The organism is Pantoea phyllosphaerae (assembly GCF_051025595.1).
Taxonomy (GTDB): domain Bacteria; phylum Pseudomonadota; class Gammaproteobacteria; order Enterobacterales; family Enterobacteriaceae; genus Pantoea.
This window is the reverse complement of the sequence record NZ_JBPFDE010000007.1, coordinates 114457-170600: the sequence shown is the minus strand read 5'-3', so window position 1 is coordinate 170600 and position 56144 is coordinate 114457. Positions and strand designations below refer to the sequence as shown.

The window sequence follows — 56144 nt, the reverse complement described above, 5'->3', positions numbered from 1 at the left end:
GCCAGGCGTCATGCCTGGCAATCGAAACACAGAGCGAATAATAATAATGATTAGGCAGAAACAATCTGTTTGATGGCGTTTTTCGCGCTGTCGGTGGCTTTGGTGGCCACTTCCGGACCGTAAGCGATGCCTTCGGCGAAGACGAACTCAACGTCGGTGATGCCGATAAAGCCCAGGAAGAGCTTAACGTACGGCGTCAGCAGATCGCTCGGGGTATCTTTGTGAATGCCGCCGCGGCTGGAGAGGATCACCGCGCGCTTGCCTTTCACCAGGCCTTCCGGACCCGCTTCGGTGTAGCGGAAGGTCACGCCAGCGCGAGCAACCAGGTCAAAATAGTTTTTCAGCTGGGTCGGGATGTTGAAGTTGTACATTGGCGCGGCGATCACAATCACGTCGTGCGCCTGCAGCTCGTCGATCAGCGCATTGGAGAGATCCAGCGCTTCCTGCTGACGCGGAGAGAGCGGCGCGTCTGACGGACGCAGCGCGCCAACCAGTTCGCCATCCAGCACCGGAATCGGATCCGCAGCCAGGTCGCGAACGGTAACCTGATCGCCTTTGGCCTTCGCTTCTTCAACGTAGAAATCGGCCAGCTGGCTTGACTGTGAGTAACCAGCGAGGATGCTGGATTTAAGAACCAATACTTTGCTCATTGCTGTTTCCTGTTTGTTACGCGGAAGGCTTCCCGCTCAATGGGTTACACTCTACGGTCATTAGCGACGCGGTAAAAGCGCAATATTTCGAGAGCTATGTTCGAATTTCTTGAATAAGCCTGGCATGGAAGGCAGAGCCGGTCGTGATAAAATGTGTTACGCTTTATCCAATACAATTTTTAGAATCAGTCGGTTAACCCGGCTATCGGACGCTGCGACGGGCAGCGGCTCCGTCTGAGAAGGTACTCCATTACTATGTCATCACCGGTTTCCTCTCCTCTTGCGCCGCTGTGGCCGCGGCTCGACAATCTTATGCTGCGCGACCGCCAGCGCCTGCAGCGCCGTCTGCGCGGCGCCGGTAAAGTGGCTAACCCAGCGGCGCTGCAGGCCGTCGCCGAAGAAATTAGCCAGGAGATCGCGGCGGCGGAGCAGCGCGTCGCCGCCCGTGCCGCCGCAACGCCGAAAATAACCTTTCCCGACACCCTGCCGGTCAGCCAGAAGCAGCAGCAGATTGCCGAGGCGATACGCGACCACCAGGTGGTGATTGTCGCCGGTGAAACTGGTTCGGGTAAAACCACCCAGCTGCCGAAAATCTGTCTGGCGCTGGGACGCGGCGTTAAAGGGCTGATTGGCCATACGCAGCCGCGTCGCCTGGCGGCGCGCACCGTCGCCAACCGCATCGCCGAGGAGCTTGAAACCTCGCTCGGCGGCTGCATCGGCTATAAAGTGCGCTTTAACGATCAGGTCAGCGACACCACCCAGGTGAAGCTGATGACCGACGGTATTCTGCTGGCGGAAATCCAGCAGGACCGCCTGCTGCTGCAATATGACACCATCATTATCGATGAGGCGCACGAGCGCAGCCTGAATATCGATTTCCTGCTCGGCTACCTGCGCGAGCTGCTGCCGCGCCGTCCCGATCTGAAAATCATCATCACCTCGGCGACCATCGATCCGCAGCGCTTTTCGCGCCACTTCCACAACGCGCCGGTGATTGAGGTGTCGGGCCGTACCTTCCCGGTGGAAGTGCGCTACCGGCCGGTGGTCGAAGAGGCGGACGACAGCGAGCGCGATCAGCTGCAGGCGATTTTCGACGCGGTCGACGAGCTGGGCGACGAAGGGCGCGGCGATATTCTTATCTTTATGAGCGGCGAGCGCGAAATTCGCGACACCGCCGACGCGCTGGCGAAGCGCGATCTGCCGCATACCGAAATTTTGCCGCTCTACGCGCGCCTCTCGAACGCCGAGCAGAACCGGGTGTTCCAGTCGCACAGCGGGCGCCGCATCGTGCTGGCGACCAACGTGGCGGAAACCTCGCTGACCGTGCCCGGCATTAAATATGTGATCGATCCCGGCACCGCGCGCATCAGTCGCTACAGCTATCGCACCAAGGTACAGCGTCTGCCGATCGAGCCTATCTCACAGGCCTCGGCCAACCAGCGCAAAGGGCGCTGCGGCCGCGTCTCCGATGGCATCTGTATCCGTCTCTATTCGGAAGATGACTTCCTCAGCCGCCCGGCCTTTACCGACCCGGAGATCCTGCGCACCAACCTGGCGTCGGTGATCCTGCAGATGACGGCGCTGGGGCTGGGCGATATCGGCGCCTTTCCTTTCGTCGAAGCGCCCGACAAGCGCAATATCCAGGATGGCGTGCGCCTGCTGGAGGAGCTGGGGGCGCTCACGCTCAACAGCGAGACCGGCCACTACAAGCTCACCGGCTCAGGCCGCCAGCTGGCGCAGCTGCCGGTCGATCCCCGCCTGGCACGTATGGTGCTAGAGGCGCAGCGCTTTGGCTGCGTGCGCGAAGTGATGATTATCGCTTCGGCGCTGTCGATTCAGGATCCGCGCGAGCGTCCGGTCGAGAAACAGCAGGCCGCCGATGAGAAACATCGCCGCTTCGCCGACAAAGAGTCCGACTTTCTCGCCTTCGTCAACCTGTGGAACTACCTGGGCGAGCAGCAGAAGGCGCTGTCGGGCAACCAGTTTCGCCGCCAGTGCAAAGGGGATTTTCTTAACTATCTGCGCGTGCGCGAATGGCAGGATATCTATACTCAGCTGCGCCAAGTGGTTCGCGAGCTAGGGATCCCGGTCAACAGCGAGCCGGCCGGCTTTCGCGAGGTGCACTGCGCGCTGCTCACCGGCCTGCTGTCACATATCGGCATCAAAGACGCCGAAAAGCAGGAGTTTACCGGCGCGCGCAACGCCCGCTTCGCCATCTTCCCCGGCTCCGGGCTGTTTAAAAAGCCACCCAAATGGACCATGGTGGCGGAGCTGGTGGAAACCAGCCGCCTGTGGGGGCGCATCGCGGCGCGTATCGACCCCGAATGGATCGAGCCGCTGGCGCAGCACCTGATTAAACGCAGCTACAGCGAGCCACACTGGGAAAAAGGTCAGGGCGCGGTGATGGCGCAGGAGAAGGTCACGCTGTACGGCCTGCCGATCGTCGCCGCGCGCAAGGTCAACTACGGCAGCATCGACCCGACGCTGAGCCGCGAGCTGTTTATCCGCCACGCGCTGGTGGAGGGCGACTGGCAGACGCGCCACGCCTTCTTCCGCAATAACCAGAAGCTGCGCAGCGAAGTCGAAGATCTTGAGCATAAATCCCGCCGCCGCGACATCCTGGTGGATGACGACACCCTGTTTAACTTTTATGACCAGCGCGTCGGCCAGCAGGTGATATCGGCGAAGCATTTCGACAGCTGGTGGAAGCTGGCGAGCCGCGATACTCCCGATCTGCTTAGCTTCGACAAACAGATGCTGATTAAAGAGGGCGCGGACAAGGTCAGCCAGCTCGACTACCCCAACTTCTGGCATCAGGGCAACCTCAAGCTGAAGCTCAGCTATCAGTTTGAGCCGGGCGCGGACGCCGACGGCGTCACGGTGCATATTCCGCTGCCGCTGCTTAATCAGGTCGAGGACCAGGGCTTCGAGTGGCAGATCCCCGGCGTGCGCCGCGAGCTGATTATCGCGCTGATTAAGTCGCTGCCGAAGCCGCTGCGCCGCAATCTGGTGCCCGCGCCCAACTATGCCGATGCCTTTTTAGGGCGCGTTACCGCCATGTCGCTGCCGCTGCTCGACGCGCTGGCGAAAGAGTTCCGCCGCATGACCGGCGTGACGCTGGAGCGGGAAAACTGGCAGTGGGAACAGGTGCCCGATCACCTGAAAATGACGTTTCGCGTCGTGGACGAACATAACCGCAAGCTGAAAGAGGGCAAAGATCTCAGCGCGCTGAAAGCCGAACTGAAAGAAAAAGTGCAGGAGACGCTGTCAAAGGTGGCGGATGACGGCCTGGAGCAGAACGGCCTGCATATCTGGAGCTTCGGCGATCTGCCGCGCAGCTACGAGCAGAAGCGCGGCGGCTATCAGGTCAAAGCCTGGCCAGCGCTGGTCGACGAGAAAGAGAGCGTGGCAATCCGCCTGTTCGACAGCGAACAGGAGCAGCAGAAAATGATGTGGCGCGGCCAGCGTCGCCTGCTGCTGCTCAATATTCCTTCGCCGATAAAATACCTGCACGAAAAGCTGCCGAACAAAGCCAAGCTGGGGCTCTACTTCAACCCCTACGGCAAGGTACTGGATCTGATCGACGACTGTATCGCCTGCGGCGTCGACAAGCTGATGGCGGAAGCGGGTGGCCCGGCCTGGCAGCAGCAAAACTTCGAGCAATTGCACGAGAAGGTACGCGCCGGGCTGAACGAGACGGTGGTGGAGATCGCCAGACAGGTTGAGCAGATCCTTACCGCCGTGTTCAACATCAACAAGCGGCTGAAAGGGCGCGTCGATATGACCATGGCGCTGGCGCTGTCGGACATTAAGGCGCAGATGAGCGGCCTGGTCTATCGCGGCTTCGTTACCGGCAACGGCTGGAAGCGCCTGGGCGATACGCTGCGCTATCTGCACGGGATTGAGCGTCGGCTGGAAAAATTACCGGCCGATCCGCACAGCGATCGCGCGCGCATGCTGAAGGTGCAGGCGGTTGAGCAGGCGTGGCAGGCGTGGCGCAATAAGCTGCCGCCGCAGCGTCAGGATGATGAAGAGGTACGCGACATCCGCTGGATGATTGAGGAGCTGCGCATCAGCTACTTCGCCCAGCAGCTCGGCACGCCTTATCCCGTCTCCGACAAGCGCATCCTGCAAACGATGGAGCAGTTCGCGGCGTAATCGCTGACGCTCTCGCAGGCCGCAGCCGAAAACGCTGCGGCTTTTTTTCGTCCCGCTATCGCCTGCGCTAAAAAATTATTTACACCCGTGCTTAAAACAGACGCAAATTATCGCGCTGCTTTCGACCGTCGCCTCAATTTTTAGATAAAATCACGGCTGGCGTGAGGCACGCGCCGGATAGCTACCGTTAATTAAGGAAGATAAATATGAAAAAGTCTGTTTTAGTCAGCCTCATTGTGGCTGCTCTGGGAATATATGCCAACGCGAATGCCGATCAACAGACGGTGACGCTTGGCTATGCGCAAAGTAAAGTGCAGGATTTTAAAAATATCCGCGGGATTAACCTTAAGTACCGCTATGAGTGGGATTCGCCGCTGAGCCTGATTGGCTCGCTGACCTATATGAGCGGCAGCGGCAGCTATACCCCTTTTACCGGCTCGATGGATATATTCGACGGCGATGCGAAGGTAAAATATTATTCGTTATCGGTCGGCCCCGCGTGGCGCTTCAATCAATATATCAGCGTCTATGGGTTGCTCGGTCTTAATTACAATAAAGTCGACTATCGTGAAAGCTGGTATAACTACGAAGGGCGTTACGTTTATATGGGCGACAGCTCTCTCAGCGAGAAGAAAACGTCGCTGATGTACGGCGCAGGCGTGCAGATTAATCCCGTAGAGAATCTGGCGATCGATATTGGCTATGAGGGATCGCGTCTCGATGTAGCCGATAAAGAGATGTCGATTGACGGCTTTGTCCTTAACCTGGGCTACACCTTCTGACGCTGGCGTTCAGCAATAAAAAGGCGCGACTGGCAACCCCAGCGCGCCTTTTCTGTTCACTCTGTTTTACTGCGCCAGCGCTTCCAGCCTGTCGCGGAACGAGGTCACCGCGATGGCGCGGTTGTCGGCCAGGTAGCGATCTTTGGCCGCCGGCGCCGAGCTCTGCACCGCAATCAGCTGCCAGCCGTTTTCGTTTTTCAGCAGCAGCGGCGAACCGCTGTCGCCCGGCAGCGTATCGCACTGGTGCGACAGCACGGCGCGCTGCGCCCAGCCGGTAATCAGGCAGTCGCTGTGAGAGTAGAGCGAGTCCAGGTGATCCTCGGGATAGCCCGCCTGCGTCACCTTGCGGCCCGCCGCTTTAAGGGCGGCGGTCAGATCGCTGCGCGACCCGTCGAACAGCGGAATCGGGTTAATGGCGGAAGGGGGATTGCGCAGGATCACCAGGCCGTAGTCGTACGGCGCCGCATCACTGGGGACGATCCAGCCTTCGCCGTCTGCTTTGAGCTTGCGCGCCAGCGACGGCTCGACGCGCGCGTCGATATCGTGGATTTCATAGCGCCAGCCGCTGTCGCTCGCCATAAAACGCAGCGCCACCGGCTTGTCGAATTTGCCCGGCGGCGTCAGCAGGCAGTGTCCCGCCGTCAGCGCCAGATGGGCAGAGATCAGCGTGGCGGTGCAGAGGTTGCCGCTCTCGGTTTCCAGCTGGCCGATGGCGTCCCAGGGCGCGGCCGTGACATCGCTAATCGCCTTACGGTGATCTTTGCCAAAGAAAAGCATTTTGATCTCATCGGGATTCGGCGCATCGTCATCATCATCGGCGTGGGCCAGAGTGGTGAAACAGAACAATCCAGTCAACAGCAAAATAGCCAGGCGCATAGGTCTCTCAATGGCGAGATTTAAAAAGAAGTTATTGTCATTACGCTTGCGTAATAACTATAGTCGGTGAGCGGTAAAAAAGGGAGATTTATTGGAATAATCAGCACGCTACAACGACTAAATAAAAAAGAAGGCCGCGATGACGCCGCACAGGATCATCACCAGCAGGATAATTTCAAAACGATAGCGACGCACCATTTCCGCAACTCCAGTAACGAAACACCCGGCAGAACCGGGTGTTTTTATTAGTCAACGCGTCTTAAGGCGCAGGGTGCGCGACCTTAATTATTTAGCAGCGGCTTTCTTAGCGACTTTGTGGTGCTTTTTAGCAGCCTGCGCTTTCTGCGGTGCAGCAGCTTTCTTAGCGACTTTGTGGTGTTTTTTCGCAGCCTGCGCTTTCTGCGGTGCAGCGGCTTTCTTAGCTACTTTGTGGTGTTTTTTCGCAGCCTGCGCTTTCTGTGCAGCTTCTGGCTTAGCGGCTTTTTTGTGGTGCTTTTTAGCGGCCTGCGCTTTCTGCGCTGCCTCTTTTTTCATTGCTTTTTTGTGGTGCTTTTTAGCAGCCTGCGCTTTCTGAGCGGCTTTGTGTTTCTTGTGAGCGACTTTGTGCGTGGTTTTAGCCGGTGCAGCGGTAGTGGTAGTCGCAGTAGGGGCAGCAGCCGGCGCAGCGGTGGTGTCAGCAGCGAAAGCAACAGAAGAGAGACCCATAGCAGCGGCGATGACCAGTGCAAACAATTTTTTCATTGCAAATTCCTCGAACATTTTTTTCATGTGTAGCCCACTGCGGGGCCGGTGAAAAGACTATAAAAAAAACGAGGAGGCGTTTCCGTGGGTGTTTGGTATCGGCGTGTAACCGATTGTACAAAGCGGGAAAAGGGCGGCCGCGAAGGCCGCACAGATTAACGATTCAGGTAGCGTTGTTCAAGATGCTGGCGGAAAAAGCGCGGGTTCAGCGCTTCACCGGTGGCGTTGATCAGCAGCTGCTCGGTGGGGAAACGGCTGCCGTGCTGCCAGATGTTCTGCTGCAGCCAGTCGAATACCGGCTGGAGTTCGCCATGCTGCAGGCGTTCTTCTAAATCGGGTAGCGCTTTCTTCACCGCCTGGAACAGCTGCGCCGCATACATGGCGCCCAGCGTATAGGTTGGGAAGTAGCCGAAGGCGCCGTCGGTCCAGTGAATATCCTGCATGCAGCCGTCGCGGTAGTTGCCGCGGGTATCCAGCCCCAAAGCCTGCATCATCTTCTCATCCCACAGCGCCGGAATATCCTCGACCTCGATGTCGCCTTCAATCAGCGCGCGCTCAATCTCGAAGCGTAAAATCACGTGCGCCGGATAGCTCAGCTCATCGGCGTCGACGCGGATAAAGCCAGGTTTGACGCGCTGCGTCAGACGCACGAAGTTTTCCGGCTGCAGCGCTGGCTGCGCGCCCAGCTTGTCGCACACCTGCGGCAGAATGCGCTGCAGGAAGGCGCGGCTGCGCCCCAGCTGCATCTCCATAAACAGGCTTTGCGACTCATGGATGGCGGTCGAACGCGCCAGACCTACCGGCTGGTCGCGCCACTGCTGCGGCAGGCCCTGCTCGTAACGCGCATGGCCGGTCTCATGGATAACGCCCATCAGCGCGCTGAGAAACTCCTCCTGATTGTAGCGCGTGGTGATGCGCACATCTTCCGGCACGCCGCCGCAGAAAGGATGGGCGCTGACGTCGAGACGCCCGTGGCAGAAATCGAAGCCCAGGGTGGTCATTACGCTCAGGCCCAACTCGCGCTGCGCGGCAACGGCGAACGGGCCCTGCGGCTGCTGGACAGGCTCCTGCGCCTGCTTTTCCACCACGCGCTGCAGCAAATCGGGCAGCCAGCTTTTCAGTTCGCCGAAGGTGGCGTCCAGCTTCGCGCCGGTCATGCCAGGCTCGTAGAGATCGAGCAGGGCGTCGTAGCGCGAGGTGTTGTTCGCCTCCGCGCGCAGCCGCGCCTCTTCGCGGCTCAGGCGTACCACCTCTTTCAGGTTGGCGGCAAAGCCCTGCCAGTCGTTCGCCGGACGCTGTTCGCGCCAGGCGTGCTCGCAGCGCGAGCCGGCCAGCGATTTCGCCTCCACCAGCGAGGCGGGCAGCAGCGATGCCTGCTGCCAGGCGCGCTGCATCTCGCGCAGGTTGGCGCGCTCGACGTCGTTCAGGTCAGCCTGCTCAGCTTCCTGAATCCATTCGCCGACGCGGGGATCGGTCAGGATTTCATGGCGCAGCACGCCCATTTCCGCCAGCGCTTCGCCGCGCGCCTGGCTGCCGCCGGTCGGCATCATGGTTTGCATGTCCCAGCCTGCCACTGCCATCAGGTGGCCGAAGCGGGAGAGTCGCTGGAAAGTCGCACTAAGTTGTTGATAAGCAGTAGTCAACAGAAACTCCTTGTGAAGGTTTATCGCGCCGAAAGGTCACGCAAAGGAAGATCAACCGGCCAGCAAAAGCGAACGCTGGCGCCGCCGAGCGGGCTGCCTTCGATGCTGACGCGGCCGCCGAGCGCCTGCGCGATAGAGTGAACGATAGCGAGTCCCAGACCACAGCCGCCAGTAGCGCGGTCGCGGCTTGGATCGAGGCGAACAAAAGGTTCGAAGACGCGCTCGCGCTCCTCGGCCGGGATACCGGGGCCGTCATCTTCCACCTGCAGGCAGCCAAGCGCGCCGTCAAACCACAGGCTGACGCGCAGCCGATGATCGGCATAGCGCAGCGCGTTGTTAATGAGATTGTCCAGCACGCGCTCCATCAGGCGGGTGTCGGAGACGCCGTGATTTTCGCGCTGCGGCAGGTCGAGATCGATCTGCGTGTGTGGATTAAGGGCGCGCACATCGTTGATATGTTCGCGCAGCCAGTTCGCCAGATCGAACGAGGTCAGGTTGAGATCGACGCGCGGGCGGTCGAGCCGCGCATAGGTCAGCAGCTCCTCAATCAGGCTCTCCAGCTGACCGATATCGCGGCTGATGGCGGCGGACTCGCCCGCGGTGAGGTTATCGCTCATCTCCAGCCGGTAGCGCAGGCGCACCAGCGGCGTGCGCAGCTCGTGGGCGATGCCGTCGATAAGCTGCTTTTTGCTCGCCACCAGCGTATTGATGTTTTCCGCCATCTGGTTAAAGGCGACCCCGAGGCGGAACAGGCTGGAGGTGTTGTCGAAATGGGTGCGCACATCCAGCTCGCCGCGGCCAAAGCGCTGCGCCGCAATCTCCAGGCGCTGCATCTCTTTCCAGTGCGGCCGCATCCAGATAAACACCGGCAGCGCCAGTGACATGCCGATAAACACCAGCAGCGCGATATCCAGCAGCCGCATCTGATGCAGATAGAAGAGGTAGGGGATCGGGCCGACGGAGAGCACATAATGGCTGCGCGGAATATGCTGCAAAAAGGTGTACTGATCGTCCAGCGCGACGATCTCCCCGGCGCGCAGCCGACGCATATCGGGCTCGTCGAGCTGATATTTGCTCATCGGCTCAATATGCAGGTCGAACGACAGGCCGAGATCGAGGCTTTTAATGGTTCTGTTCCAGTCGCGCGGCGGGATTTCGCGCAGCTCGCTGCGGATCAGATAGAGCGAACTCGCCATCAGGTCATTCATCGACTGCCTGCCAGCGCGCTCGGCGGTAAATTTGTAGACCAGACCTACCAGCAGCGCCATCACCAGAAAGCAGACGAAGAGCAGCAGATAGAACTGGATAAACAGCTTTCTCATGCCTGGGTATCCCATGCCTGCGGCGCAAACAGGTAGCCTTTATTGCGGATAGTTTTGATGCGGAAAGGCTCGGTAGCGCTGTCGTGCAGCTTTTTGCGCAGGCGGGAAATCGCCACGTCGATGCTGCGATCCAGTCCGTCATAGCTGACGCCGCGCAGGGTTTTCAGCAGCGCGTCGCGATTCAGGATCTGTCCGGCGTGCGTGGCCAGCTCCCACAGCAGATCGAAATCGGCGGTGGAGAGCACAATCTGTTCGCTAAACAGCGTGACTTCGCGATTCAGCGCGTCGATGGTGAGCGAGCCGAAGCGCAACAGCTTCTGTTTTTGCGCCGAAGCAGGCGCGGGCGCATCCTCGCCCTGGCCGAGCTGCGCCTGGCGCAGATGCAGCCGCAGCCGCGCCAGCAGCACCGCAGGCGGGGTGGTTTTCAGGATGTAGTCCTGCGCGCCCATCTCCAGCGCCAGAATATGGTTCATGTCGCTGTCGAGCGAGGTGAGCAGCACAATCGGGCCCTGCCACTGGCTGCGCAGATCGCGGCACAGGGTCATGCCGTCTTTGCCCGGCAGCATGATATCCAGCATCACGAGCTCCGGCTGTTCAGCCGCAATCACCGCTTCGGCGCGGTCGCCGCGCGTCTCGACGATCACCTCGATATCGTGGCGGCCAAGATAGGCCGCAATCAGTGAACCCACTTCCGGTTCGTCTTCAACAAAAACGATTTTATTCATAATCCACTGCGACAAATAAGCCTGGCGAGCAGCATAGCTTTTCCCGGCCGTGAGCACTATGCCATCGCACGAAATATCCCTGCGCGACTGGTATCCGCACGGCAAAATGTGCCATCATTAACAGCGCGTTTAAGCAAGGTTCTGAACCATAATGAAAAACAGAGGGAGAGAGAGGGTGTCTGATAAAGAGCTGGCTTCAGCCGTATACAGTGACCGCATCTGCCTGAACTACAGCGATTTTCTCTCCGCCTCCTGCAAAAAACGCTGGAGTTTCGTTGACGCCATCTACGGCGTGATGCCGATTTTCGGCATGGTGACGCGTAAATCCTCGGTTCGCAGTCTACAGGCGAGCGACGAGCATCTGAAAGAATTAGCATTACAAATCATTTCGACCCAGGTCAGCGACGAAATCAATATCGCCCGCCTGATTACCCTGGCCGAACAGCAGCACATCAGTCGTTTTGATATCCAGCTGCCTTATCCGCTCTCTGCGCAGCAGCTGGAGGCGATCCATCAGGAATACCGTAAACCGCTCACCCTCACACAGCAGGATGACCTGCTGTGTGTGGCGATCCCCGGCCAGCCGCACTAAGCCACCAGCTGCCACATCGCGGGCAGCGACGCCGCCATCAACAAGCCAATAGCCACGCGCTCCAGCTGGGTCAGCGAGACGTCGCCGCGTCCGCCGCGTCGGGCGAAGAGAAACAGCAGCAGCCCTGGCGCATAGAGCACCACCGACAGCAGCAGATGCAGCGGCCCTGAGGCGTAAAGCAGCCAGAGCCCGTAAAGGCTGGCACCGAGACCGATTGCCAGCGCCAGCGGCTGCGCTTTGCCACGCGTCAGCTTCACCAGATAGAGCCCCACCAGCAGGTAGGGCACCAGGATCATCTCTGAGGCGATGGTCAGCAGCGTGTTGTAATCGGCGTGGGTCAGGGCGATCAGGATCAGGCAAATCTGCACGCTGCCGTTGGTCAGCCAGAGCGAGGCGGCAGGGGCGCCGCGCGAATTCTGACGCGCGATGCTGCGCGGAAAGGCACCCTGCTGCGCAGCGATCAGCGGCACTTCCGCCGCCATAATTGTCCAGCTCAGATAGGCGCCGCACACCGACACGATCAGGCCGGCGGCGATCACCGCATCGCCCCAGTGGCCCATCAGGCGCGTCATCAGGCCCGCCATTGACGGGTTGCGCATCTGCGCCAGTTCGGCGCGCGGCACGATGCCGAGCGACAGCAGGGTCACCAGCAGATAGACCAGCAGCGCCGCCAGCACCGCCAGCAGCGTGGCGCGACCCACATCTTTTTTATGCCGCGCGCGGGCGGAAACCACCACCGCACCTTCCACGCCGATAAAGACCCACAGGGTAATCAGCATGGTCTGCTTTACCTGCTCCCACAGCGGCACGCCGAGCGTCAGGCCGGAAAAGTCGAAATGGAACTGGTCGTAATTGAAGGCTGCGACCGCCAGCACCACGAACAGCAGCAGCGGCACCAGCTTGCCGAGCGTCGCCAGCAGATTGATGCCTGCCGCGGTCTGTACGCCGCGCAGCACCAGAAAATGCACCATCCACAGCAGCAGCGACGCCCCCAGCATCGCCTGCCAGGTGTTGCCGTCGCCGAACACCACCCGGTCGGGCGTGTCGGTAAAAAAGCTCAGCGCGGAGAAGACGATAACCAGATAGGAGACATTGGCGATCACCGCACAGAGCCAGTAGCCCCAGGCGGAGCAGAAGCCGAGCAGCTCGCCGAAACCGGCGCGCGCATAGGTAAAGATGCCGCCGTCGAGATCCGGCTTCAGCCGGGTGAGCAGCAGCATCGCCAGCGCCAGGAACAGGATGCCGACGCCGGTGATCAGCCAGCCAATCAGCAGGGCGGCCGGACCTGCTACCGCCGCCATATTCTGCGGCAAGCTGAACACCCCCGCGCCGAGCATTGAGCTGAGCACCAGCGCGGTGAGCGCGCTGAGACCTAATTTTTTCTCCAAAATACCCTTCCCGCTAGCATAAGTGGCTGGATTATGTTCTGAGCGACGAATTTAACCGTGCTGTTTTGCTTTTACATGACGGATTCACCTAAAAGCAGGGCGCAGATTCTACGGAGTGCGAAAAGGGATGGCAATGCGTGGTTATGCAAAATTGTGAAGGGATAATGCAAACAGCAGGGCGGCAGGCGCCGCCCTGAAGGAAATTACTTGAAGAGATCGGCGGTGACGGTGAGGTTGCCGCCGCTCTGATTCTGCCACTGGCGGGTCACGTGGTAGAACTTCGCCCCTTTGTCCGCCGCGCGTTTCGCCACTTCTTCCGAGATTTCAGTCGGCGTGCCGAAATGGCCGGTAAAGGTCACGGTGTCAAACGGCTGCATCTGGGCGGCGGTGATGGCGTTCACCTCCTGGATCGACTGGCCGTTAGCGAGCTTCACGGTGTAGCGTTGGCCGGTTGAGCTCTGGGTTTCGAAGAAACGGCCGACGCTGCTGCTCGGAGTTTCCGATGAGGCGACGCCTGGAATTTCTACGCGCTTCGCCGCTTCACCGCCAGCCGCCAGCGCCGCTTTGCCCGCCTCGGAGTTCGCCGGGATCAGGTTCGGACTCTGCACCTTACGCTCTTTCGCGTCAGCCTTATAGACGTAGGCGGTTACGTACTGGTTGCCGCCGTTGTTGGCGTCAACCTGTCGCACGATAAAGAACGCGGCGGCGCCTTTCTCTTTCGCCGCTTTACTGATGGCGTCGTTAACGTCCGGCTGGCTGGAGAAGAAGCCGCTGACGCTCACGGTGTCAAACGGCTCCAGACGGAAGGCTTCCGCTTTCGGCAGCTCTTTCACGCCGTTCATGACGCGGTAGGTTTTGGTGTCGTTCGCTTTCGGCGCGTCCGCTTTATAGAGGTCGGCCGTGACGCGCCAGTTGCCGCTGTTGCCGTTGCTGTCGTTGATGCCCTGAATGTAGTAAGAGGCGGCGCCCAGCTCATCCGCGCGTTTTGACACGGCGTCGGCCGCATCGTTAATCGCATTAAAGCGGCCGGTGATGTTAATACGTTCGAATGGTTTCAGCTCGGCCGCTTTTTCCGGCGTCAGTTCCTGCGCGGCGAATGCGTTGCCCGCGAGCAGGGATAACAGGGTTGACGCCAGAATGGTGTTCTTCAGCTTCATAAAAATGATCCTTCGCCTTACGCAAAATGAGTACGAAAACGTGCTGGACTCTTGATGTATAACAGATTAGCCGATGATTATTGCATGTTATAAACAGGCTGTCGCAGCCAATTTATGCGACAAATCACGGGAAATTGATAGCGAATTTCATCATGGCGTCATGCAAATTTGCTAAGCACATTTTTTGTACTGATTATCAGTAAAGGTGGTAATGCTTAGTGCTGAAACAGTTAATGCATTGTTAAATAAAGGTTTTTATTAATAAGATATTCGTTATGACACGATTCTGCTTAGCAGAATATATTTCGAAACTTTCAATTTGCAGTCGCATAGCGCGGCTTTTCTCTTTTGACGCTGAATAATCGCATGAATGTCACTGGCAGAGGTTCTGATTGTAGATCGCTGTTCATATTTTCAGTAGGTTATAAATACTTTGATACAAGTGCATTTCGCTCATAAGCGCCTGAAACTCTGTTTCAGGCGCTGCGTCGTTATGCAGTCGACAGGCCATCATCAATTGATGAAAGGGATAAATATGTTAATTGGAATACCCAAAGAGCGATTGCCCAACGAGGCGCGCGTGGCGGCGACGCCAAAAACCGTGGAGCAGCTTATCAAACTGGGTTTCAGCGTTGCCGTCGAGCATGATGCGGGCAAACGCGCCAGTTTTGATGACGAGAGTTTCGCCGCCGCAGGCGCCACCCTCTGCGACAGCCAGCAGATCTGGCAGTCTGATATCGTGCTGAAGGTCAACGCGCCCGACGACGACGAGATCGCGCTGACCCGTGCAGGAAGCACGCTGGTGAGCTTTGTCTGGCCCGCGCAGAACGCGGCGCTGCTGGAGAAGCTGGCGGCGCGTCAGGTGACCGTGATGGCGATGGATGCCGTGCCGCGCATCTCTCGCGCCCAGTCGCTGGATGCCCTCAGCTCGATGGCCAATATCGCCGGCTATCGCGCCATTGTCGAAGCCGCCCATGAGTTTGGCCGGTTCTTTACCGGGCAGATCACCGCGGCGGGAAAAGTGCCGCCGGCGAAAGTCATGGTGATCGGCGCGGGCGTCGCCGGGCTGGCGGCCATTGGCGCGGCGGGCAGCCTCGGCGCCATCGTGCGCGCCTTCGATACCCGTCCGGAGGTGAAAGAGCAGGTGCAGAGCATGGGCGCCGAATTCCTTGAGCTCGATTTTGAAGAGGAAGCGGGCAGCGGTGACGGCTATGCGAAAGTGATGTCAGAAGCCTTTATTAAGGCGGAGATGGCGCTGTTCGCCGCGCAGGCAAAAGAGGTCGACATCATCGTCACTACGGCGTTGATTCCGGGCAAACCGGCGCCAAAACTGATCACTGCCGAGATGGTGGCCAGCATGAAGCCGGGCAGCGTGATTGTCGATCTGGCGGCGCAAACCGGCGGCAACTGCGAGCTGACCGTCGCCGATCGCGTGACCGTCAGCGACAACGGGGTGAAGATCATCGGCTATACCGATCTTCCCAGCCGCCTGCCAACCCAGTCCTCTCAGCTCTACGGCACCAACCTGGTGAACCTGATGAAGCTGCTGTGTAAAGAGAAGAACGGCGAAATCGCCATCGACTTCGACGATGTCGTGGTACGCGGCGTCACCGTGATCCGCGACGGCGAGGTCACCTGGCCCGCGCCGCCTATTCAGGTCTCCGCCGCGCCAAAAGCCACGCCTGCGACCGCGCAGCCGGTGGTTAAGGAGGCGGCGAAACCCGCGCCGACCTGGCGCAAATATCTGCTGCTGGCGCTGGCGATCGTGCTGTTCGCCTGCCTCGCCAATGTTGCACCGGCGGCGTTCCTGTCGCACTTCACCGTGTTCGCGCTCGCCTGCGTGGTGGGCTACTACGTGGTATGGAACGTCAGCCACGCGCTGCATACGCCGCTGATGTCGGTCACCAACGCCATCTCCGGCATTATTGTGGTCGGCGCGGTGCTGCAGATGGGGCATGGCGGCTGGGTCACCTTTATCTCATTTATTGCGGTGCTGATTGCCAGCATCAATATTTTCGGCGGTTTTACCGTCACCCAGCGCATGCTGAAAATGTTTCGTAAGGGGTAACCGATGTCTGGCGGATTAGTAACTGCAGCATACATTGTTGCCGCGATTCTGTTTATTTTCAGCCTGGCGGGGCTCTCGAAGCATGAGACCTCAAAGCAGGGCAATTTCTTCGGCATCGGCGGGATGGCGCTGGCGCTGCTGGCGACCATTTTTGGTCCCGACAGCGGCAACGTCGCCTGGATTTTGCTGGCGATGGTGATCGGTGGCGCTATCGGCGTGCGTCTGGCGCAGAAGGTCGAAATGACCGAAATGCCGGAGCTGGTAGCGATCCTGCACAGCTTCGTTGGCCTGGCCGCGGTGCTGGTGGGCTTCAACAGCTTTATCGATCATGGGCCGGGCCTGCCTGCGGTGATGGAGAATATTCATCTGACCGAAGTCTTCCTCGGCATCTTTATCGGTGCGGTGACCTTTACCGGCTCGCTGGTGGCGTTCGGCAAGCTACGCGGCAAGATTTCGTCGCGTCCGCTGATGCTGCCGCATCGCCATAAGCTCAACCTGCTGGCGCTGGTGGTCTCTTTCCTGCTGCTGCTGTGGTTTGTACGCACTGAGAGCACCGGCGCGCAGGTGTTCGCGCTGCTGCTGATGACGGTGATCGCGCTCGCCTTTGGCTGGCATCTGGTGGCCTCTATCGGCGGCGCCGATATGCCGGTAGTGGTATCGATGCTTAACTCCTACTCGGGCTGGGCGGCAGCGGCGGCGGGCTTCATGCTGAGCAATGACCTGCTGATCGTTACCGGCGCGCTGGTGGGGTCGTCAGGCGCCATCCTCTCTTACATTATGTGTAAAGCGATGAACCGCTCCTTTATCAGCGTAATCGCCGGCGGCTTCGGCACCGACACCAGCGCGGGCGGCGAGAGCGAAGAGACGGGCGAGCACCGGGAAATTAGCGTGGAAGAGACGGCCGAGCTGTTGAAGCACTCTTCATCGGTGATTATCACCCCAGGCTACGGCATGGCAGTGGCGCAGGCGCAGTACCCGGTGGCGGAGATTACCGAGAAGCTGCGCGCGCGCGGCGTCAAGGTGCGCTTCGGCATTCACCCGGTTGCGGGACGTCTGCCTGGCCATATGAACGTGCTGCTGGCGGAGGCGAAAGTGCCATACGATGTGGTGCTGGAGATGGATGAAATTAACGACGACTTCGCCGACACCGATACCGTGCTGGTCATCGGCGCCAACGACACCGTCAACCCGGCGGCGCAGGACGATCCGCGCAGCCCGATTGCGGGCATGCCAGTGCTGGAAGTATGGAAAGCGCAGAACGTCATCGTGTTTAAGCGTTCGATGAATACCGGCTATGCTGGCGTGCAGAATCCGCTGTTCTTTAAAGAGAACACGCAGATGCTGTTCGGCGATGCCAAAGCGAGCGTGGAAGGGATATTGAAAGCGCTGTAACGGTAAGGGCGGCCAGTTGGCCGCCCTTAGGTTTATGCATAAATGTGCTGACACGGGTGACAAGGCCCGATCGCAAAGACGCAAAAGCACCATCCCTGGCGGCTCGACCCGCGCAGTCCCTTGCGCGGGACGCTTTGCTCTTCGGTCCATGTCACCCGCGTTTTAAGTTTATATGCACGATAAAGGCGGCCTGTTGGCCGCCCTTGTTTTTAATCGTCGTCATCCTCTTCGTCGTCATCATCGAGCGTAATCGGCGAAGTAAAATCGTCAGGCTTGATCGCCAGCAAATCGCAGCGCAGATGGTCGATAACCTGTTCCGCCGTATTGCCGAGAAACGCCGCCGACAGGCCGGTGCGGCCGATGGTGCCCAGCACCACAATCCCGGCGCTGAGCTGGCTGGCAATATCGGGGATTACCTCTTCAGGCAGCCCTTTAGCGACGTGGGTAAACTCCTCGCGGATAGCGAACTTCTGACGCAGCGCCTTCATCGCCACCAGATGCTGGCCGCGGATCGCGTCGTTATACACGCTGGGATCGAAGTCAGGCAGTTCAATCGCGATATTGATTGGGGTAATGGGGTAGGCGCCGACCAGATGCACCTCGGTATGGTTCACCATCTCCGCCAGCCGCGTGGTTTCACGGATCAGCTTCTGGTTTAGCTCATCGTGGTGCGGCTCTTCACTGGCGAGATTCACCGCCACGACCGCCTTGCCGCCTTCCGGCCAGGGCTGATCTTTTACCATCCACACCGGGCAGGGGCACTTGCGCAGCAGATGCCAGTCGGTAGGGGTAAAAATCACCGCCTCCAGACGGTCGTGCTGATGCGCCATCTTCAGCACCAGATCGTGCCCGTGCGCCAGCACCTCCTGAATAATCGCCTCATAAGGGCGGTTATGCCAGACCACCTTAATTTCGATCTCCACGCCCGCCTCAAGATAGGCGCGCGCCTGCTCACGTATCCACTCGGTGCGCTGGCTGATCACGCCTTGCCGCATCGAGGCGCGCTCGTCAGGAGAGAGCAGCGTGGTCATCTCATACGAGAAATCATAAATCGGCAGGTAGGCTTTGATTTTGCCGCCGATACGCTGATTAAGGTAAACCGCGCGACGCAGCGCCGGCTGATCGTCTTGCTGGGGATCGATAGCCACCAGCATATTTTGGTAGCGGGACATAGGGAATAACTCCTTAAACCAAGGCGAACTGGTTTAAAGATAGCCTAAGTTAGGGGCGGGAAGAAGCGGAAAAGTTGCTGTGGGATCAATAAACTAACAAATTCCGGGTGCAAATCAGAGTTGCAGAGGTGTTGCGCCCATACCTGCAACTCTAATCATTAGGCGGCCAATTAATTAAGCAGCCTGAACGCTCTGACCGGCCAGTTCGGACAGCAGGTCATGGTTTTCAATAGTGATATATTTGCCTTTTACCGCCAGCATGCCCGATTTCTGAAAACGGCCCAGCAGGCGGCTGATGGTCTCAACGGTCAGGCCGAGGTAATTCCCGATGTCGCCGCGCGTCATCGTCAAGCGGAACTCACGCTGGGAGAAGCCGCGCTGGCCGAAACGGCGGGAAAGGTTCCAGATAAACGCGGCCAGCCTCTCTTCGGCGTTTTTCTTCGACAGCAGCAGGATCATATCCTGGTCGCCTTTGATTTCGCCGCTCATCAGACGCATCATCTGCTGGCGCAGAGCCGGCATTTTACCTGACAGATCGTCCAGCGTTTCGAATGGGATCTCGCAGACCATCGCCGTTTCCAGCGCCTGCGCGAAGCTCGGGTGGCTGCCGCTCATAATGGCGTCGAAGCCCACCAGATCGCCCGCCAGGTGGAAGCCGGTAATCTGCTCGTCGCCCTGTTCGGTGATGGTATAGCTTTTGATGGTGCCGGAGCGGATAGCGTAGAGCGATCTCAAATCGTCGCCCGCTTTAAACAGCGTCTGGCCTTTTTGAATCGGTTTTTTGCGCTCGATAATATTGTCGAGCTGATCCAGCTCATGTTCGTTCAGGGTGAACGGAATGCACAGCTGACTAATGCTGCAGTCCTGACAGTGGATGGCACAGCCACCTGACTGAATACGGCGAATGGTGCGTTTTTCAGTGATCATAATGTACGCTCGACGATTATTGACTGGGGTCAATTTTAACATTTTTTGTGCTGAAGGGAACTCGTCCGAGCAGTTTTAGGCTTATAAAGAGTAGGGATGTCAGACGCGGCGCGGAACCGCGCTATAACAAGCCCTGCGCGTCACATTTTTGCCGTTCGGCAAGAAAAGTTTCCACTTTTTTGATCCTGATGCGCATTTACTCAACACTATTCTGGCGCGATTCAGCGCTGGCGCACCTTTTTTAGCGTTTGCTACTATTGCATTTGCAGAGGCGGTGTTGATCTCTGTGTCCCTGATAACCTGGAGTGAGAAATGACTATGAACCTGGACGATGAAGACCTGTTTCGGGATGCCATGGGTGACGTCACTCCATTGAAAGACAGCGCCAGTACCCTGTGGCTGAAATCGCCCTCAACGAAAGCGCCGCGCCGGCCTGAAGCCGACGCGGAACAAGAGAACTTTCTTACGCGCGGCTACCTCGACATTATTCCCCTTGCGACGCCGCTGGAGTATAAGGCCGATGGCATTCAGCAGGGGGTGCTGGATAAGCTGCGCAAAGGGGAATACAAAATAGACGCCAGCCTGAACCTGCTGCGTCAGCCGGTGGAAACCTGCCGACAGGCGGTATTCAGCTTTATGCAGCAGGCGCGCAAAGAGGGGTTGCGCAATTTACTCATTATTCACGGCAAAGGGCGAGACAATGAATCCCATGCCAATATCGTGCGCAGCTATCTGGCGCGCTGGCTGCGTCAGTTCGACGACGTCCAGACGTTCTGTAGCTCGCAGCCGCAGCACGGCGGCGCGGGTGCGCTCTATGTCGGGCTGCGTAAAACCGAAAAGGCGCGGCTGGACAACCGCGAGCGCCATGCGAAACGCAGCCGTTAACCCGGCGCCTTGCGGATGGTGGCCATCAAAATTTCAGCGCTGAGGCTCAGAGGATGGCCGGTACGGGTAATAATTCCTACCGGCTCGCCTGGACCCGATGAGCTGATGGGCAGGGCGCACAGCGCGTTATGCGTCAGATCTTCCTTAATCGCCCCTGACGGCACGAACCAGACGTAGTCATAGCGCAGCGCCAGCTGCCGCGCCAGCGAGGTGGATGAAGTTTCAACGCAGGTGCCTGGCAAGGTGCAGCCCTGTTCATCGAGCATCTGCTGCGCGATGCGGCGCGGCGCTGTGCCTTCTGGCGAAATCACTACCGGCCACTGCATTGCCCGGGAAAGAGTGACGTTGTCACTTAAAAGCGGATGTTCAGGTCGCACCACCAGCCTGAGCGACTCAAGAAAAAGCAGCTCGTAGGTGAGCCCGGCCATCATATCCTTGTCCGCCATACGGCCGATGCCGATCTCGAATTCACCTGCGCGCAGCCCGGCGAGCAGCACGTTATTATGCAGCGTAGCCACCTGCACGGTTGCATGGGGCTGCTGCTGGTGAAAACGATCGAGAATTTGCGGCAGCATGCCCATGGCTGCGGTGGTCAGCGCCCCGAGGCGGATCACCACCGGACGCGTTGAGACCGGCAGATTCACGCTCTGGCCCGCGTGGTTAAGCGCATCCAGCACTTTTACCGCGTGGACTAAAAACTGTTCGCCCATAGTGGTCAGCTGTGCGCCCAGCCGGCCGCGCTCAAACAGGCGAACGCCTGTTAGCTCCTCAAGCTCATTGAGGGTTTTTGACAGCGCAGGCTGGCTAAGGCTCAGCGTTTCCGCCGCCCGGCCCAGGGTTCCCTGCTGCGCCACCGCAACAAAGGTATGAAGATGGCGCAAGCGAATGCGCTGATTGAAAAGGATATTTTTGTCCATCTCTCAAACTTAATGAGTTTTATCGCCGGTCGGCAACCAGTAAACCTGATTTTTGTTAACTTTGCTGCAAAATATAATTAACAAAAACAGCGTTGCACGCGAGTGCTTGATAAAGCGAAAAAATTAGCTGACTGGCGTGCAGGTCCAGCGAAGTGTGTTAAACCCGCCTGTATAAATTCAACGCGTTAGCGCTTTAATGCTGAATAATTCTCAATATCACATAAAAAGCAGGCGTCTTATCGTTAACGATGGGCTATCATAACCGCCGTTTTTTTTACCAAAACTGATGCCTCAGGGTGAGCGCAGTGAGGAGTTCGCAGTGACCAGCGTCGAAGCCGTGGACGTTCGCCAGTTAATTAATCAGTCAGCGCTCAGCCGCTGGCAAAAGCGTCTTATCGCGCTCTGCTTTATCGTGGTTGCCCTTGACGGCATGGATATCGCGCTAATGGGCTTTATCGCGCCAGCGCTGAAGGCGGGCTGGGGCGTGACCAACCATCAGCTTGGGGTGGTGATCAGCGCGGCGCTGGTCGGGCTGGCGCTTGGCGCGATGCTGGCGGGACCGCTGGCCGATCGCTACGGTCGACGCATGATGATTATTCTCAGCGTCTTTTTCTTCGGGCTCTGGACGCTCGCCACCGCGCTGGCGAACAACATCGAGCAGATGATGCTGTTTCGCTTCTTAACCGGTCTGGGGCTGGGCGCAGCGATGCCCAACGTCGGCACGCTGGTGGCGGAGTATGCGCCAGAGCGCCGTCGCGCCTTTCTTATCACCGTGGTGTTCTGCGGCTTTACCTTCGGCGCCGCCAGCGGCGGTTTCGCCGCCTCCTGGCTGCTGCCGCGCTATGACTGGCATGCCGTGATGCTGCTGGGCGGCATTCTGCCGATGGCGGTGCTGCCGTTTCTGGTACGCGGCCTGCCGGAGTCGGTGCGCTTTCTGATCGGCCGCCGCGCGCCGGCAACGCGCATTCACGCCATTCTTGAGCGAATGCTGCCAGGCGCCACGCGGCCCGACAGCGCCTTTCACTCTCAGGAGCCGACGCTGCCGACGCAGGGCGCAATCGCTACCGTGGTGTCGCGTCGTTATCTGTTCGGCAGCCTGATGCTGTGGGGCGGCTATTTTATGGGGCTGTTCCTGGTCTACCTGATCGGCAGCTGGCTGCCGTCGCTGATTAATACGCTGGGCATGTCGGTCACCGACGCGGCCATTGTCACCGCGATGTATCAGGCGGGCGGTACTCTGGGCTCGCTGTTCGCGGGCTGGCTGATGGACCGCTTCAACGCCACGCTGGCGCTGGCGGCAATCTACTTCTGCGGCGGGGTGGCGATCGTTGCCCTAGGCTTCTCTCCGGCGGAAGTCGGGATGATGAGCGGCATCGCTTTCCTGAGCGGCTTCTGCTTTAACGGAGCCAATACCGGCATGAACGCCCTGTCGGCCAGCTATTATCCTACCCATGCACGCGCGACGGGCTCCAGCTGGATGCACGGCGTCGGACGCGTCGGCGCCATCCTCAGCGCCTTTATCGGCGCGGAGATGCTCTCCCTTGGCTGGTCATTCAGCCTGATCTTCATGCTGCTGGCGATCCCTGCGCTGCTGACCACATTGATGCTGGTGATGAAAAACCGCTTCGGCTTTAAGCCGATCACAAATCCGTAACTTTTTCGCCTGCCGACAGCGCGTTGCTCTACAGTAGCAGCAATCTCGATCACGTCAGGAGCAGGCACCATGAACCACTTCCTTAGCGCGGACGCTATTCGTACGCGCTTCTCGCAGGCGATGTCCGCTATGTATCAGCAGGAGGTGCCGCAATACGGCACCCTGATGACGCTGGTGCAGCGCGTAAACGAAGCGTATTTAACCGAACGTCCCGCGCTGAAAACCCGGCTGGCTGCGGCGGACGAGCTGGGCCGCCTTAATCTGGAGCGTCACGGCGCCATTCGCGTCGGCACAGCGCAGGAGCTTGCGACGCTGCGGCAGATGTTCGCGGTGATGGGCATGGAGCCGGTCGGCTATTACGATCTCTCGCAGGCGGGCGTGCCGGTACACTCCACCGCGTTTCGGCCGGTGAGCGACGCGGCGCTGCGACATAATCCCTTTCGCATTTTTACCTCGCTGCTGCGGCTGGAGCTGATCGACGATCTCCCGCTGCGGGAAAAAGCGGCGGCGATACTGGCAAAACGTGATATTTTCACGCCGCGCTGCCGCGCGCTGATGGCACAGCACCAGCAGCAGGGCGGCCTGAATGAGGCGGACGCCGACGCCTTCGTTAAAGAGGCGCTGGAGACTTTCCGCTGGCACGCGCTGAGCACTGTCGACAGCGCCACCTATCAGGCGTTAAGCCAGCAGCACCGCCTGGTCGCCGACGTGGTCTGCTTCCCGGGATGCCATATTAACCATCTGACGCCGCGTACCCTCGATATCGACCAGGTGCAGGCGCTGATGCCCGAATACGGCATCGACCCTAAGGCGCTGATTGAAGGCCCGCCGCGGCGCGAGGTGCCGATTCTGCTGCGTCAGACCAGCTTTAAAGCGCTGGAGGAGCCGGTGATTTTTCAGCAGGGCGAAAGCGGCACCCATACCGCGCGCTTTGGCGAAATCGAGCAGCGGGGCGCGGCGCTGACGCCGAAAGGCCGCGCGCTTTACGATCGTCTGCTGGCGGCAGCAGGCACCGGCGTCGACAACCATCAGCATCAGCAACACCTGGCCGAGGTGTTTCGCGCCTTCCCCGATGATGAGCAGAGCCTGCGCGAGCAGGAGCTCGCCTGGTTTAACTATCGTCTGAGTGAGCAGGGTGAGGCGCAGCCGCCGCAGCCGGGCGAATCGCTGGCGACGCTGATTGAACAGGGCCGCATCATTGCCGATCCGATCGTGTACGAAGATTTCTTGCCGGTCAGCGCGGCGGGCATCTTCCAGTCGAATCTGGGCGATCGGGCGCAGGGCCGTTCCGCCGGTCACGCCAGCAGGGCCGATTTTGAAGCGGCGCTGGGCGCGCCGGTGCAGGATGAAATGCGGCTTTATCAGGCGCGGCAGCAGCAATCGCTGGCCCGGTGCGGTTTGCATCAGGGGTGATGGCGTCGATTCAGCATAATCTGCAAATGCCCTAAGGACATAGACAATATCTTAACGCCCTGTAGATAATGCCTTAACGCTTTATCAGGGAACAGGTAATGAAAAACAGACGACCTCTGCGCCTCAGCACAGCCGAAGGCGAGCTAAGAGGAAGTATGGATGATGATCTCTTTGTCTTTAAGGGTATTCCATATGCCGCCGCGCCAGTAGGTGCACTACGCTGGCGCGCCCCCCAGCCGGTTACGCCGTGGCACGAGGTGCGCGACGCCACCGAATTCGGCGCCGCCTGCTGGCAGGATCGCACGCTCTGTGCTGTCGCCGGCGGCGGCGACCCCGGTCCGCTCAGCGAAGACTGCCTCTATCTTAACGTCTGGACCCCCGACGTCGACCCTGCGCGGCCGCTGCCAGTAATGGTGTGGCTGCACGGCGGCGGCTTCGTGATGGGATCGGGCGGGCTGGCGCCGTATAACGGCAAGCCGCTGGCGGCGCGTGGCGCCGTAGTAGTGACGATTAATTACCGTCTCGGCCATCTCGGCTTTTTTGCGCATCCTGCACTGGATGCGGAGTATCGCGACGGCGGCATCGTCAACAATTTCGCCTTGCTGGATCAAATCGCCGCGCTGCAGTGGGTGCAGCGCAACATTCCCGCGTTTGGCGGTAACCGTGACAACGTCACGCTTTTTGGTGAATCCTCTGGCGCGCGCAGCGTGCTTTCGCTCTGCTGTTCGCCACTGGCGGAGGGATTGTTTCACAAAGCGATCGTGCAGAGCGCCTACAGTCTGCCTGACAAACCGCGCAAAGCGGCGCTGCAGCAGGGCGAGCAGGTCGCGGCGCACCTTGGTCTGCCCAACGCCACTGCGCAGCAGCTGCGCGAACTGCCTGCAGACGCCTTCTGGCCGCTGGCGTCGCCCTTATGGCACGGGCCGGTGCCGATTGCCGGTGACGCCGTGCTGCCCCAGCCGATGCTGAATACCTTTATGGCGGCGCGCCAGCATCGCATTCCGCTGATGGCAGGTAGCAATAGCGACGAAGCGAGCGTACTGGAATACTTCAACGTCGACAGCGCCGAGGTGATGCGCCAGCTGCGCATCAACAGGCCGTTCAGCTATCGGCTGCTGAAGTGGCTGTATGATATTCACGACGATCGCCTGCTGGGACGCGCGGCGGCGCGCGATATGGCTTTCAGCGTCATGCCGTGGGTCCTGATGCGCGCCCAGCACAACGTCGGCATGCCGGGCTGGCGCTACTGGTTCGACTATGTCTCCGAGCAGTCGCGCGAGCTCTGTCCGCACGGGGCCTGGCACGGCAATGAGGTGCCCTATGCCCTCAACACCCTTACGGCGATGCAACCCGCCGACAGCGAACGGCCCTATACCGCCGCCGACTGCGCCTTTGCGCAGCACATGGCGGACTACTGGTTCACCTTTGCGCGCGACGCGAGCGCATTCAGCCATCGGCTGGAGGGGAAGATAAACTGGCCCGTCTGGCACCCTGGCGACGACGTCACGCTGGCGTTCGGCGAGGGCGGAAAAGGGGCGCTACTGCTCAAGCGCAATTTCTTACGCGCCCGGCTGAGGCTGTTTCGCCTGCTGATGAAAAGCATGGTGAAGCTTTGACGGCTAATTAATAAGGCGCCGGCAAGGTTTGCCCCCCCAGGCCTGGCGGAGGAAATGATTTTAAATCATGGTGTTATCTCCGCATTGCGCTGGCGCATTAAGCAACTTTATTGCTGATTAAAAGGCTATACCTTCCTCAATCCCTGCCGATAACCCCTTTATGCCCGAGCTTATCGGGCCACTCTCGGTTTTCACCGTCAAGGAATTGGCTATGGGTATATTAAAAAACTTCACAATTCGCGCCGTTATGCTGTGGATTCTCGGCCTGTTTTGCCTGTTGTGGTGCGCGGTGGGCTGGTTCAGCGTCCACTCCCTTAGTAAGCTAAGCAACGGCAATGACGTCGATCGTCAGCTGGTCGCGCAGATGACCACTTTAAGCAAGGGTAACGACCAGTATTTCCGCGTTATTACGCGCCTGTCGCGCGTGATGGAGATGAAAGCCAGCGGCGCGCAGCCAGTCGACGCCGACTGGAAGCCGGTGCAGCAGGCGCTGGATGGCATGACCCAGCAGCTGGCGCAGTTTAAACAGATGGCGCCCGGCCCGATGGATCCGCAGATCGTTGACCAGACCATTGCCAACTGGCAAAAGCTGCTCGATGAGGGCGTAACGCCGCAGCTGGAGAAGGCGCGCCAGGGGGCGCTTGAGGTCTATCGTCAGCACGCCAGCTCGGTGACGCCTGCGCTGAGTCGCGCCTTTGGCGCCAGCGCCGAAGCCTTTAACCAGGCGGCGGCGGTTAAGCTTGATGAGACCCGCGTTAACGTCGATCGCCTGACCGTGCTGACCAAAATCACGCTGGTGGCGGCGGTCTTCGCCGGCCTGCTAATCCTGCTGTTTACCGACCGCTATCTGGTCACCATGCTGGTGAAGCCGCTGGACCGTATCCGCGAGCATTTTGCCGTGATCGCCACCGGCGATCTCAGCCAGCCGGTCGCGCCGTTCGGCCGCAACTGCGTCGGCAAGCTGGTGCCGCTGCTGAGCGCCATGCAGGATAGCCTGCGCGAAGCGGTCAGCGCCATTCGCAGCGGCACCGAAAATATCTCCCGCGGCGCGGCGGAAATTTCGGCAGGCAACAACGATCTCTCTTCCCGCACCGAAGAGCAGGCGGCGGCGCTGGAGCAGACTGCCGCCAGCATGGAGCAGCTGACCGCGACGGTGAAATTCAACGCCGACAATGCCCGTCAGGCCAGCAGGCTGGCGGAAACCGCTTCGTCGACCGCGCAGCAGGGCGGCCAGCTGGTGAGCGAAGTGGTCTCTACCATGAACGGCATCTCCGGCAGCTCGAAAAAGATCGCCGAGATCACCAGCGTCATTAACGGCATCGCCTTTCAGACCAATATTCTGGCGCTGAACGCCGCGGTGGAAGCGGCGCGCGCCGGTGAGCAGGGCCGCGGCTTCGCGGTGGTCGCCAGCGAGGTTCGCAATCTGGCGCAGCGAAGCGCCGCCGCGGCGAAAGAGATCGCCGCGCTGATTGAGGATTCGGTGCAGCGCGTGGACAAAGGCGCGACGCTGGTGGGCAACACTGGCAACACCATGCACCACATTCTCAAGTCGGTGCAGGAAGTGGACGCCATCATGAAGCAGATCGCCGCCGCGTCGGAAGAGCAGAGCAAAGGCATTTCACAGGTAGGCGTCGCCGTCACCGAAATGGACAGCGTGACGCAGCAGAACGCCTCGCTGGTGGAAGAGGTCTCTGCCGCCGCCGCCGCGCTGGCGCGTCAGACCGAATCGCTGGAAGCCTCTGTCTCCCGCTTCCGCCTCTCGTCGCAGGAGCCGCTGGCCAGCGCGCCGTCAGGCAGCAACCGCTCGACCCCGGCTGTCGGCGGTACGCCGCGCCCTAAAGCAGCGTCAAACGCCGACTGGGTCACCTTTTAAGCGCGTGACAGCCACGCCGCCAGATCCGCAAGGTAAGGCGGCGCTTCCCTGAACGGGCGCTGCAGCAAACTGTAGGCCGCCCCGGTTTTCACCCGGCTGGCGAACGGCGCAATCAGACGCCCGTTCGCCAGATCGCTCTCCACCAGATTGATATCCGCCACCGTTACGCCAAACCCCTGTATCGCCGCGCTGATCGCCAGATCCATGGTGCTGAAGTGTTGATTACGTGTCATCGTCAGACGGCTATTCTGGGCACTGAGCCACAGCTGCCAGTCGCGGGTATCGCCAGTGGGGTGCAGAAAGGTCATCGAGGCCAGCGCCTCGGGCGAGGCGGGCGGCACGGCATTGGCCGCCATCACCGGCGTGATCGCCTCGTCAAACAGATGGATCGCCCCAGGCGGCGGCGTGCCGTACAGAACGGCGGCGTCGAACCCCTCCAGCTGCGCGTGATGCTCAAGCGTGGTCGTCAGCGCGACATGCAGTTCCGGCCGCAGCTGCTCCAGCGCTACCAGCCGCGGCACCAGCCAGCGCATGGCGCAGGTCGGCGCCTTGAGCCGAATCACCCCATGCTGGCGCATCGCCTTATCCGTCGCGCCCGCTATCAGCTCGAAGCCCTGACGCAGCTCCGGCAGCAGCGCCGCCCCCTGCGAGGTCAGGCGCAGACCACGCGCATGGCGCTCGAACAGCGCAAATCCCAGATAGTGTTCAAGGGTGGCGATCTTGCGGCTCACCGCGCCCTGGGTAATACAGAGTTCGCCTGCCGCGCGCGTCAGGTTGAGATGACGCGCGGTCACCAGAAAAGCGTGTATGGCGTTAAGCGGCAAAGAACGCGGCATCATCACTCCAGCTATGCAAATTAGTCATGGCTATTATGACAACAATTCGCTTGTCGGCTCAAGCGTTGGGTCGTTGAATAGATATTAAAGAAATCGACATTTTTATGCAGCGATACAGGAGCCCGACCGATGAAAAGCAGCGTTAACGTCACGTCGAAACTGCCTGACGTAGGCACCACCATATTCAGCGTCATCGGCCAGCTCTCCGCGCAGCACCAGGCCATTAACCTGTCGCAGGGGGCACCCAACTTTCCGTGCGATCCGGCGCTGGTGGAGGCGGTCAGCCGCGCCATGCGCGAAGGGCATAACCAGTACGCACCCATGACCGGCTGGCCCGCGCTGAAAGAGGCGCTGGCGGCGAAGGTTGGGGCGCTCTACGGGCAACACTACGATCCTGCGACCGAAGTGCTGATTAGCGGCAGCGCCAGCCAGGGCATTTATATGGCGATCGCGGGGCTGGTGAATCGGGGCGATGAGGTGATTTTCTTCGAGCCAGCCTTCGACAGCTACGCGCCGGTGGTGCGTTTGCAGGGCGGTACGCCGGTTGGCCTGAAGCTGCGCTTCCCTGACTACGCCATCGACTGGGAGGCGCTGCGCGCTGCGCTGACGCCGCGCACCCGTATGATCATCATCAACACGCCGCATAACCCGAGCGCGCAGGTGCTGACGCCTGCCGATCTGGCGCAGCTGGCAGCGCTGACGCGCAACACCGATATTGTGGTGCTCTCCGACGAAGTCTACGAGCATATCCTGTTCGACGGCCGCGCCCACTGCGGCATGGCGACCCATCCGGAACTGGCGCAACGCAGCGTTATTGTCTCCTCTTTCGGCAAAACCTTTCACGTCACCGGCTGGCGCGTCGGCTACTGCCTTGCGCCCGCCGAGCTGATGGAGGAGCTGGTCAAGGTGCACCAGTTTATGATGTACGCCGCCGATACGCCGATGCAGATCGGGTTTGCGCACTATCTGCAGCGCGCCGAAAACTATCTGTCGCTGTCGGCGTTCTATCAGCAAAAGCGCGATCGCCTGGTGACGCTGCTGCAGGATTCGCCCTTTAAGCTGCTGCCGTGCGCCGGTTCGTTTTTTGTTTTGGCCAGCTACGGACATTTCAGTGACGAACCTGACAGCGAGATGGTAAAACGTCTTATCGTCGAACACGGCGTGGCAACCATCCCGCTTTCGGCGTTTTATATGGACGGCACCGATAACAACGTGATTCGTCTCTCTTTTGCCAAAGACGACGCCACCCTGCAGCGCGGCGCAGAAGCGCTCTGTCGGGTAAAGGGTTAATCTCAGGGGAAAATAAATGAAAAAAATCAATGCGCTCTTTCTTGCTCTGGGCATGATGAGTTCGGTGCACGCACTGGCGGCGGAAACGCTGCGTTACGGGCTTGAATCGCAGTATGCGCCGTTCGAGAGCCGCAATGCGCAGGGCGAGCTCGAAGGGTTCGATATTGAGCTGGGCAAGGCTATTTGCGCCACCGGGAATTTCAACTGTCAGTGGGTGGAGAGCAGCTTCGATGCCCTGATCCCGGCGCTGCAGGCGAAGAAGTTTGACGCCATTAACTCGGCGATGAACATCACCGAGGCGCGGGCAAAAAGCATCGACTTCACAAAGCCGATCTACCGTATTCCAAGCATGCTGATCGTAAAAGAGGGCGAGAAGCTGCAGCCGACCGCTGAGGCGCTGAAGGGCAAGAATATCGGCGTGCTGCAGGGCTCGATTCAGGAAACCTACGCCAAAAAGCACTGGGAGCCCCAGGGCGTGACCGTCACCTCCTATCAGGATCAGAATCAGGTCTATAACGATATGGTCGCAGGCCGTCTGGACGGCACGCTGGTGATGTCCGCCGCTGGCCAGTCGGGCTTCCTCGATAAGCCACAGGGCAAAGGCTTTGCTTTTGCCGGTAAGGCGGTCGAGGATGACGCCATCCTCGGCTCCGGCATCGGTTTCGGTCTGCGCAAGGGCGATACGAAGCTGAAGAAGGAGCTGGATGCGGCGATTACCAAAATCCAGGATGACGGCACGGTGAAGAAGCTGGCGGCGAAATATTTTCCCGGCATTGACGTGAGTGCAACAAAGTAAGAAAAGAGGCGGCTCACAGCCGCCTTTATTGTCTGCGGTCACGGCTGCTTTGATACCGTTTCGCGCCGTTGGCTGGCCCACAGAATGACCTCTTTATCATCGTATTCCTCATGCCCTTTACACCCAAAATCAACGCAGCCTAAACCAGCAGGCGCTGTGGCTGTAAACGATCAAAATATTCCCTGAATATTTCTTTACAATTCGCCTTCCTGAACTAAACCAGGTATTTGATAAGAAAATTTCCGCCAGACTCGCTCAAGAGAAGCATGCTCAAGGGATAATTTGAATGACTAAATTGCCTCAGTTTTCGCTCGCCTTTTTTCATCCTCGCTACTGGCTCAGTTGGATCGGTATCGTCGCGCTCTGGCTGGTGGTGCAACTGCCTTATCCGCTACTGATGAAAACAGGCCCCATACTCGGTCAAATCGCCAGACGCCTGTTACCGCGACGGGTGGAGATCGCCCGCCGCAATCTCGCTCTCTGCTTTCCTCAGATGGATAACGATAAACGCGAAACCTTGCTGGAGCAGAATTTTGCGTCAGTAGGGATGGGGATTCTGGAGACCGGCATGGCATGGTTCTGGCCCGAGCAGAGGGTGCGCAAATACGTTAGCGTAAGCGGTTATGAGCATATGGAGCAGGCACGGAAAAAGGGCAAAGGGGTGGTGCTGATTGGCATGCATTTTCTTACGCTTGAACTGGGCGCGCGTATTTTCGGGATGCTTAATCCGGGCATAGGCGTTTATCGTCCCAACAACAACAGGCTGCTTGACTGGCTACAAACGCGTGGACGCCTGCGGTCAAATAAAAGCATGCTGGATCGCTATGATTTAAAAGGCATGATCCGCGCCCTAAAGCAGAATGAAATTCTCTGGTACGCGCCCGACCATGACTACGGAAAAAACAACAGCGTATTTGTGCCTTTTTTTGCCGTGCCGGATGCCGCCACGACCTCAGGCAGCTACATGCTGGTTAAAAGCGCGCGTCCGGCCGTCATTCCCTTTGTGCCGCGCCGCAAGGCGGATGGCTCAGGCTATGAGCTGATTATTATGGAAGATATCAGCGACGCGCTGCAGGGCGCGGACAAGGAATCTGTTGCTCACCAAATGAACCAGGCGATTGAGCGTGCCGTCATGCTGGCACCTGCGCAGTATATGTGGCTGCATCGGCGCTTTAAAACGCGACCCGACGGACAACCAGACCGCTACGCTCGCAAAACAACGCCTGAACCAATCGAAACCAGGCGATTTGAGCAGGAGGCTCAGGCTGAGCAGGGGCAGCAAGGCCAACAAATGTGACCTGACCTTGTTGTGGCAGCGTTGGGTATAGCACGCATTCGCTGCTCTCCTCTCTTGTCGCCTGGATTGACACGGCAGGAGAGGAGGGCGTGGCTTTACCGGCTACGCCGCGCTTCACCCTACGTTGTTAAGGCATCGCCGCCAGCAGGCACAGCCGTTCCGCCACCTGATAAGATTTCACAAAGGATGAAATCGGCAGAAATTCGAAGCGGGAGTGAAAGTTATGCGCGCCGGTAAAAAAGTTCGGCGTCAGCAATCCTTTCGCCGACAGCGCGGCGCCGTCGGTGCCGCCACGCATCGGGATCACTTTAGGCTCGATATTGAGATCCGCGAGCGCGGTGAAGATCAGATCGATGGCGCGACGATCCTCACCGACAGCGTTGCTGATGTTGCTGTAGATGTCGCTGATGCGGATGGCGACGCTGCCGGTTGGGTAACGCTGCGCAATGTCCGCCACCGCCTGCTGCAGCGCCTCTTTGCGTGCGGCAAACTGCGCCAGATCAAAATCGCGAATTGAAGCCTTTAACGTCGCCTGGCTGGCGCCCGCCTGCATCTCGTTAAACCAGATATAGCCTTCTCGGCCCTCAGTATGCTCTGGCGTTTCGCGGCGATCGAACAGGCTGATAAAGTCGTGCGCCATCAGCAGCGGATTGACCAGCACCCCTTTGGCTGACATCGGATGCGCCGGCACGCCGGTAAAGGTAATTTCTGCCGACGCAGCGTTAAAGTTTTCATAGACCACTTCACCCAGCTCGCAGCAGTCGATGGTCCAGGCGAAATCGACGTTAAAGCGCTTTTCCAGATCGAGCGCCTTCGCGCCGCGCAGCCCAATCTCTTCGTCGGGCACAAAGGCCACCACGATATCGCCGTGATCGCCCTGCAAATTCGCCATCAGCGTCATTACCACCGTCACCGCCGCTTTATTGTCCGCGCCCAGCACGCTGGTGCCGTCGCTGAAAATAATCTCCTCCCCAATATAGGGTGCGAGCTCCGGATGCTCGTCGCGGCGCAGCCAGATATCATCGCGCGCGTTGAGCAGCAGATCCTCGCCCTGCCAGGTGAGGATCTGCGGATGAATATCGGGCGACAGCCCCACATCAACCGTATCGATATGGGTGATAAACCCGATGCGCGGCGCGCTGGGCCGGTTGCCGCGCTTCACCGCCGTCACCGTGGCGCAGTCGTCGATCTCCACCTTATCTAGCCCGAGAGCGGTCAGCTCCTGCGCCAGCAGCTGCGCCATGGCGTGCTGGCTCGGCGTGCTTGGCAAGGTGTCTGATTTGGCGTCGCTCTGGCTGCTGACCGCCAGATAGCGAAAAAAACGTTGAGTTAACTGATGTGCAAGGGCTGTCATCACCGTTCCTTATTTGTCTGCTAACAGCGGGATTCGTTATGTTACGAAAACGTGGTATCCATAGAGCGTCTGGAACATTTAGGGAATCTGACCAACGGAAGTCAATAAAAAGTGAGGAAATGATGAAAGTGAAGATAGCGATGCTGGCGTTGCTGACCGCTACCCTGGCGCATAACGCCAGCGCGAAAACGCTGGTTTACTGCGCCGAAGGGTCGCCGGAAAATTTCAATCCGCAGCTCTACACCTCGGGAACCAGCGTGGACGCCAGCGCGGTGCCGGTTTTTAACCGGCTGGTGGATTTCAAATATGGCACCACTGAGCTGATACCGAGCCTGGCGGAAAGCTGGGAGATTAGCGCTGACGGCAAGGTCTATACCTTCCATCTGCGCAAAAACGTCCCTTTTCAGAGCAATAAACTCTTTAAACCCAGCCGCGATTTCAACGCCGACGACGTTATCTTCTCTTTTATGCGGCAGATGGATAGCAAAAACCCTTACCACAACGTCTCTGGCGGCACCTACGCTAACTTCGACAGCCTGGAGTTGACCACGCTAATCAAGCGCATCGATCGCGTCGACGACCACACCGTGCGCTTTACCCTGAATCACGCGGAGGCGCCGTTTCTCGCCGATCTCGCCTGGTATTTCGCTTCGATTCACTCCGCTGAATATGCTGACCAGATGTTGAAAGCCGGCACGCCGGAGAAAGTCGATATGGATCCCATCGGCACCGGACCATTCCAGCTGATGCAGTATCAGAAAGACTCGCGCATTCTCTATAAGGCTTTTCCGGGCTACTGGGCCGGCAAGGCAAAGCTCGACCGCATCGTGTTCAGCATTACGCCGGACGCCTCGGTGCGGCTTGCCAAGCTGGAAAAGGGGGAGTGTCAGATCATGCCGTTCCCAAACCCCGCCGACCTGGAGAAGATGCGCAGTAATCCGGCGATCAACCTGATGCAAAAAGCGGGGCTCAATACCGGCTTCCTTGCGTTCAACACCACGAAAGCGCCGCTGGATAAGGTGGAGGTGCGACAGGCGCTGGCGATGGCGATCAATAAGCCCGCCATTATCGACGCCATTTTCAAAGGCACCGGCACCGCGGCGAAAAACATTCTGCCGCCGGGCGTCTGGAGTGAAAACCGGGACCTGAAAGATTACGATTACGATTACGATCCTGAGAAAGCCAAAGCGCTGCTACAGCAGGCGGGTATTAAGCCCGGCACGGAAATCGCGCTCTGGGCGATGCCGGTTTCCCGTCCCTATAACCCTAACGCGCGCCGTATGGCAGAGATGATTCAGGCGGACTGGGCAAAGGTCGGCATCAAGGCCTCTATCGTCACCTACGAATGGGGCGAGTATCTCAAGCGGGTGCGCAGCGGCGAGCATCAGGCGGCACTGATGGGATGGACCACCGCCACCGGCGATCCCGACAACTTTTTCGGGCCGCTCTACAGCTGCAAATCGACCCAGGGCGGCTCCAACTCCTCGAAGTGGTGCTATCAGCCGTTTGAGAAGCTGATCGCCGCGGCGCGCGCCGAGCCGGATCAAAGCAAGCGCACCGCGCTCTACCTGCAGGCGCAGCAGATCATGCATGATCAAATGCCTGCGGTAATGATTGCCCACTCGACCATCTTCGAGCCGGTGCGCAAAGAGGTGAGCGGCTACGATATCGATCCGTTCGGCAAGCACATTTTCTATCCGGTCGATATCAAAGAGTAATCAGAGCAGCCTGACTGGCGATAGCGCTAATGCGCTGCTGAAGAAAGGTGAGAAAGGGCGTCAGCGCCGCGTTGCGCTGTCGCCCCGACACGCGCTGCAGCTGTAGCGTGCGCTGGCTAAGCTGGTCGACCCCCATTTCGCGCAGCACCAGCTGCTGGGCCTGCGTTGCGTTGATCAGGGTAAACGCGCTGCTGATGGTGATCGCCTCAGGCGTATTGAGCAGAAACTGATAGAGCGTGGCGAAATAGTCGCAGGTCAGCACCGGCTCGATCACGCAGCCGCGCATCTGACAGGCGAGATCAAACAGCTGCCGCACCGTGGTGTTCTGCTCCGGCAGCGCCATCGGATAGTGGCTGAGCGCCTCCAGCGTCACCGGCTGCTGCGCCAGCGGATGATCCCTGTGCATGGCCAGCAGCACCGGTGCAGGCCAGGAATCTATGACTTCCACGCCGCGCTCCGGGTGCAGGCTAAACTGCAGCGCCACGTCACACTCTCCGGCGCGCACTCGCTCCGCTACGCTCTGCGCGCTCTCAACCTTGAGCGCAAAATAGACGCCGGGATGCAGCGCGCGAAACTCCGCCAGCAGGCCTGGCAGCAGGCTGAACGCCATGCCGTCGGTGCAGGCGACGCGAATAAGCGTGCGGCGTATCGCCTTCAGCCCCTTAATCTCCGCCAGCGCGTACGCCATATCCCGCTGGCTTTGCCGTACCTGACGGGCAAAAATTTCTCCCGCCTCATTGAGCACCATGCCGCGCGCGTGACGATCGAACAGCGGTGCGCCCACCTGTGCCTCCAGCCGCTGGATCTGTCGGCTAATGGCGGAGACGGCGACAAACAGCTGCTCGCTGGCGGCGCTCAGCGAACCGCTGTTGGCCACGGCAAGGAAATAACGGATTTCACTGCTCAGCATCGCACCCCCCCTGCACCCCAGCGGTGCATGCTTCTTTATCGGGCATTTTAACTTTGCTTTTAAAGCAAGGCTATGTCGATAAATTGATAATTGTGGCAACGCCAGCCTTTTGGCAAAGATAGAGCGACACCACAATAAAAAAGACAGGGCAAACATGACGGAACAACAGGCAGTTGATCAGGCGATGCGCTATTTCGATAGCGGTGAATTCCAGCGGCTACTGGCGCGTCGTGTGGCGTGCGCCACCGAAAGTCAGCGGGCGGATCGCGACGGCGAGCTACATCACTATTTGCAGCAGGAGATCGCGCCGCAGCTGGCGGCGATTGGCTTTACGCTGCACCTTATCGACAATCCGGCAGCAAATAATCCGCCTTTTCTGGTGGCGACACGCATTGAAGAGGCGACGCTGCCGACCCTGCTGCTCTATGGTCACGGCGACGTGGTGTTCGGCGACGATGAGAACTGGCGCGACGGCCTCAACCCCTGGCAGCTGACCGAAGAGGGCGACCGCTGGTATGGTCGCGGCAGCGCGGACAATAAAGGCCAGCACTGCGTCAATCTGGCGGCGCTGGAGCAAATTTACCAGGCGCGCGGCGGCCGGCTCGGCTTTAACTGCAAGATCCTGTTCGAGATGGGTGAAGAGATCAGCTCGCCGGGGCTGGCCGATCTGTGCCGCCAGCAGCAGGCGCTGCTGCGCGCCGACCTCTTTATCGCCTCCGACGGCCCGCGCGTCAGCGCACCGCGGCCGACGCTGTTTCTCGGCTCGCGCGGCGCGGCCAATTTTCGCCTCACCATCCGCGCGCGCGACAACGCTTATCACTCTGGCAACTGGGGTGGGCTGCTCAGCAACCCAGGCATCCAGCTGGCGAACGCCATCGCTTCGCTGGTTAACGCTCACGGCGTACTGCAGGTCGAGGCGCTGAAGCCCGACTCGCTGAGCGCGGCGGTACGCGCCATTCTCAGCGATATTGAGGTGGGCGGCATGCCGGGCGATCCGGCGCTGGACGCCACCTGGGGCGAACCGGGCCTGACGGCAGCGGAACGGCTCTACGGCTGGAACACGCTGGAGGTGCTGGCGTTTGAGGCTGGCAACCCGGCGCGCCCCATGAACGCAATTCCCGGCGAGGCGACCGCGGTGTGCCAGCTGCGCTTTGTCGTGGGCACCGACTGGGAAAACCTGGTGGCGCACGTCGAGGCGCACCTGCGCACCCACGGGTTCGACTATGTGCAGGTTGAATTCCTGCGCGGCTCACCCGCCACGCGTCTCGACCCGCAAAGTCCGCTGGTTGCCTGGGCGCTGGAGAATCTGGCCATCAGCAGCGGCAAAAAACCGGCGCTGCTGCCTAACCTGGGCGGTTCTCTGCCAAATGAGGTCTTTTCGGCGATCCTCGGGCTGCCGACCCTGTGGGTGCCGCACTCCTATCCCGCCTGCGGCCAGCACGGCGTTAACGAGCATATGCTGAAGTCCGTGGCGCGCGAAGGGCTGCAGATCATGACGCGGCTGTTCTGGCAGCTGGGCGAAGAGGGCGAGGCGCTGTTGGCGCGGCAGCAGGCTTACCAGGGAGCACGCGTATGAGCACGCTGACGCAAGCCGCAACGCAGGTTCAGACGAAGCCGAGCCTGCACAAAACGTTATTTGCCACCTGCATCGGCAACGCGCTGGAGTGGTTTGATATTGCGGTCTACGGCTTCTTTGCCAGCTATATCGCCCACGCTTTTTTCCCTACCAGCGACGCCTCTGTGTCGCTGCTGCTGACCTTCGGCAGCTTTGGCATCTCTTTCCTTATCCGTCCGCTCGGCGCGGTGGTGCTGGGCAACTACGCCGATCGCCACGGTCGCAAAAAGGCGCTGCTGCTCTCGATCAACCTGATGATGCTGGGCGGCGCGATCATCACCTTTATGCCGGAATATGGCACCATCGGGCTGGCGGCACCGCTGCTGATTATGCTGGCGCGCCTGATTCAGGGCTTTTCGGCGGGCGGCGAGTTTGGCAGCTCGACGGCGTTTCTGGTGGAGCATTTTCCCGAGCGCAAAGCCTTTATCGCCAGCTGGCAGTTCGCGACGCAGGGCGCAAGCACGCTGATGGCCTCCGCCTTTGGCCTCGGGCTGACGCAGATCCTCAGCGAGGCGCAAATTCAGTCCTGGGGCTGGCGCATTCCTTTCGCCTTTGGCCTGCTGATTGGCCCGCTGGGGATCTATATACGCCGCCACGTGCATGAACCGGCCAGCTTTGCGCAGCAGGAGAAAAGCGCGGCGCCGTTGAAACAGCTGTTCGGTGGTCAGAAAGAGCTGATGCTGCTGGCGGTTGGGCTGATGGTGATTTCAACGGCGGTTAACTACATGCTGAACTATGTGCCGACCTACGCCACTAAAACGCTGCATCTGCCGGGCAGCGTTGCGTTTAGCGCCACGCTGCTGGCGGGAACGATTCTTACCCTGGTGACGCCGCTGATGGGGCTGTGGGCCGAACGCGTAGGGCGCGTGCCGCTGATGTGGGGGTCGCTGCTGCTGCTGCTGGTCACCATCTATCCCGCTTTCCGCTATATGGTGAATCATACCTCGGCGCTGACGCTGATGCTGCTGGTGGGCTGGATGGCGCTGCTGAAATCGATCTACTTTTCCACCGTGCCGTCGGTGATGGCGGATCTTTTTCCCTCCGTTACGCGCGCCAGCGGCATGGCGATCAGCTATAACGTCGCGGTGACAATATTTGGCGGTTTCGCCCCGCTGGTCTGCACGCTGCTGATTAACGCCACCGGCAGCAGCCTCGCTCCGGGCTACTACCTGATGGCGGTATCGCTGCTGAGCGCCGCGGCGCTGCTGCGCAGCCGATCACGCGTAGCCTGAACGCCCGAAGGTGCTGCAGGCGAATGAGCGGGTCCGATCGCCAAAGCGCACGATGTCCTCCCTGAGGCGGGAGGCTTTGCGCGCTGGGCCCGCTCACTCGCCCGGGCGCTCAGACCGTCCGGGAAGAGCGGCCTAACCCTTACAGCGAAAACTGCAGATAGGCGACGTGCGTCTGCAGATACTCTTCCAGCCCGTGTCGGCCGTCGGCGCCGCCGATGCCCGACTTGCGCCAGCCCGCATGGAACCCCTGCATCGCTTCGAAATTCTCGCGGTTGACGTAGGTTTCGCCAAACTTCAGCTTACGCAGCGCCACCATGGTGGTATTCAAATCCCGCGTATAGAGAGAGGAGGTGAGGCCGTACTCGCAGTCGTTGGCCAGCGCAATGGCCTCGTCCAGCGTTTTGAAGGTCATTACCGGTAGCACCGGCCCAAAGATCTCCTCGCGCATAATCTCCATATCCTGACGGACGTCAGTGATAATCGTCGGCTGGAAAAAGAATCCCTTCTCACCGGCGCGCTTGCCGCCCAGCACCACCTTGCCGCCCGCGGCCACGGCGTCCGCCACTTTCTTCTCAACGCGCGCCAGCGCGGCGGCGTTAATCAGCGGCCCCATATCCAGATCGCGCTGCTCCGCCGGATCGCCGAAGGTGACGCCTTTGAACGCCTCGGTCAGCGCAGACATAAAGCGATCGTAAATGCCCTCCTGCACATAGACGCGCTCCGCGCAGTTGCAGACCTGGCCGCTGTTAATCACGCGGGAGCTGACGATCGCCTTAACCGCGATCTCGACGTCAGCATCATCCATCACGATGGCGGGTGCCTTGCCGCCCAGCTCCAGCGAAACCTTAGTCACGTTCTTCGCCGCTGCCGTCATGGTGGCGACACCTGCGCCAACGCTGCCGGTCAGGCTGACCAGGCCAACCTTCGCGTTTGCAGCCAGCTCTTGCCCAATCTCCGGACCGTAGCCATAGACAAAGTTAATCACGCCCGGCGGCAGGCCGATATGATGAACGATCTCGGCAAAGATGCCAGCGTTGAGCGGCGTCAGCTCGCTGGGCTTGATTACAATGGTGTTGCCGGTGATCAACGCGGGCGCCGCTTTACGGGCAATCAAAAAGAAAGGGAAGTTCCACGGCAGAATGCCGGTAGTGACGCCGATCGCCTTTTTAAAAACGAAAATATTTTCATTGGGTCGATCGCTGTTGACGATCTCGCCTTCATAGCGGCGCGCCCATTCGGCCATATAGTCCAGATAATCGGCGGTGAACAGCACCTCAGTCTGTGCAAGCCCCTGCGTTTTGCCGCCTTCGGCGACGATAGTGGCGGTCAGCTCCGGCTCGCGATCGCGAATAGCGGCCGCCAGCTTGCGCAGCCAGCCGCCGCGCTCCACGGCAGGCAGCGCTTCCCATGCCGGCTGTGCGGCTTCGGCGGCGTCAATCGCGCGGCTGGCGTCCTGCGCGCAGCCTTCAGGTATGCGAGCCAGCAGCGCTTCGGTGGCGGGGTTGATCACCTCAATCCAGTTGTCTCCGCTGTGCGCAATAAACTCACCGTTAACATAATGTTTGAGCTGTGTTGTCATCTGCCGAATCTCCGATGTCGGGTACGTTAATAAAATGTTCTGTAAATGCAGCGTGAAACAAAACGTATGGCGACACCTTAGCCTGATTGCCACAGGCGACGCGGCGCTGGCAAACAGACGCAAATTGGCGCGATGAGGGCGGCAAAAGGTTGTATTCAGCGGCGCAGGCCCGCATATCTTTTCTACGTTGCGCAAAATGGAATTTGGGCCAACACTTTCAGAAGGCATGAGGAGGATGTTATGGCTAGCGGATGGGCGTCAGATGGCGCCGTTCAGGAACAGATTGAAAGTACGGTGAACGATGAGATTGCGCGCGTGCGTGGCAGCATGCACAAGGGCGAAAGTGCGGAGTTTTGCGACGAGTGCGGCGAGCCGATCCCGCAGGCGCGCCGTGAGGCAGTGCCGGGCGTGCGCTTCTGTCTGGCGTGTCAGCAGGCGCATGATAAAGCGCAGAAGGGCAGCGCGCTCTTTAACCGCCGCGGCAGTAAAGACAGTCAGTTACGCTAGTTCAGGAACCTGGCATGGCGAGCCCGCTGCCAATAAACCATGCCAAAAAGCCGACGCCAGCGACGATAATCGCGATTGGAAACAGAATACCCACTCTCATAGAAACCTCATTATCTCCGCGTCAGGCAACCTGCATCACCGCGCGGTGCGTTTTTAGCATGCTGAATAGCTGAAACTGCGTAGCGTCGCTGACGTCGCGCAGCACTTCCCCTTTTTTATAGACAATGCTGTGTATCTGGCCCAGCTGGCGCCACACCACCAGCGCAGAGGCGATTAGCGCGCAGTTCTCTTCCGCCTGCTGGCACTCCAGCGTGGCGTACTGCGTCTCCTCCAGCCCATTGATAAAAATCTTAAGCGCGCTGGCGGGCAATATGGCGCGCAGATCGTCCAGCATGACGCGGCTTACCGCCCGCGTCAAAAACAGCGTTAACCATTTTCCCGTCATCTCAATCCCGGCCGTTGAAGATTTTCTACGTTTTATACGGCGTTAAGCGTCATTAGTGAAGCGATCTTTCTGTTTCTGCCAGCGGCGATAAAAAAGCGGCAGCCAGCGGATAAACGTGCTGCGTGGCACAGCAATTCTCAAAAAAAAGCTGAATAATAAATAACTTAAAGGGCGAGGGCGCTGCCACGCCGACAAAGTCGAAACTGTGATCCGCGTGGGTAGTAACTGGCTGATATTGCCATTTCGGCATGGGGCTCGGCAGCCATCCTAAGGCTGAAGCGTTCAGACGCGCCGTAGACTGCCAGCTAATCAGGAACCGGGTTTCCTGTCGGCCTCAACCTTATGCAAGGAATAACAATGAATAGTGCCATTATTGCAGGTATCTTCTGGCATCTCGTCGGAGCTGCCAGCGCCGCGTGTTTCTACGCGCCGTTTAAACAGGTGAAAAAGTGGTCATGGGAAACGATGTGGTCAGTGGGCGGCTTTATGTCCTGGCTGATCCTGCCCTGGGCGGTGAGCGCCGTGCTGCTGCCTAATTTCTGGGCTTACTACAACAGCTTTAGCCTCTCTCAACTGCTGCCGGTGTTTCTGTTCGGCGCGATGTGGGGCATCGGCAATATTAACTACGGCCTGACGATGCGCTATCTCGGCATGTCGATGGGCATCGGCATCGCTATCGGCATTACGCTGGTGGTCGGCACCCTGATGACGCCGCTGATCCAGGGGCGCTTCGGCGAGCTGTTTGCCTCTACCGGCGGCCGTTTAACGCTGCTCGGCGTCGCCGTAGCGCTGGTGGGTGTCGCCATCGTTTCGCGCGCCGGTCTGCTGAAGGAGCGCGCGCTGGGGATTAATGCTGAGGAGTTCAACCTCAAGAAAGGGCTGGTGCTGGCGGTGTTGTGTGGCATCTTTTCAGCAGGTATGTCGTTCGCGATGGATGCGGCTAAGCCGATGCATCAAGCGGCGGCGCAGCTGGGCATCGATCCGCTCTACGTTGCGCTGCCAAGCTATGTGGTGATCATGGGCGGCGGGGCGCTGGTCAATCTGGCCTTCTGTTTTATCCGCCTGGCAATGAAGCCGGAACTGTCGCTGCGCCGTGATCTCTCCGTGGCGAAGCCGCTGCTGATCGCCAATATCGCCTTTGCGGTGCTGGGCGGCACCATGTGGTATCTGCAGTTTTTCTTCTACGCCTGGGGCCATGCCAGCATTCCGGCGCAGTATGACTACGTCAGCTGGATGCTGCATATGAGCCTCTATGTACTGTGCGGTGGGCTAGTGGGTCTGCTGCTGAAAGAGTGGAAATCAGCCGGACGTCGTCCGGTAGGCGTGCTCTCCATCGGCTGCGTGGTGATTATCATCGCCGCCAATATCGTTGGGCTTGGCATGGCCGCATAAATCAACAGGGGCAAAACGAGCAGGTCAGAGTGTAAATAATGTGCCGCTGCGGGCGAGAAGGCCCGCGGAGCAAGGCGCCCCGCGACAGCGATGTTGCGGGAAGCGCCGGCAGGGATGCCGCTTTTGCGTTTTTCTATGGGGGGCATCTGACCCGCGCTAGCATGCTTTTGGCCCCGCCTGAGCGTGAAGCGGCTGACGCTTTTTTCAAGACTGTGCTTTATCCTGCGCCGAACTTCCCGTCCGCTGGGGTACAAACCGCTGGCGCCAGGCGCTGGGGGTTAAGCCAGTGTCGCGCGTAAACACCACCGAAAAATAGTTGCTGTCGTCGAAACCGCAGCGCGCCGCCACTTCACCGATCAGACAGTCCTGGGTGCGCAGCAGATGCTTCGCCTGACAGAGCTGCAGCTGACGCAGATAATGGCCGACCGTCATGCCGGTCTGCTGACGAAACAGCTGCTTTAGCGCCCGTTCGTTCAGCGAATTCTGCTGGCAAAACGCCGCCAGGTCGAAGGGACGCGCGACCGCGCCCTGCAGCGCCGACATCAGCAGATCGAGCTGCTCGCCCTCCGGCAGCGCCCAGGGGCGATCCGCCGCATAGCCGTGACGACGCAGGATCAACGCCAGCTGCAAAAAAAGCGCTTCCGTCAGCTGAATAGAGAGGGGATCGCTTTTGCGGCTCTCGCGCTCCAGCTGGCTGATGACGCCGCGCGCCAGCGCCATGCCGCGCGTAGTCAAGCGCCAGCAGCCCGGCGCGTCGATGCCCTGCGGCGGCAAGAGTTGCGTCCAGTCGAGAGCCAGGCCGAAGCGATCGCGGCAGTAAAGAATATTATCCAGCACCAGATCGTTAACGCTGTCGTAGCTGTGGCAATCCTGGTCGCGGATATAGAAGACGTCGCCACAGGTAATCAGCCAGGGGCGATCGTTGAGGATATGCAGGCCGTTGCCGCGCCAGACGATGACAATTTCGCTGAACTCATGCCGGTGCGGGGGAAAGGAAGGTTGCGGCATACGTTCAGCCACCGTAACCGGCAGGCCTGGGGCGGCAAAATAGTCGTCCCGACTCAGTATCAGCGTCATCGCTTGCTCCTTTTACATCATCTGCTGGCGCTCCGCTCGCGGGGCGCAGCCAAATTCACGCCGAAACAGGGTGGAGAAATGGTTGCTGTCGCCGAAGCCGCACTGAAAAGCGATATCGGTGATGCGCAGATCGCTGTGGCGCAGCAGGTGGCGCGCCTGCAGCAGACGCAGGCGGTTCAGATAGCGCTGCGGCGTACTGCCGGTCTGCTGCTTCATCTGACGGTGCAGCGTGCGCAGCGACAGCGAAAAGCGGTCGGCCAGCGCCTCCCACAAAATTTCTTCACTGTAGTGATCGTTAAGCCAGTCGAGCAGGCGGTGCAGGCGCGCTTCCTGATCCTGCGCCTGTTCATTGCGGCACGCCTCGCGCAGCAAAACCAGCAGCTGCAAAAAGAGCTGCTCCTGCCGCGCCTGCTTCTCCAGCGACCATCCATCATCCTGCCGCATCTTTGCCACCACATCCAGCGCCTGCGTCATGACTTTATTATTTATCCGCCAGTGCGAAGCGTAGCTGCCGTCTTGCTCGTTCGGCAGCAGCGCCTGCAGTCCCGAGAGAAAGCGAAACGCGCCCGGGCTGCGGTAAAGCACGTTGGTCAGGCAGAGATTCTCCGTCTGTTCGTACAGATGGCGATCGTGATCGCGCACGAAGCAGACGCAGCCCGCGCACAGCGTTTGCGGCTGTCCGTTAAACACATGAATTCCCGAGCCCTGTTCCACCAGCACGATTTCATGAAAATCGTGGTGATGTTCAGGAAACGCCTGCTGCGGTACCCGGGGTTCGATAGCGATGGCGTAGTCGCCCTGAGAGAAAAAATCGGCGCTGTGTAAAATCGTCATGGGGACCTCGGTCGTTTAACAAAAGCGTAACCGAGTCTACTCAGCGCTCACGCGGCTGACCTTGAATTTTCTACCTTGAAGCGCAAGAAATTTGCTTTTTTTTCTAGATATTCCCACCAGTTAAAAGAATTGCGGCAAAGCTCACATCCGTCGCCCTTGCGCCTCTGTGATCTCTCTCACGAACTTCTTTGCAAACCTGCCAGCGGCGTTGCGGCGCTGGCAGTACGGGGAAGGTGGCGTGCCCTCAAGGTTCCTACTCTGTCAGCATCATATCTAAGGAAGAACGGGCCATGAGTAAGCGAAATATCGTTGCGGTTGATTTGGGCGCATCCAGCGGACGCGTGATGCTCGCCCGGTGGGACGCCGCATCACAGCAAATCGATCTGCGCGAAGTGCGTCGTTTCGCCAGCCGTCGCGAACGTCGCGCCGGCTATGACTGCTGGGATCTCGATCATCTGGAGCGCGAAATCCGCGCCGGGCTGGCGCAGCTGGACGAGGAGGACATCGTACCGGACAGCATCGGCATCGACACCTGGGGCGTTGATATGGTGTTGCTGGATAAAGCGGGCAACCGCGTCGGCGAAGCGGTGAGCTATCGCGATAAGCGTACCCATGGCGTGATGGAACAGGCGCTGCGCGAACTGGGTAAAGAGGCGATCTACGCCCGTACCGGCATTCAGTTTCTGCCGTTCAATACTCTCTATCAGTTCCGCGCCCTGAGCCAGCAACAGCCAGACTGGAAAGAGAAGGTCGCTCACGCGCTGATGATCCCCGACTATCTGCACTTTCGCCTGACGGGCAAGCTTAACTGGGAGTATACCAACGCCACTACCACGCAGCTGCTGAATATCGAAAGCGGCGAATGGGACGCCGATCTGCTTGACTGGGCTGGCGCGTCCCCTGCCTGGTTCGGCAAACCGACCTCGCCAGGCAATGTTATCGGCTGCTGGCAGAACGCCCGCGGCGTCGAGATCCCGGTTATCGCCGTCACCACCCACGACACTGCCAGCGCAGTGCTCGCCACGCCGCTGACGCAGGAGAACGCGGCCTATCTCAGCTCCGGCACCTGGTCGCTGATGGGATTCGAAAGCCTGCTGCCTTACGCCTCGGCAAACGCACTTGAGGCGAACATTACAAATGAGGGCGGCGCCGAAGGCTACCGCGTGCTGAAAAACATTATGGGTCTCTGGCTGCTGCAGCGGGTCTGCGCCGAGCTGCAAATCGACGATCTCTGCGCGCTGATCGCCGAGACGGTGAAAGAGCCAGCCTGCCGCGCGCTGATCAATCCCAACGACGCGCGCTTCATTAATCCTGACAGCATGGTGAACGAAATTCAGAACGCCTGCGCTGAACAGCATATGGCGGTGCCGCAGTCAGCCGCCGCGCTGGCGCGCTGCATTTTCGACAGCCTCGCGCTGCTCTACCGCGAAGTGATCGACGAGCTGGCCAGGCTGCGCGGCGGCGCGTTTCGCCAGCTACACGTGGTGGGGGGCGGTAGCCAGAACGCGTTTCTCAACCAGCTCTGCGCCGACGCCTGTGAAATTCCGGTGCTGGCCGGGCCGGTCGAAGCCTCCACGCTCGGCAACGTTGGCTGCCAGCTTATCGCCCTGGGCGAACTGACCGACGTGGCGGATTTCCGCCGCTGCGTGGAAAACAACTTCCCTCTGAAGACATTTGAACCGCTGACCAACAGCGCCCTTCGTGCCTGCCAGGCACGCTTTTCAGCGCTGAGTCAGCCTGCTAAGGAACTCGCATATGACAAAGCTGATTGAGCAAGCCTTTGAGCTGGCTAAACAACGTTATGCCGATATCGGCGTGGATGTCGAACAGGCGATGGCGCGCCTGGATAGCGTCCCCGTCTCCATGCACTGCTGGCAGGGCGACGACGTGCGCGGCTTTGAAAATCCGCAGGGTGCACTGACCGGCGGCATTCAGGCCACCGGCAATTATCCCGGCAAAGCGCGCAACGCCACTGAACTGCGCGCCGACCTGGAAAAAGCGCTGTCGCTGATCCCGGGCCCTAAACGTTTGAACCTGCACGCTATTTATCTGGAAAGCGAAACGCCCGTGGATCGCGATGCCATTGAGCCGAAGCACTTTGCCAACTGGGTAGAGTGGGCGAAGCAGCAGAAGCTGGGGCTTGATTTCAACCCAAGCTGCTTCTCACACCCGCTGAGTGCTGACGGTTTCACTCTGTCGCACGCCGACAAGGCGATCCGCCAGTTCTGGATCGATCACTGCAAGGCGAGCCGACGTGTGTCGGCTTACTTCGGCGAGCAGCTCGGCACGCCGTCGGTCATGAATATCTGGGTGCCGGACGGGATGAAAGATCTCACGGTGGATCGACTGGCGCCGCGTCAACGGCTGCTGAGCGCCCTGGATGAGGTGATCGCCGAGAAGCTCAGCCCGCAGCACCATATTGACGCCGTTGAGAGCAAGCTGTTCGGCATCGGCGCGGAAAGCTACACCGTCGGCTCCAACGAGTTCTTTATGGGCTACGCCACCAGCCGTCAGACCGCGCTCACGCTGGACGCTGGCCACTTCCATCCGACCGAAGTGATCTCCGACAAGATCTCTACCGCCATGCTTTATGTGCCGCGCCTGCTGCTGCACGTCAGCCGTCCGGTGCGCTGGGACAGCGACCATGTGGTGCTGCTCGACGATGAAACTCAGGCGATCGCCAGCGAAATCGTGCGCCACCAGCTGTTCGACAAGGTGCATATCGGCCTCGACTTCTTCGACGCCTCGATTAACCGTATCGCCGCCTGGGTCATCGGCACGCGCAACACCAAGAAAGCGCTGCTGCGCGCGCTTCTGGAGCCGACCGAGCGCCTGCGCCAGAGCGAAGCCGCCGGGGACTACACCGCGCGTCTGGCACTGCTGGAAGAGCAAAAATCGCTGCCGTGGCAGGCGGTATGGGAAGCCTGGTGCCTGCGCCACGACGTGCCCGCCGACGCCAGCTGGTTAAGCGATGTGCGTCACTATGAAAAACAAATCCTGAATCAACGTTAAGGGTTCACTATGCAAAGCATTCTTTCATCCTGGTTTGTACAGGGAATGGTTAAAGCCACCAGCGATATGTGGCTAAAGGGGTGGGACGAACGTAACGGCGGTAATGTGTCGCTGCGCCTGCTGGAAGAGGAAGTTAAACCTTTCGCCGGCGATTTTTACGCCGAGCCGCGCTGCGTTGAGCTGACGAAACCAGCGCCTGAACTGGCCAGCTGCTGGTTCCTCGTCACCGGATCGGGCAAGTTTTTCCGCAACGTACAGCTCGATCCCGCCGACTGCCTGGCGCTGCTGAAGGTCGACGAGCAAGGGCTCTCCTATAAAATTCACTGGGGGCTGAGCAATGGAGGACTGCCGACCTCTGAGCTGGCGTCACACTTCCAGTCTCACAGCGTGCGCAAAGCGGTCTCCGGCGGCGCGGATCGCGTGATCATGCACTGTCACGCAACCAACTTTATGTCGCTGAGCTACGTGGTGGATCTCGATTCGGCACGCTTTACCCGCCTGCTGTGGGAAGGCAGCACCGAGTGTCTGGTAGTGTTCCCGGACGGCGTCGGCATCCTGCCGTGGATGGTGCCGGGAACCGATGAAATCGGGCAGGCGACAGCCGATCAGATGGCCTCTCACAGCATCGTGATGTGGCCGTTCCACGGCATCTTCGGTGCCGGACCGACGCTGGATGAAACCTTCGGCCTGATTGACACCGCAGAGAAATCGTCCGAGGTGATTGTGAAGGTTCTGTCGATGGGCGGCATCCGCCAGAGCATCACGACCGAACAGCTGGTGGCGCTGGGCAAACGCTTCAACGTTAAGCCGTGGCAGGCGGCGCTCGATGCGGGTCCAGCCAATGCTTCGTAAAGCCTTTGTCATGCAGGTGAATAGTGATTGCCATCAGGAGTATGAGCGTCGCCATTCCCCCATCTGGCCAGAGCTGGCGGAAACGCTCAAGGCGCACGGCGCGCACAACTACGCCATCTGGCTGGATGCCGAACGGCACCTGCTGTTCGCCAGCGTGGAGATCGAATCGGAAGAGCGCTGGAACGCGGTGGCGCAGACGGAAGTGTGCCAGCGCTGGTGGGCGTCGATGAAGGATCTCATGCTAAGTAATCCCGACAACAGTCCGGTTAGCCAGGCGCTGAGGCCGGTCTTCTTCCTCGAGTAAAAGTCGTAAACGAGCAGGGCGGGAATTTTCCCGCCCTGATACTTCATCGCGCAAAATATTCAGCGCGGCTTCATGCACTGACCGGTAAGCGCTGGCCACATCGCCATCAGGGTGTCGATGATGTTATCGAGATCCGCTTTTGGCGCGCCTTCGCGCGCGCGCACCGACATACCCTGCAGCATACAGGCGAGATAGCGCGCAAGAGAGAGAATATCGACCTGCGCCGCAATATCGCCGCGCTGCTGGCGGACGGTGAGAAAATCAATCAGCGTCTCTTGCTGCGCATTGTGCTGCTGGCGCAGCATATGGGCGATCTCACCCGATGATGAAGAGAGCGCGGTTGAGGTGCAGATAAAGAAGCAGCCCGCCGGGGTATCGCGGTGGGTAAAGCAGGCCGCCGTCGCGCGAAACCAGCCTTCAATCGCTTCAGCAACCGATTTACTCTCATCCTGCAGCGCGGCGTTGCGTTCGGCGCTGAAGCGCTCGACATAGCGCTCCATTGCCGCGCGGAACAGGCCTTCCTTATTTTCGAACTCGGCGTAAAGCGTCGGCGCTTTTGCGCCGGTGGCAGCGACCAGATCGGAGAGAGAAGTGCCTTCATAGCCATGGGTCCAGAACAGCGTCAGGGCCTTGTCCAGCGCCGCATCCCGGTCGAAGGTTTTGGGGCGACCACGACATTTTTTCAGGACTTCATCATATTGCTGGCTCATAGATCCTCACGTCTGAAAAATACTCCATTAAATTACCGATCATTAAGAAAATATGCAAGCCAGCTTTCGCGCCCGGAAAAGTGGGTTGGCATTTTGTGCGTTACCGCTCGTCTTTCCCCCATAGGGTTAAGTGGAAAGGGGCGCCGGAGCCCATACTCACGGCTCTTTCGTATTAAAATAACGATCGATAAAAAAAGGTTGACGCAGTACAGCAACTGGCTCTACTATTTATTTAACGATCGTTAATTAAGTTAACGACACTTTTTATCACACCCGAATATGAGAGCGATATCATGAAAACCATCAAACTGACCCTGGCCGCTCTGGCCCTTACCACCGTGACTTTTGGCGCATTTGCAGCAGATCAGGTTGCCAGCGATCCGCTGCACCAGACTCCGGTAGGCACCATCTCCGCACAGGGCGGCACTAACCTGGATTCACTGGAAGCGCAGCTGAACGCGAAAGCGGATGCCGCAGGCGCAAAATCTTTCCGCATCACCTCAACTTCAGGTCAGAACAACCTGCACGGCACCGCAGTGATTTATCAGTAAGTCAGCAGCGTCGGAGAGAAGGAGAGAGAAGATGAAAAGCGTGAAGTTTGTCATTGTGGCGGCGCTGCTCAGTACGGTTTCTCTGGCCAGCGCGGCGGCGCAGCAGCCTGAAGCTGCGCCTTATTACCAGACAGCAGCCGCTGCGGTTAACGTCAGCGGCAGTAGCAGCCTGATTTCGCTGGAGCAGCAGCTGTCGGGAAAGCAGGACAACATACGCGTCAAGCCTTTTCGCATTGCTTCGACCTCTAGCGCGAGCAGGCTGTCTGGCACCGCCGCCAGCCTTAATTAAGAATAAGGGCGTCAGAACCGTGTTCTGACGCCCTTATTTTATCCGTTGCTGCGCAGCTGCGGATATTTACGGAAGATAGCGATACACCAGAACAGCGCGACCAGCCCCAGCAGCCCGCCTATATTCCCCACGTCTCCCATGCTCAGATGCTCGCTGACCTGATTGCCCAGCAGCGCGCCCGCGCCGATGCCGATATTATAGATGCCTGACATCAGCGACATCGCCACGTCGGTGGCATCCGGCGCCAGCGACAGCACGCGCACCTGCATCGCCAGGCCGATCATCATCATCGCCATGCCCCACAAAACAGAGAGCGTCACAATCGCGGCCGGACGAACGGCGGCGAAAATCAGCAGCCCCATGCAGAGGGTGATAACCGCTATCGCAGCGATCAGCAGCCCAGAGGGGAACTTATTGCCCAGCGAGCTAAAGAGCACGCTGCCCAGGATTCCGGCGGAGCCGAACAGCAGCAGCAGCAGCGTGGTAAAGTTCTCATCCGCATTCGCCACGAACTGCATAAAGGGTTCAATATAGCTGTAGGCGGTGTAGTGCGCGGTCACCACCAGCGTCACCAGCAGATACATGCTCACCAGCGCTGGTCGGCGAAACAGCATCGGCACGCTGCTCAGCGAGCCGGTGTGTTCGCTCGGCAGACGCGGCAGGATGCGCGCCAGCAGCACCATCAGCACCAGCGCCGAGGCGCCAATCATGCCGAAAGTGGTGCGCCAGCCCAGATATTGACCGACCACGCGGCCGATCGGCACGCCGAGCACCATCGCCAGCGCAGTGCCGGTCGCCAGCATGCTTAACGCCTGGGTCTTTTTACCGGCTGGCGCAACGCGAATCGCCAGCGAGGCGGTGATCGACCAGAACACCGCATGCGCCAGCGCGATGCCGATGCGCGACAGCACCAGCGAGGCGAAGCTCCAGGCGAAGGTCGACAGCACATGGCTCACGATAAAGATCGCGAACAGCACGGTCAGCAGGACGCGCCGCTCGATATTGCGCGTCAGCAGCATCAGCGGCAGGGAAAGCAGCGCCACGACCCAGGCGTAGATAGTGAGCATGATGCCCACATCAGCGCTTTTCATGCTGAAGCTGGCGCCGATATCGGAAAGCAGGCCGACGGGCACGAATTCAGTGGTATTGAAAACAAAGGCGGCGATAGCCAGCAGCACCACGCGTAGCCAGGCCGTTTTACGGGATACAGTAGTTGATTGCATGAAAATAAAATCTGTCAGAGCTGCAGCAAAAAAGATGCGGTTTCACATCCACGAAAGTGACTTGCGTCACAATTATTGACCATTGTGAGGGAATTGCACGGTAAGGGGAACGGTGTAACGCAGTTTTATTCCTGAAAGTTTTTTATCGCCCGGCTGGCGGGCGATAAACCTGGGTTATCGGCGTGGTGTTTTGCCTGGCGTCATGCGCTTCAGGGTATTGTCCTTCAAAAAATAGTGATGAAACAGCGCGCCTGCGGCATGCAGGCCGATCAGCCAGTATCCCAGCGGCGCGAGCGTTTCATGCCAGTCGATCAGGCTATCGGAAAGATCGAAGCTGGGTTCGCTCGCCACCGGCATCGGTATGCCGAACAGCCACCAGTCGCGCCCGCGCAGATAGCGCGAGGTGAGGCCCAGAATCGGCAGCGTAATAAACAGCGCATAGATCAGCGTATGCACCAGATGCGCCAGGCCGGTTTGCCAGCGGGCAATGGGCGGCGTGATGGGCGGCGTGCGATGGCGCGTGCGCAAAAACAGACGCGCCAGCATCAGCAGCAGGACGGTAAAGCCTGCGCTGAAGTGGGTAATAATCATGGCGTAGCCCTGCCAGGAGCCGCGCTCGGCAAAGCCGCGCAGCTCAATAGTGGCATAAGCCAGCGCCACCAGCAGAAAAGTCAGCCAGTGAAGGGCAATTTGTGAAGCAGCATATTTTTCGCGCATAGGTTGCTCAGGCATCAGGAAGAAGCGCTCTACCTTACTGGAAAGAGAGAAGAAATCTTAACAAACTGGCGCAACGGCGCAACGCTTTGCTGACCTCCGCGGCGAGGCCAGCATAATCAGAGTCAGGCGATATGTTTTAGTGCCACGCTATTCTGAGTCCTCAGGTTTTTTTTTACCGGCAGCGGGCAGCACGCTTCGCACCCCAGCGAGCCGGGGTAATACTTGCGCGCCTGCTGAATCGCGGCATTCGCAGTGTAAAAAGTGCCGAGGAACAGGCGGGAGTCGAGCGGGGGAAGATACTGGCAGCCGGCGGCGTGCACCACATGGTTATCGTTGTAGCCAGAAATTTTAGAAACGTAGTAGTAATGGCCCATTGGGACATCCTCATTGCTGTAAAAAAAAGTGCATTTATTGTTGGAGTGAGAAGGATTATAGCGAGGATTGGCGACTTTGTTTTTATATGGTCCTGTTTAGTCGGCGGGCTCAGGTGTCAACAGGTGAAAAAGGACGCAGATGCGTCCTTTTTTATCGAGCGCCATACGGCATCAGAGCTGTTTTTGCTGCAAACGCCAGCCTGCCAGCAGGGCGAGCAGCAGCAGCGCAGAGATGAAGAGGGTAATACCAGGCCAGCCGTAGCTGTGCCAGAACAGGCCGCCCAGCGTACCGGCAACGCTGGAGCCAACATAGTAGCTAAAGAGATAGAGCGACGATGCCTGGCCTTTGGCACGACGCGCGCGCGGGCCTATCCAGCCGCTGGCAACCGCGTGAGCAGCGAAGAAACCGGCGGTGAACAGCATCATGCCGAAGAAAATCCATGCCACCGCGCTCAGTGCCGTCAGCAACAGGCCGACCAGCATCAGCGCCGTAGCACCGAGCAGCACCGGACCACGCCCCAGCTTCATCGTCAGCGCGCCCGCCTTCGGCGAACTCCAGGAGCCAGTCAGATAGACCACAGAGAGCAGGCCGACGACAGCCTGGCTGAAATGGTAAGGCGCCCCGAGCAGACGGTAGCCAATATAGTTGAACAGCGTGACGAAGGCGCCCATCAGCAGAAAGCCTTCTGCAAACAGCAGCGGCAGTCCGGCGTCGCGCCAGTGCAGGCGAAAGTTAATCATCAGGCTGCGCGGCTTCAGCGACGCCGGACGAAAATGGCGTGATGCGGGCAGAATACGCCAGAACATCAGCGCCGAGGCCAGGGCGCAACAGCCTATCGCCGCAATGGCGACGCGCCAGGAAAAGAAGTCGGTCAGTACGCCGCTCAACAAGCGGCCGCTCATGCCGCCAATGGAGTTACCGCTGATATAGAGCCCCATAGAAAACGCGGTAACGCTGGGATGGATCTCTTCGCTGAGGTAGGTCATGCCTACGGCGGCCACGCCGCTGAGCGAAAGGCCGGTGAGGGCGCGCATCAGCAAAATGCCCTGCCAGCTGTTCATGGTGGCGGAAAGCAGGGTGCAGACTGCCGCCAGCATCAGCGCCGTCACCATCACGTTCTTGCGGCCCACGGCGTCGGAAAGCGGGCCGGTCACCAGCAGCCCTAGCGCCATCAGCCCGGTGGCAATCGAGAGTGAAATACTGCTTTCGGCGGGCGATACGCCAAACTGCGCCGACAGCACCGGCAGGATAGGCTGTACGCAGTAGAGCAGCGCGAAGGTTGCCAGACCGGCGGAAAAGAGCGCCAGGGTGACGCGCATAAACTGCGGCGTGCCGCGCTTGATCCATGCCGATGCTGCCGCGGGAGAAACCGCCGTCGAATCGGCTAACTCGCCATTGTCGAGGGTAGCCGCGTGAGAAGAGCGACGCACAGTGATTCCTTATCTGAAAAGAGTGCATCTACTCTAGGAAAGGGGTAATAGGTTGTCTAATATATTAATAATCTCAACTAATATGTTTAAAATATGAATATTGAACTGCGTCACCTGCGCTACTTTCTCGCGGTCGCCGAAGAGCTCCATTTTGGTCGCGCCGCACAGCGGCTCAACATCTCTCAGCCGCCGCTCAGCCAGCAGATCATGCAGCTGGAGCAGGAGATCGATGCGAAGCTGTTTACCCGCACCAACCGCAGCGTCCAGCTCACCCCGGCCGGGCAGCAGTTCCTCAGCGACGCGCGGGCCATTTTGCAGCAGGTCGAGCAGGCGGCCAGCCGCGCGGCGCGGCTGGAGCGCGGCGAAGAGGGCGAGCTGCGCATCGGCTTTACCTCTTCTGCACCCTTTACCGGGCTGGTCTCTGACGCCCTCTATCAGTTTCGCCAGCGCTGGCCGCAGGTGCATATCCAGATGCAGGAGATCAACACCCGCCAGCAGCTTGCGCCGCTGCATGAAGGTCGGCTCGATCTGGGGGTGATGCGCAACACCGCGCTGCCGTCCGATTTGCGCCATCAGCTGCTGCTGCGCGAACCGCTGCGCGCGGTGGTGCACTGGGCGCACCCGCTGGCGGACGCGGAGAGCATCTCTGTCAGCGCGCTGGCGAACGAACCTTTCGTTTTCTTCGATCCGCAGGGCGGCACCGCACTGCACGGCGAAATCCTCAGCCTGCTGCGCCGCTACCAGATCACGCCCTACATCATGCAGGAGGTAGGCGAGGCGATGACCATCCTCGGGCTGGTGGCCACCGGCCTTGGCGTATCGATTTTGCCAGCGTCCTTCGCCCGCGCGCGCCTGGCCGATGTGGTCTGGCTGCCGCTGAAGGAAGAGGATGCGCTGTCGGAAGTGTGGCTGGTCTGGTCGGGGGAGCGCGAGCCGTCGATGCAGATGCGCAATATGATGCAGCTTCTGTCGCCCACCGCGCAAAAATAAGGGCCAGACCTTAAGCAAAGTCCGGTTTTTATGTGCTGTAAATCACATTTCAAATCAAATGTTTGACGCTCAGGCACAATCTGCCTCACCATAGTCGTTCTTTATTTAGAAGCGCGAAAATAACCGGGAGCACAGGGCGTGAAGCTGGATAGTCAGCCTGGTCATATTGACCAGATCAAACAGACTAATGCAGGCGTTGTTTACCGCCTGATCGATCTCTACGGTCCGATTTCGCGTATCGAACTTTCCCGACTGGCGCAGCTGGCGCCCGCCAGCATCACCAAAATCGTGCGTGAAATGCTCGATGCTCATCTGGTGCAGGAGACGGAATTTCAGGAGCCGGGCTCACGCGGCCGACCGGCCATCGGCCTGATCCTCGATACGCTCGCCTGGCACTACCTCGCGGTGCGCCTGCATCACGGTGCGCTGACCCTGACGCTGCGCGATCTCAGCAGCCGCACGCTGGTGGAGGAGTCCTCGCCGCTGCCTGACGAAGCGCAGCAGCCGCTGCTGACCTCGCTGATCGATCGTGTCGACGCTTTTTTTATGCGCCACCAGCGTAAGCTGGAACGGCTCACGGCGATTGCCATTACGCTGCCCGGGCTGATTAACGCCGCCTCGGGCGTGGTGCACCGGCTGCCGGGCTATGAGGCGCGCGAGATACCGCTGGGGGATACGCTGGCGCAGCGCATCGGGGTGCCGGTTTTCGTGCAGCACGACATCTCCGCCTGGACCCTGGCGGAGTCGCTGTTCGGCGCATCGCGCGGCGCGCAGGACGTGATCCAGATTGTGATTGACGACACCGTCGGCGCCGGGGTGATCAGCGGCGGCCAGCTGCTGCACAAAAGCGGGCGGGCG

The 56144-nt window shown here is 59.4% G+C and carries 51 protein-coding genes and 1 pseudogene (1 of these 52 running past the window's edge); 26 read left to right on the top strand and 26 right to left on the bottom strand.

Going from position 1 to position 56144, the window contains the following annotated elements; translation table 11 throughout:
• Window positions 1-50: 50 nt before the first annotated feature.
• Window positions 51-650 (bottom strand): FMN-dependent NADH-azoreductase, encoded by a 600-nt coding sequence (locus ACR6A7_RS11675; protein ID WP_434125007.1) that lies wholly within the window; start codon window positions 648-650, stop codon window positions 51-53.
• A gap of 255 nt (window positions 651-905) precedes the next feature.
• Between ACR6A7_RS11675 and hrpA the strand changes: the two genes are divergently transcribed.
• On the top strand, window positions 906-4808 hold the full coding sequence (gene hrpA, locus ACR6A7_RS11670; protein ID WP_434125006.1) for an ATP-dependent RNA helicase HrpA: 3903 nt from the start codon (window positions 906-908) through the stop codon (window positions 4806-4808).
• Window positions 4809-5014: 206 nt separating this feature from the next.
• Window positions 5015-5590 carry an Ail/Lom family outer membrane beta-barrel protein gene (locus tag ACR6A7_RS11665; RefSeq protein ID WP_434125005.1) on the top strand — a complete coding sequence of 192 codons (576 nt, stop codon included), beginning with the start codon at window positions 5015-5017 and terminating at the stop codon, window positions 5588-5590.
• A gap of 66 nt (window positions 5591-5656) precedes the next feature.
• Here ACR6A7_RS11665 and ACR6A7_RS11660 read toward each other — a convergent pair whose 3' ends face one another.
• The 6 genes from ACR6A7_RS11660 to rstA form a co-directional block, all read right to left on the bottom strand.
• Complete coding sequence (locus ACR6A7_RS11660) at window positions 5657-6466, bottom strand: trypsin-like serine peptidase (protein ID WP_434125004.1); 810 nt, start codon at window positions 6464-6466, stop codon at window positions 5657-5659.
• A 117-nt stretch (window positions 6467-6583) separates the two neighbouring features.
• Window positions 6584-6664: a small membrane protein YdgU gene (ydgU, locus tag ACR6A7_RS21135; protein ID WP_455430548.1), complete on the bottom strand. Its 81-nt coding sequence runs from the start codon at window positions 6662-6664 to the stop codon at window positions 6584-6586.
• Between the two features lie 87 nt (window positions 6665-6751).
• A complete protein-coding gene (gene asr / locus ACR6A7_RS11655) occupies window positions 6752-7207 on the bottom strand; it encodes an acid resistance repetitive basic protein Asr (protein WP_434125075.1) in 456 nt (151 codons plus the stop codon).
• A gap of 155 nt (window positions 7208-7362) precedes the next feature.
• The gene (locus tag ACR6A7_RS11650) at window positions 7363-8850 is read right to left on the bottom strand and encodes a carboxypeptidase M32 (protein WP_434125003.1); all 1488 of its coding nucleotides are present in this window, start codon (window positions 8848-8850) and stop codon (window positions 7363-7365) included.
• Window positions 8851-8870: 20 nt separating this feature from the next.
• A complete protein-coding gene (gene rstB, locus ACR6A7_RS11645; protein ID WP_434125002.1) occupies window positions 8871-10172 on the bottom strand; it encodes a two-component system sensor histidine kinase RstB in 1302 nt (433 codons plus the stop codon).
• On the bottom strand, window positions 10169-10897 hold the full coding sequence (gene rstA / locus ACR6A7_RS11640) for a two-component system response regulator RstA (RefSeq protein ID WP_434125001.1): 729 nt from the start codon (window positions 10895-10897) through the stop codon (window positions 10169-10171). The genes rstB and rstA overlap by 4 nt, the downstream gene beginning before the upstream one ends.
• Before the next feature lie 175 nt (window positions 10898-11072).
• On the opposite strand from rstA, the gene ACR6A7_RS11635 reads away from it, so the two are divergent.
• Window positions 11073-11489 (top strand): hypothetical protein, encoded by a 417-nt coding sequence (locus ACR6A7_RS11635; RefSeq protein ID WP_434125000.1) that lies wholly within the window; start codon window positions 11073-11075, stop codon window positions 11487-11489.
• Here ACR6A7_RS11635 and ACR6A7_RS11630 read toward each other — a convergent pair.
• Together ACR6A7_RS11630 and ydgH are read right to left on the bottom strand one after the other, a co-directional pair.
• Entirely contained in the window at window positions 11486-12877 is a 1392-nt protein-coding gene (locus ACR6A7_RS11630; protein WP_434124999.1) for a basic amino acid/polyamine antiporter, read from the bottom strand. The genes ACR6A7_RS11635 and ACR6A7_RS11630 overlap by 4 nt on opposite strands.
• 203 nt (window positions 12878-13080) lie before the next feature.
• On the bottom strand, window positions 13081-14034 hold the full coding sequence (gene ydgH / locus ACR6A7_RS11625; RefSeq protein WP_434124998.1) for a DUF1471 family protein YdgH: 954 nt from the start codon (window positions 14032-14034) through the stop codon (window positions 13081-13083).
• A 535-nt stretch (window positions 14035-14569) separates the two neighbouring features.
• Here ydgH and pntA point away from each other — a divergent pair.
• Together pntA and pntB are read left to right on the top strand one after the other, a co-directional pair.
• Window positions 14570-16102, top strand: a complete 1533-nt coding sequence (pntA, locus tag ACR6A7_RS11620; RefSeq protein ID WP_434124997.1) for a Re/Si-specific NAD(P)(+) transhydrogenase subunit alpha — start codon at window positions 14570-14572, stop codon at window positions 16100-16102.
• Between the two features lie 3 nt (window positions 16103-16105).
• The gene (gene pntB / locus ACR6A7_RS11615) at window positions 16106-17494 is read left to right on the top strand and encodes a Re/Si-specific NAD(P)(+) transhydrogenase subunit beta (protein ID WP_434124996.1); all 1389 of its coding nucleotides are present in this window, start codon (window positions 16106-16108) and stop codon (window positions 17492-17494) included.
• A gap of 209 nt (window positions 17495-17703) precedes the next feature.
• Here pntB and uspE read toward each other — a convergent pair whose 3' ends face one another.
• Together uspE and fnr are read right to left on the bottom strand one after the other, a co-directional pair.
• A complete protein-coding gene (uspE, locus tag ACR6A7_RS11610) occupies window positions 17704-18666 on the bottom strand; it encodes a universal stress protein UspE (RefSeq protein WP_434124995.1) in 963 nt (320 codons plus the stop codon).
• Between the two features lie 174 nt (window positions 18667-18840).
• The gene (gene fnr, locus ACR6A7_RS11605; protein WP_434124994.1) at window positions 18841-19593 is read right to left on the bottom strand and encodes a fumarate/nitrate reduction transcriptional regulator Fnr; all 753 of its coding nucleotides are present in this window, start codon (window positions 19591-19593) and stop codon (window positions 18841-18843) included.
• Window positions 19594-19911: 318 nt separating this feature from the next.
• Between fnr and smrA the strand changes: the two genes are divergently transcribed.
• Window positions 19912-20478 (top strand): DNA endonuclease SmrA, encoded by a 567-nt coding sequence (gene smrA / locus ACR6A7_RS11600; RefSeq protein ID WP_434125074.1) that lies wholly within the window; start codon window positions 19912-19914, stop codon window positions 20476-20478.
• Here smrA and ACR6A7_RS11595 read toward each other — a convergent pair.
• On the bottom strand, window positions 20475-21395 hold the full coding sequence (locus tag ACR6A7_RS11595) for a LysR substrate-binding domain-containing protein (RefSeq protein ID WP_434124993.1): 921 nt from the start codon (window positions 21393-21395) through the stop codon (window positions 20475-20477). The genes smrA and ACR6A7_RS11595 overlap by 4 nt on opposite strands.
• Window positions 21396-21714: 319 nt before the next feature.
• Here ACR6A7_RS11595 and ACR6A7_RS11590 point away from each other — a divergent pair, with 319 nt between their 5' ends.
• The 4 genes from ACR6A7_RS11590 to ACR6A7_RS11575 all read left to right on the top strand — a co-directional run bounded on the left by ACR6A7_RS11590 (window position 21715) and on the right by ACR6A7_RS11575 (window position 27951).
• Entirely contained in the window at window positions 21715-23049 is a 1335-nt protein-coding gene (locus ACR6A7_RS11590; RefSeq protein ID WP_434124992.1) for an MFS transporter, read from the top strand.
• Between the two features lie 69 nt (window positions 23050-23118).
• Window positions 23119-24462, top strand: coding sequence for a 2-oxoadipate dioxygenase/decarboxylase HglS (gene hglS, locus ACR6A7_RS11585; RefSeq protein WP_434124991.1), 1344 nt, complete (start codon window positions 23119-23121; stop codon window positions 24460-24462).
• A 98-nt stretch (window positions 24463-24560) separates the two neighbouring features.
• Window positions 24561-26078 (top strand): carboxylesterase/lipase family protein, encoded by a 1518-nt coding sequence (locus ACR6A7_RS11580; protein WP_434124990.1) that lies wholly within the window; start codon window positions 24561-24563, stop codon window positions 26076-26078.
• A gap of 211 nt (window positions 26079-26289) precedes the next feature.
• A complete protein-coding gene (locus tag ACR6A7_RS11575) occupies window positions 26290-27951 on the top strand; it encodes a methyl-accepting chemotaxis protein (protein WP_434124989.1) in 1662 nt (553 codons plus the stop codon).
• Here ACR6A7_RS11575 and ACR6A7_RS11570 read toward each other — a convergent pair.
• Window positions 27948-28790, bottom strand: a complete 843-nt coding sequence (locus ACR6A7_RS11570) for a LysR substrate-binding domain-containing protein (RefSeq protein WP_434124988.1) — start codon at window positions 28788-28790, stop codon at window positions 27948-27950. The genes ACR6A7_RS11575 and ACR6A7_RS11570 overlap by 4 nt on opposite strands.
• Before the next feature lie 126 nt (window positions 28791-28916).
• On the opposite strand from ACR6A7_RS11570, the gene ACR6A7_RS11565 reads away from it, so the two are divergent.
• From ACR6A7_RS11565 to ACR6A7_RS11555, 3 genes and pseudogenes are all read left to right on the top strand, one after another.
• Complete coding sequence (locus ACR6A7_RS11565; RefSeq protein ID WP_434124987.1) at window positions 28917-30077, top strand: methionine aminotransferase; 1161 nt, start codon at window positions 28917-28919, stop codon at window positions 30075-30077.
• A 16-nt stretch (window positions 30078-30093) separates the two neighbouring features.
• Window positions 30094-30873 (top strand): transporter substrate-binding domain-containing protein, encoded by a 780-nt coding sequence (locus ACR6A7_RS11560; protein WP_434124986.1) that lies wholly within the window; start codon window positions 30094-30096, stop codon window positions 30871-30873.
• A gap of 286 nt (window positions 30874-31159) precedes the next feature.
• A pseudogene (locus ACR6A7_RS11555) lies at window positions 31160-32080 on the top strand (Kdo(2)-lipid IV(A) acyltransferase); the annotation flags it as partial.
• A gap of 217 nt (window positions 32081-32297) precedes the next feature.
• Here ACR6A7_RS11555 and pepT read toward each other — a convergent pair.
• Window positions 32298-33524, bottom strand: a complete 1227-nt coding sequence (pepT, locus tag ACR6A7_RS11550; RefSeq protein ID WP_434124985.1) for a peptidase T — start codon at window positions 33522-33524, stop codon at window positions 32298-32300.
• Window positions 33525-33646: 122 nt separating this feature from the next.
• Here pepT and ACR6A7_RS11545 point away from each other — a divergent pair, with 122 nt between their 5' ends.
• Window positions 33647-35242, top strand: a complete 1596-nt coding sequence (locus ACR6A7_RS11545; protein ID WP_434124984.1) for an ABC transporter substrate-binding protein — start codon at window positions 33647-33649, stop codon at window positions 35240-35242.
• On the opposite strand, the gene ACR6A7_RS11540 is transcribed toward ACR6A7_RS11545, so the two are convergent.
• Window positions 35232-36152 carry a LysR family transcriptional regulator gene (locus tag ACR6A7_RS11540; RefSeq protein WP_434124983.1) on the bottom strand — a complete coding sequence of 307 codons (921 nt, stop codon included), beginning with the start codon at window positions 36150-36152 and terminating at the stop codon, window positions 35232-35234. The two genes, ACR6A7_RS11545 and ACR6A7_RS11540, sit on opposite strands and share 11 nt — an antisense overlap.
• A 154-nt stretch (window positions 36153-36306) precedes the next feature.
• Between ACR6A7_RS11540 and ACR6A7_RS11535 the strand changes: the two genes are divergently transcribed.
• Together ACR6A7_RS11535 and ACR6A7_RS11530 are read left to right on the top strand one after the other, a co-directional pair.
• Window positions 36307-37728 (top strand): M20 family metallopeptidase, encoded by a 1422-nt coding sequence (locus ACR6A7_RS11535; RefSeq protein WP_434124982.1) that lies wholly within the window; start codon window positions 36307-36309, stop codon window positions 37726-37728.
• The gene (locus ACR6A7_RS11530; protein WP_434124981.1) at window positions 37725-38999 is read left to right on the top strand and encodes an MFS transporter; all 1275 of its coding nucleotides are present in this window, start codon (window positions 37725-37727) and stop codon (window positions 38997-38999) included. The genes ACR6A7_RS11535 and ACR6A7_RS11530 overlap by 4 nt, the downstream gene beginning before the upstream one ends.
• A 139-nt stretch (window positions 39000-39138) precedes the next feature.
• On the opposite strand, the gene aldA is transcribed toward ACR6A7_RS11530, so the two are convergent.
• Entirely contained in the window at window positions 39139-40578 is a 1440-nt protein-coding gene (gene aldA, locus ACR6A7_RS11525) for an aldehyde dehydrogenase (protein ID WP_434124980.1), read from the bottom strand.
• A 240-nt stretch (window positions 40579-40818) separates the two neighbouring features.
• On the opposite strand from aldA, the gene ACR6A7_RS11520 reads away from it, so the two are divergent.
• Window positions 40819-41085, top strand: coding sequence for a DksA/TraR family C4-type zinc finger protein (locus ACR6A7_RS11520; RefSeq protein ID WP_434124979.1), 267 nt, complete (start codon window positions 40819-40821; stop codon window positions 41083-41085).
• Between the two features lies 1 nt (window position 41086).
• On the opposite strand, the gene ACR6A7_RS11515 is transcribed toward ACR6A7_RS11520, so the two are convergent.
• Genes ACR6A7_RS11515 through ACR6A7_RS11505 form a run of 3 tightly spaced genes read right to left on the bottom strand, consistent with a single transcriptional unit; the run spans window position 41087 to window position 41780 of the window.
• Window positions 41087-41185: a YoaK family small membrane protein gene (locus tag ACR6A7_RS11515; protein WP_143806249.1), complete on the bottom strand. Its 99-nt coding sequence runs from the start codon at window positions 41183-41185 to the stop codon at window positions 41087-41089.
• A gap of 21 nt (window positions 41186-41206) precedes the next feature.
• Window positions 41207-41530: a hypothetical protein gene (locus tag ACR6A7_RS11510; RefSeq protein ID WP_434124978.1), complete on the bottom strand. Its 324-nt coding sequence runs from the start codon at window positions 41528-41530 to the stop codon at window positions 41207-41209.
• 52 nt (window positions 41531-41582) lie between these two features.
• The gene (locus tag ACR6A7_RS11505) at window positions 41583-41780 is read right to left on the bottom strand and encodes a hypothetical protein (RefSeq protein WP_434124977.1); all 198 of its coding nucleotides are present in this window, start codon (window positions 41778-41780) and stop codon (window positions 41583-41585) included.
• Window positions 41781-41887: 107 nt separating this feature from the next.
• On the opposite strand from ACR6A7_RS11505, the gene rhaT reads away from it, so the two are divergent.
• Window positions 41888-42922, top strand: coding sequence for an L-rhamnose/proton symporter RhaT (rhaT, locus tag ACR6A7_RS11500; RefSeq protein ID WP_434124976.1), 1035 nt, complete (start codon window positions 41888-41890; stop codon window positions 42920-42922).
• Window positions 42923-43126: 204 nt separating this feature from the next.
• On the opposite strand, the gene rhaR is transcribed toward rhaT, so the two are convergent.
• Together rhaR and rhaS are read right to left on the bottom strand one after the other, a co-directional pair.
• Complete coding sequence (gene rhaR / locus ACR6A7_RS11495) at window positions 43127-43999, bottom strand: HTH-type transcriptional activator RhaR (RefSeq protein WP_434124975.1); 873 nt, start codon at window positions 43997-43999, stop codon at window positions 43127-43129.
• A 12-nt stretch (window positions 44000-44011) separates the two neighbouring features.
• Window positions 44012-44833 carry an HTH-type transcriptional activator RhaS gene (gene rhaS, locus ACR6A7_RS11490; protein ID WP_434124974.1) on the bottom strand — a complete coding sequence of 274 codons (822 nt, stop codon included), beginning with the start codon at window positions 44831-44833 and terminating at the stop codon, window positions 44012-44014.
• A 290-nt stretch (window positions 44834-45123) separates the two neighbouring features.
• Between rhaS and rhaB the strand changes: the two genes are divergently transcribed.
• Genes rhaB through rhaM form a run of 4 tightly spaced genes read left to right on the top strand, consistent with a single transcriptional unit; the run spans window position 45124 to window position 49001 of the window.
• On the top strand, window positions 45124-46605 hold the full coding sequence (gene rhaB / locus ACR6A7_RS11485; RefSeq protein ID WP_434124973.1) for a rhamnulokinase: 1482 nt from the start codon (window positions 45124-45126) through the stop codon (window positions 46603-46605).
• Window positions 46589-47845 carry an L-rhamnose isomerase gene (locus ACR6A7_RS11480; RefSeq protein WP_434124972.1) on the top strand — a complete coding sequence of 419 codons (1257 nt, stop codon included), beginning with the start codon at window positions 46589-46591 and terminating at the stop codon, window positions 47843-47845. The genes rhaB and ACR6A7_RS11480 overlap by 17 nt, the downstream gene beginning before the upstream one ends.
• A 9-nt stretch (window positions 47846-47854) precedes the next feature.
• Entirely contained in the window at window positions 47855-48697 is an 843-nt protein-coding gene (gene rhaD, locus ACR6A7_RS11475) for a rhamnulose-1-phosphate aldolase (RefSeq protein WP_434124971.1), read from the top strand.
• A complete protein-coding gene (gene rhaM, locus ACR6A7_RS11470; protein WP_434124970.1) occupies window positions 48687-49001 on the top strand; it encodes an L-rhamnose mutarotase in 315 nt (104 codons plus the stop codon). Before rhaD ends, rhaM begins: the two co-directional genes overlap by 11 nt.
• Window positions 49002-49060: 59 nt before the next feature.
• On the opposite strand, the gene ACR6A7_RS11465 is transcribed toward rhaM, so the two are convergent.
• Window positions 49061-49711 (bottom strand): TetR/AcrR family transcriptional regulator, encoded by a 651-nt coding sequence (locus ACR6A7_RS11465; RefSeq protein WP_434124969.1) that lies wholly within the window; start codon window positions 49709-49711, stop codon window positions 49061-49063.
• Between the two features lie 293 nt (window positions 49712-50004).
• Here ACR6A7_RS11465 and bhsA point away from each other — a divergent pair, with 293 nt between their 5' ends.
• The gene (gene bhsA / locus ACR6A7_RS11460) at window positions 50005-50262 is read left to right on the top strand and encodes a multiple stress resistance protein BhsA (RefSeq protein WP_434124968.1); all 258 of its coding nucleotides are present in this window, start codon (window positions 50005-50007) and stop codon (window positions 50260-50262) included.
• 31 nt (window positions 50263-50293) lie between these two features.
• Window positions 50294-50551 (top strand): multiple stress resistance protein BhsA, encoded by a 258-nt coding sequence (locus ACR6A7_RS11455; protein WP_434124967.1) that lies wholly within the window; start codon window positions 50294-50296, stop codon window positions 50549-50551.
• Window positions 50552-50589: 38 nt separating this feature from the next.
• Here ACR6A7_RS11455 and ACR6A7_RS11450 read toward each other — a convergent pair whose 3' ends face one another.
• From ACR6A7_RS11450 to ACR6A7_RS11435, 4 genes are all read right to left on the bottom strand, one after another.
• Complete coding sequence (locus tag ACR6A7_RS11450; protein WP_434124966.1) at window positions 50590-51774, bottom strand: sugar transporter; 1185 nt, start codon at window positions 51772-51774, stop codon at window positions 50590-50592.
• Window positions 51775-51948: 174 nt separating this feature from the next.
• On the bottom strand, window positions 51949-52491 hold the full coding sequence (gene cybB, locus ACR6A7_RS11445; RefSeq protein WP_434124965.1) for a cytochrome b561: 543 nt from the start codon (window positions 52489-52491) through the stop codon (window positions 51949-51951).
• A gap of 122 nt (window positions 52492-52613) precedes the next feature.
• Entirely contained in the window at window positions 52614-52865 is a 252-nt protein-coding gene (locus ACR6A7_RS11440; protein ID WP_434124964.1) for a hypothetical protein, read from the bottom strand.
• A 171-nt stretch (window positions 52866-53036) separates the two neighbouring features.
• Entirely contained in the window at window positions 53037-54296 is a 1260-nt protein-coding gene (locus tag ACR6A7_RS11435) for an MFS transporter (protein ID WP_434124963.1), read from the bottom strand.
• Window positions 54297-54389: 93 nt separating this feature from the next.
• Here ACR6A7_RS11435 and ACR6A7_RS11430 point away from each other — a divergent pair, with 93 nt between their 5' ends.
• Window positions 54390-55286, top strand: coding sequence for a LysR family transcriptional regulator (locus tag ACR6A7_RS11430; RefSeq protein WP_434124962.1), 897 nt, complete (start codon window positions 54390-54392; stop codon window positions 55284-55286).
• A gap of 138 nt (window positions 55287-55424) precedes the next feature.
• Window positions 55425-56144 carry the 5' portion of a sugar metabolism global transcriptional regulator Mlc gene (gene mlc / locus ACR6A7_RS11425; RefSeq protein WP_434124961.1) on the top strand. 498 nt of this gene lie beyond the right edge of the window, so the window shows 720 of its 1218 coding nt (coding positions 1-720); the start codon lies at window positions 55425-55427; its stop codon lies beyond the right edge, outside the window.

Excerpts from the sequence above, each read along its gene's own strand:
- ACR6A7_RS11675 (WP_434125007.1), bottom strand. The coding sequence starts at position 650 with ATGAGCAAAGTATTGGTTCTTAAATCCAGCATCCTCGCTGGTTACTCA.
- hrpA (WP_434125006.1), top strand. The coding sequence starts at position 906 with ATGTCATCACCGGTTTCCTCTCCTCTTGCGCCGCTGTGGCCGCGGCTC.
- ACR6A7_RS11665 (WP_434125005.1), top strand. The coding sequence starts at position 5,015 with ATGAAAAAGTCTGTTTTAGTCAGCCTCATTGTGGCTGCTCTGGGAATA.
- ACR6A7_RS11660 (WP_434125004.1), bottom strand. The coding sequence starts at position 6,466 with ATGCGCCTGGCTATTTTGCTGTTGACTGGATTGTTCTGTTTCACCACT.
- ydgU (WP_455430548.1), bottom strand. The coding sequence starts at position 6,664 with ATGGTGCGTCGCTATCGTTTTGAAATTATCCTGCTGGTGATGATCCTG.
- asr (WP_434125075.1), bottom strand. The coding sequence starts at position 7,207 with ATGAAAAAATTGTTTGCACTGGTCATCGCCGCTGCTATGGGTCTCTCT.
- rstB (WP_434125002.1), bottom strand. The coding sequence starts at position 10,172 with ATGAGAAAGCTGTTTATCCAGTTCTATCTGCTGCTCTTCGTCTGCTTT.
- rstA (WP_434125001.1), bottom strand. The coding sequence starts at position 10,897 with ATGAATAAAATCGTTTTTGTTGAAGACGAACCGGAAGTGGGTTCACTG.
- ydgH (WP_434124998.1), bottom strand. The coding sequence starts at position 14,034 with ATGAAGCTGAAGAACACCATTCTGGCGTCAACCCTGTTATCCCTGCTC.
- pntA (WP_434124997.1), top strand. The coding sequence starts at position 14,570 with ATGTTAATTGGAATACCCAAAGAGCGATTGCCCAACGAGGCGCGCGTG.
- pntB (WP_434124996.1), top strand. The coding sequence starts at position 16,106 with ATGTCTGGCGGATTAGTAACTGCAGCATACATTGTTGCCGCGATTCTG.
- uspE (WP_434124995.1), bottom strand. The coding sequence starts at position 18,666 with ATGTCCCGCTACCAAAATATGCTGGTGGCTATCGATCCCCAGCAAGAC.
- fnr (WP_434124994.1), bottom strand. The coding sequence starts at position 19,593 with ATGATCACTGAAAAACGCACCATTCGCCGTATTCAGTCAGGTGGCTGT.
- smrA (WP_434125074.1), top strand. The coding sequence starts at position 19,912 with ATGAACCTGGACGATGAAGACCTGTTTCGGGATGCCATGGGTGACGTC.
- ACR6A7_RS11595 (WP_434124993.1), bottom strand. The coding sequence starts at position 21,395 with ATGGACAAAAATATCCTTTTCAATCAGCGCATTCGCTTGCGCCATCTT.
- hglS (WP_434124991.1), top strand. The coding sequence starts at position 23,119 with ATGAACCACTTCCTTAGCGCGGACGCTATTCGTACGCGCTTCTCGCAG.
- ACR6A7_RS11580 (WP_434124990.1), top strand. The coding sequence starts at position 24,561 with ATGAAAAACAGACGACCTCTGCGCCTCAGCACAGCCGAAGGCGAGCTA.
- ACR6A7_RS11575 (WP_434124989.1), top strand. The coding sequence starts at position 26,290 with ATGGGTATATTAAAAAACTTCACAATTCGCGCCGTTATGCTGTGGATT.
- ACR6A7_RS11570 (WP_434124988.1), bottom strand. The coding sequence starts at position 28,790 with ATGATGCCGCGTTCTTTGCCGCTTAACGCCATACACGCTTTTCTGGTG.
- ACR6A7_RS11565 (WP_434124987.1), top strand. The coding sequence starts at position 28,917 with ATGAAAAGCAGCGTTAACGTCACGTCGAAACTGCCTGACGTAGGCACC.
- ACR6A7_RS11560 (WP_434124986.1), top strand. The coding sequence starts at position 30,094 with ATGAAAAAAATCAATGCGCTCTTTCTTGCTCTGGGCATGATGAGTTCG.
- pepT (WP_434124985.1), bottom strand. The coding sequence starts at position 33,524 with ATGACAGCCCTTGCACATCAGTTAACTCAACGTTTTTTTCGCTATCTG.
- ACR6A7_RS11545 (WP_434124984.1), top strand. The coding sequence starts at position 33,647 with ATGAAAGTGAAGATAGCGATGCTGGCGTTGCTGACCGCTACCCTGGCG.
- ACR6A7_RS11540 (WP_434124983.1), bottom strand. The coding sequence starts at position 36,152 with ATGCTGAGCAGTGAAATCCGTTATTTCCTTGCCGTGGCCAACAGCGGT.
- ACR6A7_RS11535 (WP_434124982.1), top strand. The coding sequence starts at position 36,307 with ATGACGGAACAACAGGCAGTTGATCAGGCGATGCGCTATTTCGATAGC.
- ACR6A7_RS11530 (WP_434124981.1), top strand. The coding sequence starts at position 37,725 with ATGAGCACGCTGACGCAAGCCGCAACGCAGGTTCAGACGAAGCCGAGC.
- aldA (WP_434124980.1), bottom strand. The coding sequence starts at position 40,578 with ATGACAACACAGCTCAAACATTATGTTAACGGTGAGTTTATTGCGCAC.
- ACR6A7_RS11520 (WP_434124979.1), top strand. The coding sequence starts at position 40,819 with ATGGCTAGCGGATGGGCGTCAGATGGCGCCGTTCAGGAACAGATTGAA.
- ACR6A7_RS11515 (WP_143806249.1), bottom strand. The coding sequence starts at position 41,185 with ATGAGAGTGGGTATTCTGTTTCCAATCGCGATTATCGTCGCTGGCGTC.
- ACR6A7_RS11510 (WP_434124978.1), bottom strand. The coding sequence starts at position 41,530 with ATGACGGGAAAATGGTTAACGCTGTTTTTGACGCGGGCGGTAAGCCGC.
- ACR6A7_RS11505 (WP_434124977.1), bottom strand. The coding sequence starts at position 41,780 with ATGCCGAAATGGCAATATCAGCCAGTTACTACCCACGCGGATCACAGT.
- rhaT (WP_434124976.1), top strand. The coding sequence starts at position 41,888 with ATGAATAGTGCCATTATTGCAGGTATCTTCTGGCATCTCGTCGGAGCT.
- rhaR (WP_434124975.1), bottom strand. The coding sequence starts at position 43,999 with ATGACGCTGATACTGAGTCGGGACGACTATTTTGCCGCCCCAGGCCTG.
- rhaS (WP_434124974.1), bottom strand. The coding sequence starts at position 44,833 with ATGACGATTTTACACAGCGCCGATTTTTTCTCTCAGGGCGACTACGCC.
- rhaB (WP_434124973.1), top strand. The coding sequence starts at position 45,124 with ATGAGTAAGCGAAATATCGTTGCGGTTGATTTGGGCGCATCCAGCGGA.
- ACR6A7_RS11480 (WP_434124972.1), top strand. The coding sequence starts at position 46,589 with ATGACAAAGCTGATTGAGCAAGCCTTTGAGCTGGCTAAACAACGTTAT.
- rhaD (WP_434124971.1), top strand. The coding sequence starts at position 47,855 with ATGCAAAGCATTCTTTCATCCTGGTTTGTACAGGGAATGGTTAAAGCC.
- rhaM (WP_434124970.1), top strand. The coding sequence starts at position 48,687 with ATGCTTCGTAAAGCCTTTGTCATGCAGGTGAATAGTGATTGCCATCAG.
- ACR6A7_RS11465 (WP_434124969.1), bottom strand. The coding sequence starts at position 49,711 with ATGAGCCAGCAATATGATGAAGTCCTGAAAAAATGTCGTGGTCGCCCC.
- bhsA (WP_434124968.1), top strand. The coding sequence starts at position 50,005 with ATGAAAACCATCAAACTGACCCTGGCCGCTCTGGCCCTTACCACCGTG.
- ACR6A7_RS11455 (WP_434124967.1), top strand. The coding sequence starts at position 50,294 with ATGAAAAGCGTGAAGTTTGTCATTGTGGCGGCGCTGCTCAGTACGGTT.
- ACR6A7_RS11450 (WP_434124966.1), bottom strand. The coding sequence starts at position 51,774 with ATGCAATCAACTACTGTATCCCGTAAAACGGCCTGGCTACGCGTGGTG.
- cybB (WP_434124965.1), bottom strand. The coding sequence starts at position 52,491 with ATGCGCGAAAAATATGCTGCTTCACAAATTGCCCTTCACTGGCTGACT.
- ACR6A7_RS11440 (WP_434124964.1), bottom strand. The coding sequence starts at position 52,865 with ATGGGCCATTACTACTACGTTTCTAAAATTTCTGGCTACAACGATAAC.
- ACR6A7_RS11430 (WP_434124962.1), top strand. The coding sequence starts at position 54,390 with ATGAATATTGAACTGCGTCACCTGCGCTACTTTCTCGCGGTCGCCGAA.